This window comes from Streptomyces sp. LUP47B, from assembly GCF_001746295.1.
Lineage (GTDB): Bacteria > Actinomycetota > Actinomycetes > Streptomycetales > Streptomycetaceae > Streptomyces.
The window spans coordinates 1-56,679 of the sequence record NZ_MJAH01000016.1; the positions used below are offsets into that span (position 1 = coordinate 1).

A 56,679-nucleotide genomic window follows, 5' to 3' on the forward strand; every position below is an offset into this window, starting at 1 on the left:
CGAGAGCGTCAACGCCCGCATCCGCAGGTCCGTCCGCGCCCGCGGCCACTTCCCCAACGAGGCCGCCGCCCTCAAGTGCATCTACATGGCCTTGATGAGCCTGGACCCGACCGGGAAGGGCCGCAGGCGGTGGACCATGCGCTGGAAAGCACCTCTCAACGCGTTCCAGATCGCCTTCGAGGGTCGCCTGACCCCGAGCAACAGCTGACCACTCAACAACCAAGATCAGCCGTTAAATTGACACACCCTACCCACGCAAGACCAGGGATGGACTGCCGGGTTGCTCGGGTCTCCAAGAGCTGCCGATCCGCGGTTGAATGCCGGTGTGGCACGGAAAGTGGTGGGATTCGGCGAGGACGATCTGAGGGTGCTGGCCGGGGCTCGGTCCTTCGAGCGGGGGCTGGGGTATCTGGACGCGGTGAGTGGTCTGGATGTGGGGGAGGACTCGGTCACCGCCGTGGTGCACGGTACGGATGTCTACGAGGTAGAACTCGCCCTTGGTGGGGGTGACGGGATCTCGGGATGGTGCGATTGCCCGTATGGGCAGGAGGGCAACTTCTGCAAGCACTGTGTGGCGGTCGGGATGACCGTGTTGCGGCGGGCGAAGACGATACCGCAGCAGCGGGCCGCGGCGCGGGCCCGGTCTTCCGGCTTGGAAGCGTGGCTTTCAGGGCTGTCACGCGACCAACTCCTGGTGCTGGTGCGCGAGCAGGTCGCCGAGGACCGGGAGCTGCGCCGACGTTTGGAGCTGCGGGCGGCCGCTGCTCGTTCTGACCTTAGTACGATCCGGGATCGGATCATCGCGCTGATCGATCCGCGGCCGTTCGCCCGGTACGGGTACATCGAGTACGCGGATGCCTCCGGGTATGGACGACAGGTCGCCGAGGCGGCGAGTGCCCTGCGGGCCTTGACCGCCGACGGGGAGGCCGCGCAGGCGGTCGCTTTGGCCGAGGAGGCGCTCCGGGTGCTGGGAGGGACGTACGGGGAGATCGACGACTCGGACGGCGTGGTCGGGGAGGCCGCCGCCGCAGTGGCGGAGGCTCATCTGGAGGCCTGCGTGGTCGCACCCCCCGATCCGGAGCGGCTGGCGGAGTGGCTGGTAGGACGTCTGCTCGCCGACGACAGCGATGTGACGGACCTGGATCCGCTCGCCTATGCCGACGTGCTGGGACTGAGCGGACTGGCCCGCATTCGGCAGCTGGCGGCTGAGGCACTCAGGCGCAGGCCGTCCGGCTGGGCGGAGCGGTACCTGATGGAGCGCCTGGTCAAGGCGGAGGGCGACGTCGACGCACTGGTCGCCCTGTATGCGCAGGACCTCAATCCGTCCGGTGCCACCCATCTGCTTATCGCTGAGGAACTGGAAACGGCGGGCCGCACGGAAGAGGCACTCGCCTGGGCCGAGCGGGCACTGCGGGACTGTGCCGCCGAGACGCACATCGACAGTCGTCTGGTCGAGTATGTATGCGTCCGGTACGCGAAAACGGGGCGGGGGGCGGACGCGTTCGCGGTGCGCCGGGACCGGTTCCGTGTCGAGCGGTCCCTCGCCGCCTACCGGCAGCTGCGCTCCGCCGCCGCGGCAGACTGCTGGGAGGTCGAGCGCGCGGCGGCGCTGGCCATCTTGAGGGAGGACGCCCGTCGTGAGGGCGGCGGCCGGTACGGCGGGCCCGTGCTGCTCGACGTGCTGCTCGACGACGGCGACCTGGACGCCGCCTGGCGAGAGGCGGCCGACCGCGCGGACGACCGGCAGTGGGAGCGACTCGCCGACCTGTCGCGCGAGATACGTCCGGCCGAGGCGCTCGGCGTGTACCTGCGGCTGGTCGAGCGATCGAAGGAGCCGACCGGGGACCGAGCCTACGAGCACCTGGCCGGGTTGCTCGTGGCGGCCCGTGACTGCCATCGCGCGCTGGGGACCGAGGACGCGTTCACCGGGTATCTCGCCGGCCTGCGGGCGGAACTCAAACGCCGACGCAGGCTGATGAGCATCCTTGACCGGCACGGGCTGTGAAAGGGGCTCCGGCAGAGGTCTCAGCGAACCCGTGCCCCTCCGCGGTCTCGGTAAGCCGCTCGTCGGCCTCGGAGCCGTCGGTGAACCAGGTCTGGCGCGACGTCTCCGGCCGGTTCCAGGTGCCGGTCTGGTCGCGCATTTCCGCGACGCCGGGGAGCGGTCCCCACAGTTTGAACACCTGGGCGAGGTCGATTGGCACGATGACCTGGTAGGTGTGGGCGGGGCTGGACGTTGTACGGGCGAAGACGGTGATCGGGACACTCGTTTGGGTCATGCCACGAGCATCGCGGCCAGCGCCTGCCCGAGGCACACATCGGTGCTGCTCAACCGTGCTCAGCGTTGCCCGCAGGTCACTCCCTCGGCAACTGGGGTGGCGGGGTCGGTGTGGGTGAGGTGGCCGGTTGTCGCGGCAGTTGTTCGGTGAGGCGTTCCTTGGCCAGGGCGAGGTGGCGCCGGTAAGTGCCATAGGGCACCCCCAGTCGTCTGGCGGCGGCCTTGTGGGTGCGGGAGGCCGAGATGTAGGCGGCGGTGAGGGCCTCGTGGGCTTTGACGCCCGCCGGGTCGATCTGTATCGCGTCGAGTGCGGTGGTGATGGCGCCGCGCAGGTCAGCGGTCGGGTCGGGTGAGCCCGGTGCCACGAGAGGGGAGTGCAGCAGAACGCTGGTCGCGAATTCGCGCGGGGTGTGCCAGGTGCGCAGCGCCTCGAGTACGCCTTCCTCGAACGCGGCGCGCGGCAGCTGGTCGCCCGGGCCGCTCGCGGGGGCGGTTGCGGGCCATGTCGCCAGGGGCGTGACCGTGGTGCGCGCCCAGTGTTGCACCCACTGTTCCATCGCCTGCCGTCGCCAGTCCCGGCCGAAGACGTGCTGTCGCAGGCCGCCGACGTCCACGTCCGCGACTTCCGGTATTCCGGCCGCGGCGAGGTAGCGTCCCCACCGGTCGGCGTCTTCGAAGACGGTGAAGGTCACCGCGCGTCCGTGGCTCCGCATCTCCTCGGCGATGGTGCGCCGGCTGCTGAGTTCCATCAGAGGTGAGGGCCGCTGTCGCCCGCCGGGTTGCACCGCGAAGCGGCGGATGCCCAGGTGCTCGCCCGGCCTCAGGGGAGCGGCTGCCTCCACGAGGTCCCAGACCGCTGCGATCACCGGGTCTGCGGCGCGGTCCTCGGGCAGCGGTGCGTCCAGCCGCAGGATGGCCATGAAGGCAACGGGTGTGGTGGAGCCGGTGTAGCGGTGGACGCGGAAGGCCTCCGGCTGACGGCGCAGCCAGTGCGCGACCGCGGCTGCCGATGCCGGGCCCTCGGCCTCCTCGGCCATCCGCAGCACGGCGGGCACGTCGTCGGGCCGCAGCGGAGTGTCCTCGATGTGGGGGTGCTTCCGGTGGTCGTACAGGTTGTCCGGGCGGTCGTGGTCGCGGAAGAGGAACATCCATTCCGCGACTCGTAAGAGCGCGTCGTCGGCGGTGGCGGAGCGTACGGCTTCCAGGCCGGCGAGGGAGATGCGGGCGCGGATGTCGTCGTAGCGCTCGGGGTCTCGCCAGCGCAGGTCGGCCGCGAGGGTCGCCCGCACCGCGTCGTGCGGGTGGAGCCCTTGCGGTGTGACCTCGATGTAGGGCAGCTGGCGCAGCCAGGGGAACACCGTATTGGTGTCCTCGTCACCCAGTACAGCGCGCAGCAGGGCCTCGCGGGTGACGTAGGCCTGTGCGACGACTTCGAGGGCGCGCCGGTGGACGGCGCTGGGCAGGTCGCCGACCAGCCGCTCGACCAGGGTCGTCAGGGTGTCGCCGGCGGGGTACCACGGCGCGCCGGGTGCGGCCGGCGGCACGGAGGCGGCCAGTGAGAGGGCGAGCGGGCTGCCTCCCGCGAAGGAGACGAAGGCGCCGCGCTGCTCGGCGGGGATCTCCCGGGCGGCGAGCAGGGCGTCGGACTCGGCGGGGTCGAGCGGCCGTACGGGCAGTGCGGTGAACAGTTGCGCCCACCCGGGGTCCAGCGACCATTCGGCGTCGGGGGCGGTCCTGCCGGCCACCACCACGATCGCCTGGTCGGCGAGCCGCAGCAGGAAGGTCTCGCGCAGCCACGTCTCGAGGGGCTGGCACTGTTCGAAGGTGTCGATGAGCAGCACCGCACCGGGTTCGGTGCACGCCGGGGCCGCGGCCTCCTCCAGCCGGCGCGGATCGGCGTCGAGGAACCGTCCGTCCACGTGGACCACGCGGCGGCCGGCGCGCTCGGCCTGCCGGGCGGCGTAGCGCACGAGCGAGGACTTGCCTATGCCGCCGGGGCCGTGCAGGTACGCCACGAGCGGAGCGTCCGGCGTCCCCGACAGCATCCGGTCGAGCACCGCCCGCTCCGGCTCCCTGCCCACCAGCGCTCCGGCCCGTGCCTCCGCCAGCCGGTCCGCCAGGCCCCTCGCACCCAATCCGGGCTCCTTTCGTCAGGCCCATTTTGCCGTCGAAGATCGGTTCGATGAAGCGCTTTCTACGTGAGTGGTACCGAGCGCGGAGCGGCGTCCCGGGAGGGGGGTCGCCGCTCGGATGTGTGTGCAGCATCGATTCGGTGTCGTCCGGGTGCTGCGGTTCGGTCTCCTCGCCCGGAGCTTCGGCTCGTTCGTCCATGTCCATCTCTCCTTCGGTGTGTTCTTCTCCGGGCGTGAAGCCGCCGGTTCAGGCGGCGGGGTGCCTGCCGGCCGGTGACGTGACGATGAGTCCGGGGGCCGCTCCCGCGGGCCGGCGGCCACGGAGGCGACCGGCATGAACCGGTCGCCGCACGCGAGTTGCAGGGAGCTGAGGAGCATTTCGCGGTTTGCGCCCGCTGGGTCAGGTGAGGAGGTACGCCCTCAGGATTGTCGCCGTGTAGGTGTTGCCCTCGGTGTCGGTCAGGGTCGTCTTGAAGGAGACGGAGCGGGCCTTGGTCGGTTGGGTGATGGCAACGGTCTTCTTGCCGTGGTCGGTGGTTACGCGGGCGGCGGACCAGGTTGCTCCGGCGTCGTAGGAGACCTGCACTACCAGGGACTTCAGGTGCTTGGCGGCCGGGCCCTCGATGGTGAGCGGGACCGTGGTGCGGCGGCCGGAGGCGGCCGTGCCGGTGGGGGTGAGGGTGGGATGGAAGCGGACGGTGGAGAGAGGGAGGGGGGTGGAGGCGCTCGGTTGCTGTGACGTGTGTTTCGAGGTGAAGGTCCAGGCCGCGGTGAGGCGGCTGGTGGTTGCGGCCACCGTGGCCGGGCGGGTCAGGTCCGTGCGGATCGTGTACCGGGTCGAGCCGGCCGGGAGGTTGTCGACGCTCTGGCAGAGGTCGCCGTCGTTGTCGAGGAGGGTGCTGCCGCCCGCCGTGACCGTAGTGTGCCGTGCGGCCACGGAGAACGCCGGGTGGCCGGCACCGTCGGCCAGGTCGGGGACGCACAGGTCGAGCGTGTCGCCGCCGCGCCGCGCGCCGTACGCGCCGCCGACGAGGGGGCTGAAGACGCCCACGTTGTACGTCGACTCGTACGTCCGGCCCGCCCGGTAGGACACCGGGCTCTCCTCGCCGTAGAACACGTCGGTGTCGTCCCCGGAGGCGTTCTGCTGGCCGAGGCCGACCGTCCAGCGGAAGCCCTTGGGCGTGGTGACGTACGTCTTCGCCGTCGCCGGGAGTGGGAACGGAGCGCTCACCGTGCCCAGCGCCAGGGTGGGTCCGTGCCACATGGCGTTGACGATGCCCTTGCGGTGGGCGACGGAGGAGCCGAAGTGCCGCTTCGACAGGGCGAGTTCACTCATCCGCGCGGTGTGCCGATAGCCGGTGGGGAAGCGGTCGGGCAGGTTGTAGAGGAGGTTGTAGGTGGTGCTGCCCTTCTGCCACAGGCTGCTGATCTGCGTGCTGAGCTTCCCGGGCGCGGCGGCCGGCCCCAGCGTCGCGGTGCGCAGATCCGTGAACGGGCCCCAGAACAGAGTGGAGTTGTGCGCGTCGTTTCCGTCGCCCACACCGAAGTTGAGGAAGCCGTCCAGCATCTTCCCGCCGCCCCTCGGCGGAGTGATCTCGACCGGCTTGGCCTTGCGGGCGTCGAAGGTAACCGTCGTGTTCTTGGTGATCGAGAGCTTCGGCCGGACGAGCGCCGAAGTGCCCTCGGCTCCGGTTCCGCCTTCGGCTTCGGCTTCGGCTTCGGACATCACCGTGTCGACGACGTAGTCACCGCGTGGCACGCGCACCTTGTAGACGCCCTTGGCGATCTGCTGCGAGTCGTTCAGTTCCGTGGTCCAGTAGTCGCCCGAGTGGCTGTAGATCTCGGTCAGCGGCGAGCTGACGGGGTTTCCGCCGCGGTCCAGGAACTTCAGGGTCAGATCGTGTGCCTCGGCCTCGCGTACGACGCCGAAAGCCGTCCGTACGACCGTTTTGGTGCCCGGCTCGGTGGCGATGACCGCGCCCGAGTACGCGCCGTCCGCCGCCTCGGTGCGGGTGTCCGCGGTGAGGTCGACGCTCGCGGTGCCGCCCGCGGGGACGGTGAGGTGCGAGGCGCTGAGCCTGAACATGCCCGCAGGCGCGGTCTGTCCGGACGGGCCGGTCGCGGTGGCGGCGAGGTCCAGGGTGACCGGAGAGTCGCCGTCGTTGCGGTAGGTGACGGACCGGGTGGACGGCTGGTCGTCGGAGTGGGGCCACAGTTGCTCCCCGAAGGACACCGAGGTCTGCTCGCTCACCACGGTCTGGGTGAGCGCCCGCGCCAAGGCGACCCGGCCGGTCCCCTGCTGGTAGCCGGTCAGGCCGGCAGTCGGGGCGGCGGAGGCGGTCAGTACCTGCTTGATCCGCTCTCCCGTCCAGTCGGGGTGCCGCTGTGCCAGGATCGCGGCGGCCCCCGCGACGTGCGGCGTCGCCATCGACGTACCGGACATGGAGACGTAGCCGTCAGCCGCCGGGTCGCCCAGTTCGCCGTGGGCCGCCTTCGCCGAGACGATGTCCACCCCCGGCGCGGTGAGGTCGGGCTTCAGCGCGCTGTCGGCGGTCGGGCCGGTGCTGGAGAAGTCGGCGATACGGTCCTTGCCGTCGACCGCGCCCACCGCGAGCGCCGACTTGGCCGTGCCCGGGGAGCTGAGGGTGCCGGGCCCGGGGCCGTCGTTGCCTGCCGCGGCGACGGTGAGCATGCCGGTGCTCTTGGAGAGGGCGTTCACGGCCGTCTCGACCGGGTCGTTCCCCGGGATGTCGGTCTGGCCGAGGCTGAGGTTGGCCACCTTCGCGCCCTGCGCGGCGGCCCACTCCAGGCCGGCGATGATGTTGGAGTCGGCGCCCTCGCCGCTGTCGTCGAGCACCTTGGCGTTGAGGATCTCGGCGCCGGGCGCGACGCCCCGGTACAGGCCACCGGACCCGGCCCCCGAGCCGGCCACGATCGCCGCGACATGCGTGCCGTGGCCCTTACGGTCGTCCGTACTGCCGGTGCCGCTGAAGTCCTTCGACTCCGTGACCAGCGAGGCGAGGTCCGGGTGTGTGGTGTCGATGCCGGTGTCCAGGACGGCGACCTTGACGCCCTTGCCGTCGTACCCGGCGGCCCAGGCGTCCGGCGCGCCGATCTGTGTGACGTTGCCGCTGGCCTCCCCCCGCACCGCCCGCACGGCCCGCGCCGTGAACCGGCCGTCCAGCCAGACCCGGGCGACTCCCGAGGCGGTGGTAAGGGTCTTCCAGGCGTCGCCGGCCTCGGACTTGGGCACGGTGAGCGCGGCGCCGCCCACGCTGGGCAGGTTCCGGCGTACCGTGACGTGCGCGTTCGCCACCAGCGACTTCTGGGTGTTCGCGCGCCGGGCGCCCTTACCGTCGTACGTCACGATCAGCGGGAGCGTGCCGCGCCGGGCGTCGTCGTATCCGGCGCGTATCAGGGTGCTGACGTCGAACAGCCGCTTGTCCAGGGTGCCTTGGCCGATGCGGGCGGCGGCGTCGGCCGGCACGACGTACTGTTCGCCGTCGACGCGCCGGACGGACACCGGGACGTCCTCGCGTCCCGGCGCCTGCTGCACGCCGGTCACCCGGCCCCGGGCGTCCAGTCGGACCCGGTCCCCGGTGACCAGGGTGACGAACCGGGCCGGTGATCCGGCGCCCGCCGCTGCGGCGGTGGACGCCCCCGCGGTCCGCGCGCCGAACTCGGAGGCGGTGTTGGTGTCCGCGGTGCGCAACCCGAGCCCCGTGCCGGTGTCCGTCACCGAGACGCCCGTCATCACTCCCGCGACCAGCAAGGCGGCCAGCGCCGCCGATGAGGATCCGATACGCATCAGCCCACCTGCCCGGGAACCTGCTTGCTGGCGTCGACGATGGCGCGCTGCGTGATCGCGCTGGTGAACGTGACGGTGCCGACCTTGAACGGGCTGTCCGCCACCTTCTTGACCACAACGTTGCGCTCGCCGAGGAACTGCAAGGTCTTCTTGTCGAAGATCCATTCAGTGCGCTCACCGGCGGCGTCGTTCTGCCGGGCGATCGCCACCCCGTGACGGCCCACCGCATCGACCGCGTCGTCCACCGCCACGACCCCGGGGATCTTGGCCGCGGCCTTGTAGAGGGCGGCGGTGAGACCGGCGGGCGGATAGCTCTCGGTCAGCAGATCACCGATGGCGACGAAGGCCGCCTGATCGCGGGGCACTTCGTGGTCCCGGACGGCGTCCGAGTCCCGGTAGATCCGCTGCAACAGCGCATCGGGGTCGGTGGGCAGCTTGACCAAGGCATCGTAGGCCGAGTCGATCGGGATGTCGCTGGACAGGGTCATGCCCTTATCGCTCGTCTCGCCCGCTTCGATCAGCCAGCCGTCCTTGCCGTCGAGGGAGTTCCAGACCTGACGGGAGTGAAGCTTCTGGCTGACCACCGTGGTCTTGTTGTCGACGGTGTGGGGGTAGGTGCTGGCCACCTTCGAGGCGATGTAGACGAACTGGCCGGCGTGCGGCGTGGGTCCGGAGACATCGGCGGCGGCCAGAGAGATGCGGTCGAGCAGTTGGGGGGCGCCCTTGGCGTCGGCGACGCCGATCCGGGTGGTCAGCGCGGGGCCGGTGGCCAGAGCGGTCTTGCCACCGCCGTCGTTGCCGCCGGACAGAGTGACGCCGGCCACGACCGCGCCGGCCAGGGCGAAGGCCGCGGCGGGGAGAAGGATCGCGCGGCGCAGGAACGGATTGGGGCGCCGCGGGGCGACGGCCGGCCGGCCGTCGGTGCGGGTGGTGCGGAGGTCTTCGTGGATCTGGGCCATCATCTGCTCCTTGTGGAACTGGTGGCGGCCCGCCGGCAGATCCCGCTCGACGGAGGGCAGGAGGCCCTGGGTCTCCGTCCACTCAGCCGGGCGTGGCTGGGAGGGGCTGGCGTTCATCGGTTTCCTTCCTGTGCGGACCGGATCACGTATCCGCGATCACCTGTTATCTGCCGGTTGGTGGCGATGAGTTCCCGATTTTCTCCGAGCAGTTCCGCGCTTCTCCCATTCAGCAGTTCCGCGTCCGCGAGCTTGCGGAGCCTGCCGCGGGCGCGGGACAGCCGGGAACGGACGGTGCCGACGGGGATGTCGAGGGCGCGGGCGGCCTCGGCGTACTCCATGCCCTCCCACAGACACAGCGTCAGGACCTCGCGTTCGGGGCGTTTGAGCAGACTGAGCGCGGTGAGCGTGGCGGCGATCCGACGCCGGTCGTCAAGCCGTCCGACGGTCTCCTCGGCATGGTCCTCGACCAGCTCCTCAGCGGCGCCCGCGGCCGCCGCAGCCTCGGCCGCGTTCCGGTAACGCCGGTTGCTGCGGTACTGGGAGCGGGCGACGTTGGTCGCGATACCCAGCAACCACGGCCGCAGCGAACCCCCGTCGGCCTCGACCGACGCACGACGCCGCCACGCCTCCACGAACGTGGTCGACATGACGTCCTCGGCCGCGGACCAGTCGGCGGTCAGCCGGAAAGCATGGTTGTACACCGCACGGGCGTACGCGTCGAAAAGTTCCGCGAAGGCGTCCGGCTCTCCGGTTCGCACCCGGGCTCGCATATCTGTGGTCACGTCCTGAACTGCCCGATCGCGCGGGCGAGTTCCAGTGCTCTACGTCACACCGGTCCCGGGAGTCGCCCCCGCCACCGGGAAAGCGGCTGCCCGCACGCCACGTCGAGCCGGGACACCGCGGGGATCAAGACGACGAACAGCCAGCCGCTCCGGCGAGTACTCCACCACGAACTCGGACTTGAGTGCTGGGGTACGCGGTCGGTGACCTCTGGGGGGTGAGTCGGCTTGCGCCCGTCTCATCGGATCTGTCCTTCGTGGAAACCCCGGCCTTCAGGCCGGGGAGGAAACGAAGCTCCTGCGGAGCAGCCTCGACTCCGGCACGTGTGAGCGTTCCGAAGGACAGCGAGTAGTGCGCGCCGTGCGTCCGCACACTGCGCTCGCCACTCCACATGGCCCGGATGAGGGTGATCGCCTCTTCCAGTGCGTCGACCGCCTCTCTGGGCGTGCGACGGGAGCCGCCCATGGCCTCGACGGCTTCCCAGAAAGCGCCGGCACCCAGGCCGAGCTGGACCCGGGAGCCGGTCAGTCTGTCCAAGGTCGTCACAGCCTTCGCCAGCACCGCCGGCGGACGCAACGGCAGGGAACTGACCGTCGGGACGAGCGTGACATGTCGCGTCCGCGCGGCCAGGAAGGTGAGCAGTGTCCAGGTGTCGTCGAACGCCGCCTGATACGGATGGTCCTGAATGGTCAGAAGGTCAAGGCCGAGACCGTCGATGAGCAGTGCCTGCTCGCTGGAGCGGCCGACGCGGAGGGCAGTTGGGTCTACGTTGGCGCCGAAACAGGACAGGGAGAGGCATTGAAAGTCTCCTGAGCGACCGGCGCTTGCTCGACGGCGGCCGCAGTGGCCGGGAGCGGGAAAGGGAACTGGTCCGCCGCCTGGGAGGCAGCGCCTTCAAGACCGGGCGGCGGCCAGAGATGGCGGCGGTGCGCAGGGCAGTGAACTGGACCTCGATGGCGTTGAGCCAGGAACTGTTCGTCGGGGTGCAGGGCGATGGACCCGAACAATGTGGTCCTGGCTGTCGTCCAGCTCAGCGGGTAACTTCCCCCTGGCGACCGATGCCGGGCCTGTCGGCCCTTCGAGTCACAGGAACTCGCTTCGATAGGTCGAGGCCAGCTCGGCCGCGCGGCGGCGGCGCTCCGCGAGCTCGCTCTCCGACAGTTGTGGCGGCGGTGCGTCCTTGCCCGCGACGACATCGCCGATGCGCGTGAAGTACTCGTCCTGGCCGGCCGGGGTGCACATGCACAGCATGCGGGCCGGCGCACCCGAGGCGTTGCGGAAGTTGTGCGGGGCGTTGGCCGGGACGTTGACCGTGGACCCGGCCCGTACGGTGTGCTTCTCGCCGCGAAAGGTGAACTCGATCTCGCCCTCGAGGATGGTGAACATCTCCTCGAAGTCGTGCCGGTGCGGCGGCGGGCCGCCGCCGTCGGGGACGCACATGTCGATCAGGCAGTACCGGCCGTCGGTCTGCTCTCCGGTGACCAGTATGGCGTAGGTGTTGCCCACCAGAGAGATGTACGTCGTACCGGGATCGTCGGGGTCCGCCACGGTCAGCGAGCGGGACAGGTCGTCGTCGGGAAGCATCGGGATTGTCTCCTTCGAAAGTCAGTCAGGTGGGGATCAGGTGCCGGGCGGTCTCATAGAGTCCGGCAGTCTCCCGGACGTCGATGCGCATGCTGCGCGAAGTGGGAGCAGGGCCCGGCCGGGCGGCGCTTCAATGTGTTCTTGCCGGTGTCCGAGGGGCTCCCTCGCGGAGGGCGACGCGACGAGGGGCTCGGTGCCGGCTCAGATGGATTTGAGGACGCGGATGCGGTCGGCGATGGCGCGACGGGCGACGTCGGAGGTGAAGGCGATGGAGTCGAATTCGTGGGGGACGCCGGGGTGCAGGTGGAACTCGACCGGCACGCCGGCGCGGCTGAGTTTGGTGGCGTAGGCGGTGTCTTCGTCGCGGAAGACGTCGAGCTGTCCGACCTCGATGTAGGCCGGTGGCAGGCCGGTGGCGTCCTCGAGCCGGGCCGGGGCTGCCGTGGCCGGGACGTCGGGCCCGCCGGCGGCCTCGCCGAGCAGGGCCGGCCATGCGGTGAGGCTGTCGTCGTAGGACCACAGCAGGTAGGGCGCGATGTGGGGATCAGTGGTGGTGGTGCGGTCGTCGAGCATCGGCATGATGAGGATCTGGCGGGCGATCTTCGGGCCGCCGCGCTCGCGGGCGAGGATCGTCAGGGCTGCGGCCATGCCGCCTCCGGCGCTGTCGCCCATCACACCGATGCGGTTGGCGTCGACGTCGAGTTCGGGGGCGTGTTCGTGCAGCCAGCGCAGCGCCGTGTAGGCGTCTTCGAGCGGGGTCGGGAAGGGGTGCTCGGGGGCGCGGCGGTACTCGACTGACAGCATCGGCACGCCGCTGGCGGAGACGTAGCGGGAGACCGGGCCGTCGAACAGGTCGATGTGGCCGAAGATGTATCCGCCGCTGTGGAAGAACAGCACGGCCGCGCCCGGCGCCGCGCCGTCCTTGGTGTACCAGCGCATTTTGATCTGTGTGCCGTCGTCTGCGGTCGCGTAGTGCTCGTGGGTCGTCACATCGGCCGGGATCGGCTGCGCGGCTCCCGCGGCGCCGATGATCGGTTCCCACATGGCGCGGCGGCCCGCGATGTCGCCCACAGCCGGCGGCTTGGCCTCGGCCATCGCGCCGGCCATCGGGCCCAGTGCCTGGGCGATTTCGGGATCCAGACTGAGTGCCATGGTCTTTTCCTTTCGGTGGAGGTCGGTGTCAGTCGTCAGGCGGTGGGCGGGATGACGATGACCTTGCCGTGCACCGCGCCGTCGGCGGCCCGGGCGTGGAGCGCCGGGAGTTCGGCCAGCGGTACCCGTTCGGCGACGTCGACACGCAGCTCGCCGCGGTCGGTCGACGCCACGAGCTGGGCCAGCTGGTTGGCGTCGCTGCGGACGAAGAGGTCGATGCCGCGCACATCGCGTGCTTCGTCGCTGGGCGCGGGCATCCATACCGTGGTGTTCACGAGGACACCGCCGGGTCGGACCAGGGTGACGAGCGCGGCCAGTTCGTCCGGGGCCACCGGTGCGAGGTTGAGTGCGAGGTCGACCGGTTCGGTCACCGCGGCGGTCACGCTGGTGGTGGTGTGGTCGATGACTTCGTCGGCGCCGGCCGAGGTGACGGCCTGGCTGCTGCGCGGGCTGGCTGTGGCGATGACGTGGGCGCCGGCGTTCTTGGCCAGCTGCACGGCGTAGCCGCCGACGGCTCCGCCGGCGCCGTTGATCAGCACGCGTTGCCCGGCGGTCAGCTTGCCGTGGTCGAACAGTGCCTGGTATGCGGTCAGGCCCACCACCGGGAGCGCGGCGGCGTCGGCCAGGGGGACGCTCTTGGGTGCCGGGGTCAGGATGTCGGCCGGGGCGAGGACGTACTGCGCGGCGGCTCCGGTGCCGTCCATCGGCAGGAAGCCGATCACGTCGTTGCCGACCGCGAGGCCGTCGACGCCCTCGCCGACCGCGTCGACGGTGCCGGCGACGTCGATGCCAGGCGTGTGGGGCAGCTTCACCGGTATGGGGCCCTGCATGAAGCCGCCGCGGATGTTGCCGTCGACGGAGTTGAACGACGTCGCGGCGACGCGGATGCGGACCTGCCCGGCCCCGGGGAGGGGCTGCTCCACGTCTTCGTAGCGCAGGACGCTCGGGTTGCCGTACTCGTTGAAACGTACTGCCTTCATTTCGGTTCTCACCTTCACTGCGATCCATGTTGCTTCGAATTCGAAGCACCTGTTGAGGACCATACATCTGCTTCGAATTCGAAGCAAGTGTTGGCGGTCACTGCTGGTGCGAGCGCATCGCCGCGGCGAGTTCGAGGGCGGCTCGGTCGATGCAGGCGCGCAGCCGCGCCGCGTCGGTTTGAGCCGTGGCCAGCCCGTCGGCGGGGCCCGCGACGACGACCGTGGGCACGGGGGCGGCGTGCACGTCGGTCAGGTGCCTGCGCATCACCTGCGCAAGGTCGGGCGGCTGCTGGTGGGAGCCGCTGTGAAGCGCCAGCAGTGCCGGCATGCCGGAGAGGACTTTCTCCCCGAGAACGGCGAAGAACGAGTCGAACACCTCGCTCGGGCAGGCGGCGAGCACCGGGGTCGCCACCACCAACCCGTCGGCCGTCACGACCGCCGCGATCGCCTCCCGCAGGTCCAGGCTGGCGCGGCCCCGGGCGGAGTGCTGGGCGAGATCGGCCGCCAGCCGGTGCAGCTCCACCACCTCCACCTCGGCACGCGCACCACCAGCCGCCAGTGACCGGCACACAGCCTCAGCGACCCAGTCCGCGAGCAGACGGGTCGGGCGCCCGTAACCGACACCGGCGCACAGGACGGCCAGAGACACCGGGCTCCACGCGGCGGTGCTCATCCCGGCAACGTGTTCACGGTTTCTGCCCTGCGGCCGCGCTGTGGTGCCGTCACCGGGGAGGGCCGAGGACGACGTTGCGCAAGGTAAGGGATGTCCATGGCCGGTCCTCGGGATCTGTGGGCGGCGGCGCCGTCCTTCTGCTCGCAACCCTGCGCCGCACCACTGCCCGAACTCCATGCTCTTCGCTGCTCAGTCGGGCCCAACACTGCCCACACCGTGTGCGCACGAGGTCACCCATCGGACCGAGGAGACCCTCGCGTCCGCCCGATCCACCGCCCCGGGTCGGCGCCGGAACGCGCGGAGAAAGTCACTTCCAGATCCGCCTGCAGTGGTTGGAACTGCAGAACGCCACCACACCACACTCTTCGAATTCGAAGCAGTAGACTTCGGTCATGCCTGATTCACCGCCGTCGCTCGACCCCCTGCAGCTCGGTGCCTACTTCGACCTCATCGAGGTGACCAGCCTGCTCCGGCACGCAGTCGAACAGCAGCTGCGCGAAACCGGCGATCTCAGCTATGTGCAGTTCCAGCTGCTGGCCCGCCTCGGGGACTCGCCGACGGGCAGTCACCGCATGACCGATCTGGCCGACGGCCTCGTCTACAGCCGCAGCGGCCTGACCTACCAGGTGGATCTCCTCCAGAAGGAGGGCCTGGTCGTCCGCGCTCCCTCGCCGGACGACGAGCGGAGCATCACCGTCACCCTCACCGATGCCGGGCGTGAGCTGCTAGCGAAGGTGCTGCCGGGTCACATCGAGGTGGTCAGCGGCCTGCTGTTCGAGCCGCTTTCGCGCGACGACGTCAAAGCTCTCGCCGGCCTGCTGGCACCGGTGCGCGACCACATGCGCTCGACACCGCCCCGCTCAGCCGCGCCTCGCCGCCGCAAAGGCGGAGCATAAGGACTCGACCCAGACCACGCGGTAGGGACACGGCACGTCCCGCTCGACGCCGGGCCAAGGGAAGCGACGAGCCACGCCGAGGGCAGGGGCTGTGGCGTAACGCCCGGACGACGTCGAGTCGATGCTGCATACAGGCGAGCATCGCTCTCCGTCCCGTGAGCTGGCCCGCAGTCGGTGTTACAGGCGGTGCCAACCTGGAGAATTTCCGGCCCGCCCCGCGACGAACTTCGGCAGGTGGCCGGTATGGCCCCGCGAAGCTGGCCACCCGCGTGACAGCCCTGACAACCGAGGGGGCCGGCGAGGGATCTGCGGAGCGGAGCGGGAGGCAGGCCCAGGCGCGGCGGATGCCGATGTCGTTGATGAACGGCACCTGAGGCGGGGCATCCCAGCCCCTTCTCGCCGACCGCCTGGATCCCGCGGCAAGCCGGGGGTGTTCTGGTCGGCCATGGCGGCGTCGTTTCCTCCGACCGCCCCACCTTCAACACAGGGGCACCCTTCGCTTCGACTGAAGTGGCCCGATGAATTCTCAAGATACGTCCACGCGAGGCCCGAAATTCCACCGATCGCATTGACCTGAGGTTCAAGTGGTCCTACCTTTCCCTGGGTTGAGTTCCAGATCCCACGGGAGGGGTCCATGCCAACGCACCGCAGAGCCGCCCTCGTCGCCCTCGTATCCACCGTCCTGGCCCTCGGCCCACCGGGGCTCGCCGCTCACGCGCTCGGCGCGCCGGGCCCAGCCGCCTCCGCGGACGTCTATGTGGCCCCCGGAGGCGACGACCACGCCGACGGCAGCGCCCGGCACCCCGTCCGCACGCTGGACCGGGCCCGTGACCTGGTTCGGGCCCGGGTCGCCGGCCTGCGCGCCGACCTGACGGTCCATCTGGCACCGGGCACCTATCGTCGTACCGGCCCACTCGTGCTGGACGCCCGCGACTCGGGGGCCAACGGGCATCGAGTGATCTGGCAGGGCACCGGCGACACGGTCATCAACGGCGGGCTCCGGGTGGCCGGATGGCACCGGGCACCCGGGCACAAGGGCCTGTGGGCCGCTCCCGCTCCCCGAGGACTCACCGACACACGGCAGTTGTACGTCGACGGAGTGCGCGCCCAGCGGGCCCGCGGGGCCGTGCCGGTCACACTGACCCAGACCGCGACCGGCTACACCGCCTCCTCCGACGCCCTCGCCCACTGGAAGCACCCCGAGGACGCCGAGTTCGTCTACACCAGCGGCGAAGCCCTGTGGAACATCGAACGCAACGGGCTCGGCCAGTGGACCGAGCCACGCTGCCCGATCGCCTCCGCCGACGGCACCAGCATCACCATGGCGCAGCCCTGCTGGGACAACTCCAACAAGCGGGTCGAGTTCCCCGACATCCCCGGCCGCACGGTCAGCATGGTCGGCCCCGGCCGCCTCACCAACGGCGGCAAGCCGTCGTACGTCGAGAACGCCTACGAACTACTCGACCAGCCCGGCGAGTGGTACCTCGACAAGAGCGACCACACGGTCTACTACCTTCCCCGCAAGGGCGAGGACCTCGGCCGCGCCGACGTCGAGGCAGCCGCGGCCGAGAAACTGCTCGACGGACGCGGCACCGCGGACGCCCCCGTCCACGACCTCGCCTTCCGCGGCATCCGGTTCAGTTACGCGACCTGGCTGACTCCGTCCCGGCCGGAGGGCTTCTCCGAGATCCAGGCCGGCTACACGATCACCGGCGACCGCGGCTGGGCCACACAGGGCCTTTGCCAGTACGTCCCAGGCGGAACCTGCCCGTTCGCCTCCTGGACCAAGATGCCGGGCAACGTCTCCTTCGCCCACGACCAGCGCGTGGAGTTCACCGACGACGTCTTCGCCCATCTCGGCGCCTCCGGACTGGAACTGGGCGCGGGCAGCGCGGACTCCTCGGTCAGCGGGAGCGTCTTCACCGACGTGTCCGGCAACGGGCTGGAGATCGGCTCAGTGGACGGACAGACCCCGGCGTCGGGCGTGCGCGTGACGGACAACCACCTGTACGGGCTGCCCCGCGAGTACCACGGCGGCGTGGGCATCCTCAACGGCTACACCCAGCACACCACCATCGCCCACAACCAGATCGACCACGTCGCCTACTCGGCGATCTCGATGGGATGGGGCGGCTGGCCCGACAAGATCGGCGACCCCGCGACCCCGAATCCCAGCCACGACAACGCCGTACGCGACAACCTGGTCTTCGACTACATGCAACTGCTCGACGACGGCGGCGGCGTCTACACCCAGGGCCTGACCGGCACCTCCCTGACCGACGGTGAGAAGGTCACCGGCAACGTCATCCATGACCAGTGGGGCCTGGGCAAGAGCGTCTACACCGACAACGGCTGCACCTACGAGACCGTCGAGGGCAATGTCCTCTACCGCGCCTCCTACGCCAACGTCGCCTCCCGGCACACCGACTACCGCGACAGCCTCGGCAACAACGACCCCACCCTGATCAAGGACAACTGGTGGGAGGAAGGCACCGCCGACGGGGACAACAAGGGCCTGGTGACCAGCGGCAACAAGATCATGACCGGACTGTCCGACGTACCGCCGGACGTCCTCGCGAACGCCGGACTCGAACCCGCCTACCGGCACCTGCTGACCCTGCGCGTCGGCGGCGTCTCCGTGCCGGAGGCGCCGGCCCGGGTCGGCACCAGCACGGCGGGCGCCGACGCGCTGTACGTGACCTTCAACCCCACCTTCGCGGACGGCGGTTCACGGGTGACCCGTTACACGGCACGGGCGTACGACCCCACGGGCCGTCAGGTCGCCCAGCAGTCCGTCGGCGCCGACGAGTTCAAACGCACCGCCCTGCTGCGCATCGGCGGACTACAGGCGGGCGGCGGCCCCTTCACTGTGACCGTCACCGCGAGCAACGACCAGGGCACCAGCGCTCCCTCGCTCGCCTCGGCGCCGCTGAGCCCGACGGCCGCGAGCACGCTGCCCGCCGCGCCGACGAGCCCGAAGCTGCGCACCGCGGCCACGGCCGCCACCCTCGCCTGGACCCCGCCGACCGGTACGGGTGACGCGAAGATCGTCGGTTACCGGGTGACCGTCTCCGACGGACGCGACCCGATCACGGTGACCGGCCGGGACGTGCTGGTCACCCAGCCCTCCGCCAAGGGCATGTTCCGGGTGATCGGAGGACTGAAACCCGGAACGCCCTACAGCGTGACGGTCGCCGCGGTCACGGCGGCGGGCACCGGCCCCGCGGCCACGGTCAGCGGGACCACGACCGCCGGTTAGCCCACCGAAACAGTCCGGGACCTCGTAACCCGACGCCGGCCGCCACCGCCGACGGTCGAGACCACACCATCGAGTTGAGGCTGCTGCCCGAACTGACCGATCCCGCAGCCGAATACCAAGGCCCACCCCCAACGGTGGGCCTTGGTGTGTCTCGCGAGACACACGTCAGCTTGTTCTTATGCTCTGAGCCGGTTTCGTTCGACGATGCTCTCGGGCCGTTTCGCGGTTTTGCCCACGTCGTAGCAGGGGCGGGCCGCTGGTTCTTCGAGCCAAGGGGCGTTCCAGGTCCGGGTGTTGAGGGTTTCGGTGCGCGGGCCGGGCAGTGCAGGTGCGGGTGGAGGTTCCTGAACCCCCCGGCGGACTCGGGCCGGGGTGAGCCGGCCAAGCTCGGCGGGCTTCTCCCTTGGCCGCCGTAAGCCGGCGGCGGCCTCGCGCAGGAAGCGGATCTGGGTGTGGGCGGCGATGATCAGCCAGGTCCAGCGCTCGCCGGCCTCGGGGCTTCGCAGCTTGGGGCGGGTCCACCCGAGGGTCGGTTTCATCAGCCTGAAGAGGTGCTCGATGTGGGCCATGCGCGGGGCGTCGAAGCGCGAATGCCCAGGTGAGCAACCTAGTTCGAAGCGCATTTCGGGACCGTCCCCCACGCGACCGACCTGACGGTAGCCTGATCGACATGACGGCTGAGGGCGAGACGGCAGAGGGTGAAGCCCTGGTTGGCGGCATGGTGAACGCGGGCGCGGTCTTCCGCCACGGTGCCCTGGTGGAACGCCCGGCACCGCGCACCGCGCGCGCCCTCCATGCCCATCTCCTCGCACTCAAGGGGCAGGGGTCGGGAACTGCTGCCGGTTTGCCGAGCATGAGTGACTTCTGGTGAGCGTGAGTGAGCGCCTGTACTGGATACGGTGGTTCATCTGCCGCCAGGAGAGTCTGCCTGCGGTGGTGGGCTGCCTGCGCTTTCGGGAGGGAACGGGAGTTCGTGGGTCGAATGGGTGACCTTTGCGGATGCTGCTCGTTGACTGGCGTGGACGGGGTTCTTCGGCAGGGCGGGGGTGTATGAGTGGGCGGGTTGCGGAAGGTGGCGGCGTCGTTCGTGGTGCCCGGCCCGGCCGGAGTGGCAATCCGGGACCGGCTGCGGGTGTCGAATGCGGACGCGGCGGTCCTCACCGAGGTCGGCGTCCACTTGGGGTCGCTGGCGGCCGGGGATCTCGCGGAGCGGTCCCGGCAGGGGCTGGGGCATGATGCGGCCTCCTGGGCGGTGCGCAAGAGGTCGCTGACGGGGAGGTCGTCGGCGCGCTGGGCGGGCAGCATCACCAAGGCCACCCATGATCAGTGGGCGCTGGCCCGGCGCGGGCAGGCCGCCCAGACGGCCTGGCTGCGGAGGCAGATCGCCTCCATCGAGGCGCGGCTGGCCCGGCCGCTGGGCGCAAAGGCCGACAAGCGGGCAGGGCTGGTGCGCGGCTATGCCACGCGCGTCGAGTGGCACGCCAAGTCCCGCCGCCTCCAGACCCTCAAGGCCCGGCTCGCGGTGGTGGAGGCGGACCAGGCGGCGGGACGGGTGCACGTAGTGCGTGGTGGCAAACGCCTCGCGAACGGCCGCCACCACCTTCGAGCGGCCAGCCTGGACGAGCACGCCTGGCGGCAGCGCTGGCAGGCGGAGCGGATGTTCCTGACCGCCGACGGGGAGTCCGGCAAGCGCGTGGGCAACGAGACCATCCGCGTCACCGAAACCGGCCAGTTATCGCTCAAGGTCCCGGCTCCGCTGACCCACCTGGCCAACGCACCTCACGGCCGCTACGTCTTGGACGCGACCGTGCGGTTCCAGTATCGGGGGCAGGAGTGGCGTGACCGGATCACCGCGAACCGGGCGGTGGCCTACCGCATCCACCACGATGTGCTGCGCGGCCGCTGGTATGTGACCGCGTCCTGGCAGCGCGCCGCCGCCCCCGCCCTGCCGCTTCAGGCGGCCCTCGCGCGGGGCGTGGTGGGAGTGGACATGAACGACGACCACCTCGCCGCATGGCACCTCGATGTCCACGGCAACCCCATCGGCGAACCCCAGCGCTACTTCCACGACCTCACCGGCACCGCCCAGCACCGGGACGCGCAGATCCGGCACGCCCTGACCAGGCTGCTGCACCACACCCGCCGCTGCGGGGCCGCCGCGATCGCCATCGAGGACCTCGACTTCAGCGACGGCACCAGCCGCGAGAAGCACGGCCGCAACAAACGCTTCCGCCGCCTCATCTCCCGCTTCCCCACCGCAAAACTCAAAGCGCGCCTCGTCTCGATGGCAGCCGAACAGAACATCGCGATCGTGGCGGTCGACCCGGCCTACACCTCCCGCTGGGGTGCCCAGCACTGGCAGAAACCACTGAGCACTACGACTCGCAAGATTTCCCGGCACGATGCGGCGAGCATCGCGGTCGGGCGACGCGCCCTCGGACATCCGATCCGGCGACGGACGGCACCGCCCCCGCATCACCGGAGTGATGGTGCGGGGCATCGGACCGTCCAGGCCCGACCGGAGATTCGTCGGCGTGACGAACCCCGCCCCCACCTTCCCGGACCGCGCACCGGATGCGCGCCGCCCGGCATTGGAGCGAAAGCGGGCGACCAGGGTGCCCAACACCGTTCGGGACACCCGGCTGAGCAAGAGTCCTGGCAACAGGACTCACTCCCGCTCAGTCTTTAGGAACGGTTCGACGCGGCTCCGAGGCCGATCCGTCTTACCGCAGACGGACGCGAGCAGCTGACCTTCATCCCGGGCGACGTCGCTCTGCCGCCGTTTCCGCGCTGGGTGATGACCGAGACCGCGTTGAGGTCGGTGGGAAGCCTGTTGAGGCGCCTGCACGACGCCGGCGCGGCCATCGCGGTTGACGCATGTGCTGAGTGGCCCCGATCCCTGGCCGACCCGGCGGGGGGAACGATGCTGTGCCACAACGATGTGTGCCCGGAAAACGTCGTCTTTCGCGACGGCCGTGCCGCAGCACTGATCGATTTCGACCTGGCGGCCCCCGGCCGAGCAGTATGGGATGTTGCCATGACCGCCCGCTACTGGGTTCCCATGCTCGATCCCACATCCGCGGCAGTTTTCTATCCCGCGGGGCTGGACGCTCCGGCGCGACTGCGGATCCTCGCCGACGGCTACGGTCTTTCCCCTCAGGAGCGTGGTGCATTGCCTGGCGTCGTCGAACAGGCCACCGCATCCTGCCGGGCCTTCGTCGCCGAGCGCGTGGCCGACGGCGACCCCGCCTACACCCAGGCGCTGTCCGATCACGGTGGTTGGCAGCGTTGGGACCGCATCCAGGAGTGGCTGGTGGCTCACCACGAAATGTTCACGGCTGCCCTGCTGGGATGACTAACTAAGAGCCCGCGCAGATAGGCGGCGTGGAAAGCCTCGGCATCGATGTGGGTACAAGGCCCCAGTGAATTAGGAGTTGCGACGCCCTGTGACCGCCGGCGAGACCTGTGCGCATCCTTCGTCTCAGGCTGCTTGCCTGGCTAGCCTGCGCAGGGCCCGCACGGCAGGTGATCCGGGGTCGGCCGTCATCAGGACGACCTCCTGGTCGTCCTCGGGCACGAGCAGGACGTCGCAGTTCAACCGCAGCGCGCCGGCCTCCGGGTGGTCCAGGGTCTTGGTGCGGTGCCCGGGAGCGTGGACCGGATGTGCCTGCCAGATCTGCCGGAACTCCTCACTGCCGTCGTGTAGTTCGGCCAGCAGGGCGGCCAGCTGCGGGTCATGCGGGTAGCGGTCGGCGGCCCGGCGCAACCGCGCCACCGCGATGTGCCCGGATTCCTCGGCGCTGGAGCTCTCGTACGTCCGCCCCTGGCCCAGGAAGCGGCGGCGGGCCAGGTTCGTCGTCCCGTCTCCGAGGTCGGCGCCGAGCAGTGCCTGGGCCAGGGGGTTCCAGGCGACGACGTGGTACGCCGCGTCAGTGACGATTGCACCGGTCTCCGGCAGCCGGTCCAGCATCCGGGCCACGTGCGGGCGCACCCGCCGCACGGCGCTGATGCCGGGCGGCGCGCTCGAACCCGCCAGGCGGAACAGGTGGCTGCGCTCGGCCGGCGTGAGCCGCAGCGCGCGGGCCAATGCGTCCAGGATGCGGGCCGACGGCCGCGGTCCCCGGGCCTGCTCCAGCCGCGTGTAGTAGTCGACCGACATGTGGGCGAGCTCCGCCACCTCTTCGCGGCGCAGGCCCGGTGTGCGGCGGGCGGTGCCCGTCTCCGTCAGGCCGATCTCGTGCGGACGCAGGGCCGCCCGGCGGTCCCGCAGGTAGTGGGCCAGCTCCTGCCGTGCCATACCGCCTCCTCCCACTGCCTGGTACAGACTGTCCCTGGCAGGGCGCCTGCGACCAGGGAAGCGTGGTTGCCATGAACGAACGCACAGCTCTGGTCACCGGTGCCAACAAGGGCATCGGCAAGCATATTGCCCGGCTGCTCGCCGCCGAGGGCCTCACCGTGTACGTGGGCTCCCGCGACCCCGGGCGCGGGCAGCGGGCCGTCGAGGAGATCGGCGCCGGGGCCCGCCTGCTGGTCCTCGACGTGAGTGATCCCGACGGCATCGCACAGGCCGCGGCTCAGGTGGACCGCTTGGACGTGCTGGTCAACAATGCCGGCATCTCGCTGTCGCTCGCCCCGCCGGCCGGCACCGGCGTCGAGGAGTTCCGGCGCACGTACGAGACCAATGTGTTCGGGGTAGTGGCGGTGACCAATGCCTTCCTGCCCGCCCTGCGCCGGTCGCCGCGCCCGCGCATCGTCAACATCTCCAGTGGCACCGCGTCGCTGACCTGGAGCACGAATCCCAACCCCCAGTTCATCCCGGGAAGCGGCGGCGCCGCCGCCTACCGGTCGTCCAAGGCCGCCCTCAACGCCCTCACCGTCCTGTACGCCCAGACGCTGGCCCAGGACGGCTTCAAGGTCAACGCGCTCGCTCCCGGCCTGCGGGCCACTGATCTGACTCCCAGGGCCGCCGCTGCCGGCGGCGACCCGGCCGAGGCCGCCCAAGGTGCTCTCCGCCTGGCCCTGCTGCCGGACGACGGCCCCACCGGTGGCTTCTTCTCCTGGGACGGAACCCCCGTGCCCTGGTGACCAGTCATGGGAGGCGTCGGGGGCGGGTGCCCCAGCGGTGGGTGACCCATGCCCGGCGGATCAGGCTGCGGACGGTGATGATCGTGTCGGCAAGGTCGAAGAAGGCGTTGATCACGGTGGCGCGGCATCGTAGCAGCGGGCGAGCCGGTGGAAGGCGTTCTGCCAGGCGTGGGTGCGCTCGACATGCCAGCGCCGGCTCGCCTGGATTCGGCGCCTTCTCACCCTTGTGCGCGATGCGGCCGTGCAGGCTGCGCGCGCCGAGTTCGGTGCGGGTCCTGTCCGAGTCGTAGCCGGCATCCAGGTGCACGGCGACGTCGTCGGGCAGCGGTCTCAGGTCGTCCAGCAGGTCCAGGGTCGGAGCGAGCAGCGGGGAGTCGTGGCGGTTCGCTCCGGCCAGGACCCGACCGAGCGGGATTCCGTAACCATCCGTCATGCCCGAGCGTTTCAAGCCCTGTTTACCGCGGTCGACAGGTGAGCGGCCGGCGACCTCGCCGCCGCCGGGGGCCTTGGTGAGGGACCCGTCGACGGCGATCTGGTCGAGCACGAGCCCGACGATCCGGTCGTAGGACTCCAGCGCGATCTGCTTGAGCCGCGCGAAGGCGCCGAGCCGGATCCACTCATCGCGGCGGTTGCGGATCGTGGTCGCCGAGCAGGTCGTGTCGGCGATCGCCTGGTAGGAGCAGCCGAACCGCAGCAGTTGCAGCAACTTGTCGAACACGATCCGGTCGCTGATACGGCGGCGGTGGCAGCCCAACGGGTGGGCCGGATCGACCGTAGGACGCTCGGGCAGCAGCGCAGCGAACTGGTCCCAGAGCGGGTCGGTCAGCCATGACGGCAGGACGGGCACAGCCTCCCCCAGTGATCACAGAGCGTCGCAAACTCCATGATCACCGGAACCTGCGCCCGCCTTGCTGCCAGGGCTCCCCACGCCGCCTATCTGCGCGAGTTCTAAGTCGTCGGTCCTTGAGGTGGGCTGCGGTACCGGTCAGGCGACGCGCTCCCTGGCAGCGCTTGGATGCTCAGTGACCGCCATCGAGCCGGGCCTGGAAATGGCTGCACTCGCTCGCCATCGGATCAGTGCCTGTGTCGGGTCCTTGCATGACAAGTCGAGTGGTCCGTTGATGCAGTTCAGGGGCTCGTCGCTTCGGGTGGATCCACCCGAAGCGACGGCTGGGCCGCGCGTACCGCCCGCCGTACGGTGGTCGTATGGGCAGGGACGGGGTGCCCTGGTTGCGTCTGGTCGTCGTCGCGGTGGATGGGGGCGGGCCGAGGTCGGCAGAGGCAATGCATGGCTGGACTACGTTGCTGCCTTGTCAGGCGCTGACATCCGGCGCCTCGCCGTCGAGTTGGACAGCGAGAGCAGCCAGCACCGTGACATCGCTGAGGGAAGACGGAGCTGACGACGCCGGCGTTGGAGAATCGGCTGGATGCGTATGTCACCGCCCTGATGGCCACGCTGGGCTGAGCCAGAGCAACCCGCGGCGCGTGCCCGGCGGCCGAATCCAGCAGTCGAGCCGACCGCACACCCGCACCGGGGTACCCCGAGTACCGGCAGGCTCCCGGCCGACAGCCCTGCGACGTCTCCGAATCGAACGGCAACATCACTCGCCGTGACGACTCCCCGTGATCGCTGACAGATCCGCGAAGTGGGCATCGTAGGGCGATGTGAGCTGGGACCACTTGGACGGTGGAGGTGGGGACGTGGTGACGGCTGCGAGGGCGTCCTCAGGTGACCTCGCCGAGATCTTCATTGAGCCGTGCCGCGGCTTCGGCGCTCGACGGCCGGCTCGCGACAAGCCGGGCCAGGTGTGCTTCAAGAGCCTCAAGTTGCTCGGGCCCCATATGCGCCGCCCAGCGTTCGCGCACCTCGTCGAAGAGCGAGGCGCCGAGCGTCATCATGTCGTGGCCGCGGTCGGTGACCTGGAGCCGTTTGAGGCGGCCGTCGCTCGGGTCGGGCTCCCGTTCGACGTATCCGAGCCTCTCCAGTGCGGCGATCGTCCTGGCGGCGCCCTGTTTGGAGACCGAGAGCCGACGGCCGAGCGCCGAGGCCGTGTCCGCTCCCTCGTCGATGGCGCGCAGGGCGAACTCATGCGATGCGCGCACGCCCGGGTGCCCGCGGTGCGCCAGTTCACCGTGCACGTCGTCCACCATCGACTGGAAGCCGCCGAGAAGCAGCAGCGCGAGTTCAGCGCCCGGTGAACGTGCCATGCGACGAAGCATACGAGAAAGGAAGGTCGACAATCACGTTGTCGACCCGTAGATTGACAACTATGTTGTCGATCGAATCCAGGAGAACGACGGACCCCATGACCGGCGGCGCCACCATCCCGGGCGTCGAACACCACCAGGTCAGCGTGAACGGGACCGAACTGCACTACATATCGGCCGGGACCGTCGGCTCTCCCATCATGCTGGTCCACGGCTTCCCCGAGACCTGGTGGGTCTTCCGCAAGCTGATTCCCCTGCTCAGCGAGCACCACCGCGTATTCGCCCCCGACCTTCGCGGCTTCGGCGACTCCGCCACCGCGACCACAGCGCACGACAGTGTGACCGCGGCCCAGGAACTGAGCGAACTGATCGCGCGGCTCAACGCGGGCCCCGTCCACCTCACGGGCCAGGACATCAGCGGTCCCACCACGTTCCGCGTCACCGCCACACGCCCCGACCTCGTGCGAAGCTATGCAGCGATCGAGACCGGGCTGCCCGGGTTCGGTGTCGAAAGACTTGCGGACGTCGCACACGGCGGTGCCTGGCACATCGGCGTGCTCGCCGCCCCTGGCATCCCCGAAATGCTGCTCGCCGGCCGAGAACGGGCATTCCTCGCGCAGTACGCGATCCCGTCGCTCTGCGTGGCCCCTGACGCGTTCACCGACGACGACATCGACGAACTCGTCCGCTCCTACGCACGCCCCGCCGCGTTCAACGGTGCGGCCGGACTGTATCGATCGATGCTCCGCGAAGGCGACGAAATCCGCCAACTGGCATCCCGGAAACTCACCACCCCCGTGCTCGCCGTCGGCGGCAGATCGGGAGAGTTCACCCCGGCGACCCTGCGCCAGGTCGCCGAGGACGTCAGCGCCCTCTCCCTCGACGGGATCGGCCACTACGCGGCGATGGAAGCCCCCAACAGGCTCGCAGACGGCCTCCTGTCCTTCTACGAGAAACTCGACAACCTGGAGTAACGCGGGCCGGCCCACGATCACATCCACCCTGGCACCGCAAGACCCGAGGTGGGGCCGCTGAACGCCGCCCTAGCCACTCTTCCCCTTCCCCCTGCTTCACGATCAGGTGAATGGTGGTGTCGTGGCCAAGTTGATCCGACGCGACGGCAGTGAAGTCGTCCCGGCGAACCCCTGAAGGTGGACAACAACTACGGGGTGACCTTCATCGAAATGACGGAACCGCCCTGGGGAGACGACGGCACTGGGTACTACTCGCCGGGCAAGGTCCGGATTCGGCGGGCATGGGGCGAGACCGAGGACGTCTCCGTCGACCGAGTCCGGTGCGGTGTGCACCCAGAACCGTTTGACGAGGACGAATGGTGAGGACCACGTCCGTTCGGTTCAGCGTCAGTGGACGCTGAGCCGAACGGAAAGCCAGTTTCCCACCCATCCAATTACACCGTGACCTGCAGAAAGAGGATGTGACACAGCTTCTGAGAGCCGGTGGCGCAGCGGCCGGGACGGGGGAGTGGTACTGCCGTTCCTACCCGTGCGGCTGGCGGCCGGTGTACTGCCGAGGGGATGATCGGATCAGCGGGGGACGCGGCGGGATCGTCGACCGTGGGCATCTGACGTTCAGCGCTTGACGTGCGGCGATGGCTCCCGCGCTTTCGCCGCGCATCTCGTGTTCGCCTCGAAAGCCGGCTCCGATCGCGCAGAACGGACACCGTCATGACCATGGCCTACCTCGCACAACCCGAGGAGCAGCAGAAGCTCGAATGGCTGGACGGCGGGCAGTTCGCCGTCCTTTTGGACAGTGCGGCCACCGCCGGCCAGTTGACCGTCGGACGGTTCTCCGTCAGCAAGGGGGAGGCACCGCCGTACCACACGCACACCCGTGAGGACGAGGTCTTCATGCTGATCAAGGGCAGTGCGCTCCTGTGGTGCGACGACCAGGAGATGGAACTCTCGGAGGGAGGCATCGTGTTCCTTCCCCGCAACGTCCCCCACGGCTACCGGATCACCTCCGACACCGCCGACCTGCTGATGATCGCCACCCCCGCCGGCATCGAAGGCATGTTCCGCCACGCCGGACGGGACCTGTCGACCCCGCGTCCCGAAGGCTTCGAGATCTCACGGGACCTCATGGCCGAAGCGGCCGACATGTACGGCCAGATCATCGTCGGGCCGCCGCGCTGACCGTCGGCGGGTCCACAGCGGTCCCCCTACCTTCCCATCGGAACGACGAAAGGGCACCACCATGTCCCGGCAACAGCGCCAGGCCCTCGACGAACTCCTGCGGCACGGACCGCTCGACCTCGGAGGCGATGTCGCCGAAGCGCGTGCCGTCTTCCACGGCATGATGACGTCCATACCGCTGCCCCCCGACGTCTCCACCAAGGAAGGCGAGTTGGGCGGTGTACCCGTCGTCACCGTGGCGACTCCGGACAACGACCCGGCGACCGTCGTGCTGTACCTGCACGGCGGCGCCTACGCCATTGGTTCTGCGGCCGACGCAGCGGGGCTGGCCGGCGATGTCGCCCGCCGCACCGCCTCACGCGCCGTCTGTGTCGACTACCGGCTGGCTCCCGAACACCCCTTCCCCGCCGCCGTCGACGACGCCCTGGACGTCTACCGCGCCCTGCTGGACGATGGCATCCCCAGCTCCACGATCGCTTTCGTCGGTGAATCGGCGGGCGGCGGTCTCGCCGTCGCGACCCTGCTCGCCGCCAAGGACGCGGGATTGCCCCAGCCCTCGTCGGCCGCGGTCTTCTCCCCGTGGGCCGACCTGAGCGTGTCCGGCGACAGCGCGGTCGGCAAAGCGGCCGTCGATCCCGCGCTGACCCCGGAAGGCCTGCGCACACGCGCCCGCGACTACCTGCGCGACACCGATCCCACTGCGCCCCGGGCCAGCCCCGTCTTCGCCGACCTGACCGGCCTGGCGCCCCTGCTCATCCAGGTCGGCTCGCACGAGATCCTGCTGGACGACGCCGTACGGCTGACAGCCCGCGCCGCCGAGCACGACGTCCACGTGGAACTGCAGGTCTGGCCCCAAGTGCCGCACGTCTTCCAGGCGTTCGCCCCGATGCTCGACGAAGCCGATGCCGCACTCGACGCCGCCGCCGCGTTCACCCGCGCGCACTGGTCCACCGGCGCCACCACCGACACGTCCGGTGAGGCCCTGCGGGCCGGGGCGAGGTCGTGACCCACCACGGGCGGGCACGAGGAACGGTCGAGTAAAGACTCCGTTGTACGGCAGCGGAAGCACCCTGCGGTCCAGGACATCTGGACGACGATGAGCTGCATGGCAACGACGAACTACTTCGGCGTCGCGCTGCGGGGCTGGCGTGAGCGTGTGTCACCGCGGGACACCGGGCTGGAGGCGGACGGGGACCGGCGTATCCCCGGACTGCGCCGGGAGGAACTCGCCCGGCTGGCGGGCTTGTCGGTCGACTACGTGGTCCGGCTGGAACAGGGCCGCGCTCGGCACCCCTCGGCCCAGGTGGTCACCGCGCTGGCCAGAGCGCTGCTCCTCGACACGTCCGAGCGTGACCACCTGTTTCGCTGCGCCAACCTCGCGCCGCCCTCCGCCGGGAACGTCTCCCGTCACGTGCCCGTGCGGGTGCAGCGGCTGGTGAGCCGGTTGGGAGAAAACCCCACCGCGGTCTTCGCGGCCGACTGGACGCTCATCGGCTGGAACGCGATGTGGTCCGCCACGGTCGGCGATCCCCGCACGTACGGTTGGGAGGCGCGCAATCTCGTCGACGGGATGTTCCGGTCGAGGGTCGGACGAGGGCGGGAACCGATCGCGGGCTGGCCCGTTCGGTCATGGGAGGGCGACGAGGTCGAGGAGGAGGACCTCGTCGCCGACCTGCGCGTGACAGCGGCCGCCCATCCCGAGGACGCGCGACTGGCGGCCTTCGTCGACCGCCTGCTGCGCAGCAACCCGCGCTTCGCCCGCCTGTGGTTCAACGGCAGCGCCCGCACCCACGTCGGCGACCGCAAGACCGTCGAGCATCCCCAAATGGGAGACATCGCGCTCGACCTCGATGTCCTGCTGGCCGCCGGCACCGACCTCAGGATCGTCACGTACACGGCGGCGGCCGAGACGACCGACGCGGAGAAACTGGACGCGCTGCGCGCTGCCTGTCCCTTACCGAATGGGAGCCCGGTGGGGATCGTTGCGTGAGCGGCTTGATGCTGCGACGGAGTGCGCCGCAGAGCTGGCGCGGACGGCCCGCCTGGCAGCTGATCGACGAGAGCTGTCGCTTGAGGCGTGAACGTGCCCGAGTGATAGAGGGTCGTCGGGATCTGCCGCGCTGGTCAGACGGCTTGTGGCAGCACGTAGCCGTGGGCAATGTCGCGGCGTTCGGCCGGGCGGGCCTTCTGGCGGGTCAAGCGGCGGCTCATGAGCGTGATGCAGACCCAGGTGATGAGTGCTTCGCTCATCTCGGGGAGGCGTTCGTGGTCGCGGCAGTGGCGGCGGGCCCTCATTTGATCCACGACCAGGATCGTTCAACTGCCCAGCGGCGCGGCAGAACGATGAAGCCCTTGGTGTCCGGCGGGCGGCGGACTGTCTTGACGGTGATGTCGAGGTACTTCTTCGCCCAGGGGATGAGTCCGTTCTTGGCGTAGGCGGAGTCGGCCCAGACGATGGCGATCTCCGATCTCCGGGTGCATCAGCGCGAGGCGGAACAGTAACTCCCGTGCGACCAGGGAGTCTTGGGCGTCATACCAGAAGCTCGACCGCGACGTCCGTGAGCCCCTGCTCGACCCAATCGCCGAGCGCATCCGCACGCGGATGGGCGACCGGGCATCACGCCGTTACCTGAGCGTCCTCCGTGTCGGCCAGCGCGCCGAGTGAGCCCAGGGTGAAGGACCTGCCGAATCAGCGGCACGGACCCACCGCACTTTCATGCCTGCCTGCCGAAAACGCCGTGGGTTCCCGGTGAAAGCACCTCAGTCACGCTGAACCCACGGCCGACGTGCCGGTAAGAACCGTGTCATCAGCCGCAAAAGAAGCAGCCAACACTGACCTGGGCGACATGCGGGGTGCTGGCCTGGGGGTTCGCCGGGGGCGGTCGCAGAAGCGGGTAGAACGCCACACGGAACCCAAACAGGACCGCGAGCGGGACGACCTGGTACAGCCGGTACGGTGCGCGATGCGGCGAGGGTGGTGTGGGACGGTCAGGTGAGGATGTTCTCGCGTACGTCCCCGGTGCCGGCACGGATGATCCAGGATCCGTCTTCCTGACGATCGGAACGCCGCTTGAGACGGTTGATGTCGGTGGAAGCGGGCCATGTGGTGCCGTCCGACCACCTGACTCCGGTCGGCTTGATGTCGTCCTCGCGCACATCCGCGTCGCTAAGGTCGTCCGCGGTGAAGTCGTCCATGAGACTCGCCAGGGATTCCTCGCCAACTGCCACTGGCGCGCCGACAGCCTGCGTGTACTCGTTATTGATGATCTGCAGGCACCGACATTGGACGTAGTTGAGGACGAGGTCGCGGTCGCGGTCGAGGTCGCGGGCGAGTTCGAAGGCGAGGTCGCGGGCGACGGCGAGGTCACGGGCGAGGTCACGGGCGCGGGTGACCGCGCCCGCGAAGGCGCGGGCGAGGGCGCGGTCGAGGTCGCGGGCGACGGCGAGGTTGCGGTCGAGGTCGCGGGCGACGGCGAGGTCGCGGGCTAGGTCGAGGTCGAGGTCGCGGGCGACGGCGAGGTTGCGGGCGAAGTCGCGGATGTGGTCGAGGTCGTGGGCGAGTTCGAGGGCGAGGTCGCGGGCGCGGATGGAGATGTCGTTCCAGTTCCGTACGACATGCAGCACGCGGCTCGCAGCCGCCACGCGTGGGTTGCTGCGCAGCTTCAGCCGCTGGGCCGGACTGGCCTGCCACCTGCTAGCGGGCGTCCGCAACATCCGAACCGTCCTGAGTTTAGGCTTCGTTCGGTGGAGACGTTCTGGATCACCGCCCTGTCCGTCCTATGGGGTTCCAGCACCGGCCCGCTCATACCGCGAGCCGCGTACCGGCTCTCTGTGCCGCCGGAGGAACCGTGGCGGACGGCCTGCCCGGCAGGGCACCGGCTCGACGGGATGGGGAACGGGTGGCTGGGGCGGGCCCGCTGCACCAGCGGGGATACGTTCGGGCCGAGCACGCCCGCCATTACCTTGGTGATGACCGTGGTCTGCGCCGTACTGGCGGCCGCCGTTGGGACCCGTCCCGAGTTGCTGGTGTGGCTGCTGCTCGCCCCGATCGCCCTGCTCCTCGCCGCGGTCGACTTCGCGGTGCACCGTCTTCCCGACGTGGCGGTCCTGCCGCTCACGGCGTCCGCGCTCGCCGGACTCGGAGGGGCAGCGCTGTTGCCCGGTGCCGGCGGCAGCTGGAGGACCGCGCTCCTCGGCTCTCTCACGCTCGGCGCCTGCTACTTCGTGCTGTTCCTGATCAACCCCAGAGCCTTCGGGTTCGGCGATGTGAAACTCGCCCCGGCGCTCGGGGCCGTCCTGGGCTGGTACGGCTGGGGCATCCTTATGATCGGCACCTTCGCCGGGTTCCTGTTCGGCGCGCTGTACGGCGTCGGCCTCATCCTCGCGCGCCGCGCGGGACGCAAGACGACGATCGCGTTCGCCCCGTTCCTCCTGGCCGGCGCGTTCCTCGGCATCCTCTTGGGCTCCCGCACCCAGTGACTACGGCACGACGCGTGCGTCAGTCGCACTCGGTCGGGGGTGGGGCAGTGGAGAAGGGAACATCTCCAGCGTCCACGCGACGTCGGCGGGGCCCTGGGCGGGCCGGCCCCACCCGCCTCCAACAAGCGATCCAGAAGTCCAGTTCGCCGACCGGCAAGCTCTCCGCCCACGCGATGTACGCCACCGTCTCGTGGTCCGCGCCGCCAGTGTGCCGCAGCGTCGTGCTCGTCAGTGCCTCGATCGATGCAACGTGCATCTCCCGCGTTGAACTTCCTATGCGCTCAGCTGTAGGAAGTCCCGAACAGCCCGGACTTGCTGGTGGGTAACCAACTCGCCCCGCAGGTCATCGAGGGCTTCCGACGGACGTGAGGAGTTGAGAGTGACGTTCTGGGTGAAGGCGTCCGTCGCAACGGCGCAAGCAGCGTCCAGGTCACCCAGCCGGAGATGGGCGCGAGCGGTGCGGGTGAGATAGAGGACGTAGTCGCGTGCGTATCCGTCTGCCGAGTATTGGACATGGCGCGCCTGCTCGAAGTGGGTCAGGGCGCGGCGAGGGTCGTCGAGATCGAGTGCGGAGGATCCGGCAAGCATCTCGATTTCGCCCGGATTGAGCCAGTACGACCACGACGGGTCGTCGTCGTGGGGGCCGCGGGCGTATTCGGTCCGTGCTGCGTCCAGCTCCCGCCAGCACCCGGTGCGATCGCCAGTCTTGGACAGAGCCCGGGCGGCACGGGCGTGGAGCATCGACTTCACGCGCGGGGTGGAGCGCCGCACGGTGGCGTCCTGGGCGGTGCGGACCAGGGCGACGGCGTCTTGGGGGTTGCCCTCGGAATAGACCTGGATCGCCATGAAGGCGAGGGTGTTGGCGCCGACCTGGTGGTCGCCGGCACTCGCGGAGGCACGTAGCGAGGTGATGTAGAAGCGCTGGGCGCGGGCGTGGCGTCCGGAGTCGAACTGGAGCCAGCCGCACATACGGGCGGACTCGGCGAGCAGGGACAGCAGACGGTGTTCGAGCGGTCCGTGCTGCCCGGTCTGCTTGGCGAGCCCCTCAAGGAGGTCGTACTCGGCTACGGCTGTCTGGCGAAGCCGGGCGCCACCGAGGACGTCGTCGAGGCGGCGCAGGTCGTCCAGGCGCTGCTCCAGAGTGTCCAGCAGGGCCCGGGTGAGGCGGGGGTTCGTGGCAGAGGCGCCGGCCGGGACATCGGGTACGGCTTCGGCCGGTTCGTTGAGTGCGAGGCTCCAGCTCGTCGCCAAGCCGGTCAGTGCGGCTCCGCTGGAAATGAGAAATCCCCGTCGATCCTGCATGGAGCCTCCCCGAGTGGCAGCGGCTACTGCTGTCACGGTACCCGCCAGGGTCCAGGGGCTGTCGAGAACGGGACGGTCATCGGGAAAGGCCAGCAGCAGGAAATCCGGCCAGCCGAGCTCAGTGACGGCCTCCCGGGGGATGCCGTGGAGACGGGCCATGGCGTAGCGGGCAGGCAGCTCGGGGGAGTTGACGCCATTCTCCCAGCGGGAGACCTTCTGTCGGCTCTTGGCCATCCGGCCATAGCCGAGGGCCCAGTGCACGTCGTCGAGTCGGTCGAGGTACCCCTCGCCGGTCAGCCCGAGCTCGGCGCGCAGAGCGGCCAGCGGGTGAGGTAACAACTGGTCGGACATCGTGGCTCCCCCTCGACACGCACTCCCTGATGCTCCGTCACGGTAGCCAGTCGTCCACGCGCTGTGCAGAACTTCGGCACACGGTCCGCAACACCTCCGCAACAGCCCTTTTCTTCCCGGCTGTGGGGTGCGAGCGGTGACATGAACGCCAACCCCCTGATCCCCAGGCGAGGAGGGAGTGCCCATGCCCGATCCGAAACCGCCGCTGGTCTCCGTGGTCGTCAGCGCCCGCGGAAACACCCGAAGTGTACGGAGCCTGCTTGATGCCCTGGCCCAACAGACGCTGGCAAAAGCGCAGTTGGAAGTCGTCGTCGTGGACAACGACCTGCCCGGGCCCGTCAGGCCGATCGCGGACGCGGTCCGTGACGGCGACTGGCCATTCACCGTACGGGTGCTGTACGAGCCCACCCCCGGGTTGAGCGCGGGCCGCAACCGCGGGATCTGCGCTGCCCGCGGCACGTACGTCGCCATCACCGACCCCGACATCACCCCCGAACCCGGCTGGCTTGAGGCCCTCGTCGCCGCGATCGAGGAGGAGAAGGTGTTCGCCGTTGGCGGCCGTACTCACGTCACCTACCCGGGCGGTCAGGTCACGGCGCTGACGAAGGCGCTGCGCGAGTGCCACGGCGCGGTGGACTGGCCCGAACGGCGCGTGGTGGCCGTGTGGCCGTACTGGGTCACCGGCTGCAACCTGCTCTTCGAGAGGCAGACCGCGCTCGATATCGGCCTCTTCCGCACGGACCTCGGGCGCCGGGGCCGGTGGATGGGGGACTGCGAGGACCTGGAGTTCATCGACAGGGCCCGACAGGCGGGCCACCAGACCCTCATCGAGCCGGCCGCTATCGCCTCGCACCCGGTCTACCGCCCGGAAACGACGCTGCGCTACTTCGTCCGCCAGGGCGCCGGGCACGGCGTGTGCGTCGCCCGGATGCACCTGAGCGTGACAGTGGAGCCCGCCGCGATCCAGGCCGGCCGCGAAGCCGTGCACGCCGCCGTCATCAACCTCGCCGCGGGTTGGACTTTCCTGGACCGCTCCCGCGCGGTCGAAGCCGCCCGTGACCTGGTCCGGATCGGCGCCTATCACCTCGAACGCGGCCGGCTTCGGCTGCTCGGACGACGCCCTGTCGCCCTTGCCCAGCACGCCCCCATGAAGGAGACCCACGCATGGACGTGATCACCACCACCGGACTGTCCGCCGCCTCTGCCCTCCTGGGCGCCGAGGTCGTCGAGCGCAAGGGCGCCGGCCACCCCGACACCCTCGCCGACGGTGTGGCCGAGGCGATCTCCCGCGCCTACAGCCGTTACTGCCTGGCGGAGTTCGGGGCGATTCTGCACCACAACACCGACAAGACGTCCCTGCTCGGCGGGGCCGCCGACGTGCGCTTCGGACACGGCGAGCTCACCGCGCCCGTCCAGGTCCTGGTCAACGGACGCATCACCGCCGCGCTCGGCGACCACGCCATCCCGGCCACCGACATCGTCACCACCGCTGCCCGCGGCTACCTCGCGAGCGCGCTGCCGCTGCTCGACGCCGAACGGTGGGTTCAGGTACGGACGCGACTGACGCAGGCCTCAAGCCCTGGAGCCGTCAGCGACCCGGCCACCGCCCAGCGGGAAGCCTCCCGGCAGCGGTGGTTCGCCCCGCGCACCCTGGACGACCTCGCCGAACGCCACCGACTGTTCAGCAACGACACCTCGGCCGGGGTCGCCTCCTGGCCGCTGGGGATCGCCGAGCAGCTTGCCCTCGGCATCGAGGAGCACCTGACGAGCGAGGCGTTCCGCGCCCAACACCCCTACTACGGCAGCGACATCAAACTCATGGTCGTCCGGCACGGCCCGCGCGTGCAGCTGACCGCCTGCATGCCGCAGATTGCCCGCGAGACCCCGGACCTGGGCACCTACATCGCCCGCCGGACCCTGGCCCGCGACCTGATCACCGAGCTCGCCGGGCGGATCGCGCCCGAGCATCAGGCCACCGTCTGGATCAACACCCGCGACGACGACAGCCGTCCCGAGCTGTACCTGACGGCAACCGGCTCGTCGATCGAGTCCGGTGACGAAGGCGTCGTCGGCCGCGGCAACCGCTCCAACGGACTGATCAGCATGCTGAGGCCGTGGTCCGCCGAGGGCGTCTCCGGCAAGAACCCCGTCTACCACGTCGGCAAGCTCTACAACCTGGCGGCCGCCGAGGCCGCACGCCGGCTGCATGAGGAGACCGGGCTGGAGTGCGCCGTCGCACTGGTCTCCCAGTCCGGCCGGGACCTGACCGACCCCTGGCAGGCGATCGTGCAGAGCTCCGGGACCAACCCCATCGATGCTGGATGCGTCCGGCGAGTGATCGCCGACGTGATGGAGGACCTGGGCATGCTGCGTGAGCAGCTGCTGGACGGAAAGCTGGCCACGGCATGACCGCCGCCCTCACCGATGCCGCCGCACGCGTCGTGCCCTGCCTCAATCCGGCGACCCTCTCCGGCCTCCCGCTGCCGCAGTTCCTCGCCCTGGCCGCGGGCGCCGGATTCCCCACGGTCGAGGTCTCCATCCAGCAGGCCCAGGCCTGCGGCCCCGGACCGTTACGCGAGCTGCTCGCCGAGTTGGGCGTGAGCGTGGCGGCCGCGAGCGGCATCCTGCCCGCCGGGCCTGTCCTGCCCGCCCCGCTGCTGGTCGACCCGGACGCCTACGACGCGTGCCTGATCGGTCTGGACGAACGGCTGAAGGTCATGGCCGCGCTGGGCTGCACCGTCGCCACGACCGTCCTCAACCCGCGCTCCCGGCTCGAGACTGCCAAGGCGCGGGGCCTGGCACGGCAGCGGATCACCTACCTCGCCACCGCGGCCGCCGCATACGGCGTGCGGCTCGCCGTCGAGGCGGTCAGCATCCACACCGGGCTGCCACCCGAGCTGGACGGCACGCATCCGGTCGCAGGCACGCTGCCCCAGCTCGCCGAACTCCTCGACGACACCGGCACGGACAGTGCTGGGCTGCTGGTGGATTCATTCCACTGGGCAGCCGCCGGCGCCGACCCGGTCCACCTCACCGCGCTCGGTTGTCGCATCACGCATGTGCAGATCGCCGACATCCCCAACGGCCGCACCGCAGACGAACTCACCGACGACCACCGTCTGTTCCCCGGCGACGGCGCGCTGGCCTGGCCATCCTTCGCCGACGCCTTGACCGGGGCCGGATACGCCGGCCCGGTGAGCGTAGAGCTGTTCAACCCCGACCTGCGGGCCCTGCCCGCAGGCGAGATCGCCCGCCGGTCCCACCACGCAGCCACCCACTGCTTCACCCTCGCGGAGGCAGCCCGATGACCCCCACCACCGGGCGGCCGTGGCGGCTCGCCGTCGCCGGATGCGGCGCCGCCGCCTTCGGCCTCCACCTCCCCCTGCTCACAGCGTCTGGCGCGTTCGACGTGATTGCCGTCGCCGACCGCGACCCCGCCCGGGCCCGCACCGCGCAGACGCAGTTCGCCGTGCCCCGCACCGCGACCCGCATCGGTGACCTCCTGGCCGACGCCGACGCGCTGGTGATCCTCACCGGCGTGCACGACTCCCTGATCGAGGAGGCCCTGGACGCCGGCGTCCACGTCATCACCGAGAAACCGGTCTGCCTGGACGCCGTCCGCACCCGCAAGCTCGCCGCCCGGGCCAAGGACGCAGGTCTGCTGCTGGAGGTCGGTGCCATGCGCGCCCACGACCCGGCCGTGCACGCGGCTCTCGCCCACGTGCCCGAGCCCACCGGTGGCTGGCTGGTCAAAGCCGACGGCGTCGACGAAGCCACCCGCCGCCGCCTGCTCCCGCCCGGCTTCGCGCCCTACACCTTCGCTCAGGACCCGCCCCAGCCCGTTCCCGAGCACCTGGAGGCACACCAGGTGACGGCGCTGCAGATCCTGCTGTGGCAGGGCTACCACCTGCTGACCGCACTCGTGCTGGCCGTCCCCGGTATCACCGCCGGCGCGTGCCGCCTCGATCCCGCCGGGCAGTCCCTCCACGCGCTCACGGAAGGACCCGCGGGGGAGCCGTTCACCCTGGTCATCCGTGCGAGTCCAGCCGGGGTCTTCCGCGAACAGATCCACCTCGCCGACACCGCCGCGGCCGCCACCATCGACTTCGCCCGCCCCTACGAGCCGACCACCAGCACCCGGCTCACCACCGCCGACGGCACCACCAGCGGCTTCGGCGACCCGTTCACCGCCATGTGGAATGCCGTCGACGCCCGCCTGTCCGGGCAGCACCCCGCCGACCTGCCGACCAGCGCCGACCTCGCGCTGCGCGTCGAGGACCTCGCCCTCGCCCTGGCCGGCCTCGCCCGACCCGGCATCCGCACACGGAAGGAGATCTGATCGTGGCCCACGACGCCCCCGTACTGGTCCTGGACGGCCCGCCCGGAGCGGGCAAGACCTCCCTGCTCGCCCGCATGGTGTGCGCCCTGGGCGACGACACCGTCTGGTTCAGCGAGCCGAACGCCCGTCTGTCCTGCGGCCTGTCCGCGCCCGTGCACCCCAGCCCGGCCGGACACTCCCTGTGGTTCCTGCGGCACGAGCTCGCCAAGGCCCGCGCCATGCGCCGCCTGGCCACCGACGAGGCAACCCGTCTGATCATCTCCGACCGCAATCACCTCGGCGCACTGGCCTACTGCTACGCGACCCGGACCGAAGACTCCCTGCCGTACCGCACCGCCCGCGACTTCTACGCCCGCCGCATCGCCCCCGAACTCCCGCAGACCGTCCGCACCGCGATCCTTTTGGTCAGCCCCGAGCAGAGCCTTACCCGCCGGGGCAAGGTCGCCGAACTCCCCAGGTGGAAGCAGTGGTTCGACGAAGGACTCCTGGAGCGGCTGCACACCTTCTACACGGACATCGCGCCCACGCTGTGCCCCATCCCACCGGCGATCATCGACACCGACGGAGCCAGCCGAGAAGCGGTCCTCGCACAGGTCGCCGGTGTGCTCACGGACGCGGGCCTCGACCAGATGGCGCGGCGCCTCACCTCAGCACCCACGCCCACCGCGCGGCCGGCGCTGGACGAGCAGTTCGCCGACACCTACACGCAACTCGGAGGGCTGGAAGCCTTCGGGCACCCCTTCACCTCGGCGTTCGAGCACCGCGGCGGCACCGTCCAGCTCTGCCAGCTCGGCGCCCTGCACCGCGATGAGGACGGACACACCCGGCTGTGGAACCCGCTCGCCACCTCCGACAGGAGGGCCGCCTGATGAGCCGCACCACCCCCTGCGTCGTCGGCATCAACCTCGGTCACGACGGCGGCGCCGCCCTGATCACCGACACCGTGATGGTCGCGATCAGCGAGGAGCGCCTCAACCGCACCCGCTACAGCCCCGGCTTCGAGGCCTCCCTGCTGTACTGCCTGCGCGCCGCCGGCCTTACCCTCACCGACGTCGACCTGATCGCCGTCAGCGGCATCGGCCGCACCCCACCCACCCGGACCGAGACCGGCCTCGCGCACCTCGGCATCGACCGCGAACAGATTCTCCCGGTCGACCACCACCTCAGCCACGCCTACACCGCCTACTGCCTCAGCCCGTACGAGGAAGCGACCGTGCTGGTCGTCGACGGCGGCGGCAACAACAACGACACCGAGACCTACTACGCCGCCACCCCCGACGGCCTCGAACGCCTGGGCGGCAACCCGCCAAGGCGGCCTCGCGCTGGCGGGATCGGCGCGACCTACGAAGCGTTCACCAACTGGCTGGGCTGGCACGAGCAGGAGGCCGGCAAGACCATGGCGCTCGCCTCGTACGGCGACCCGTCCCTGTACCTCGCACCGCTCTTCGACGTCGCCGACACCCAGGTCCACGGACGCCTCACTCGTACCCACGCTTCCGGCATCGCCGACCTCGCCGCACGGACCGGCTTCGACTTCGGCCCATACGACAGCCGCGGTGCGCACGAACTCGCCACGAACGCGGCCGCATACGTCCAGGCCGAGACCGAGCGCGTCCTGTGCGCGCTCGCCGAGCAGACCATCGCCGCAACCGGGCTGGGCAACCTGTGCTTCGCCGGCGGCGTGGCCCTCAACTGCGTCGCCGCCGACAAACTCCACCGCCTGGACCCGGTCACCGGCTACTTCGCCCCACCCGCCGCCAGCGACCGCGGTCAGGCCCTCGGCTGCGCCCTGTACGCCTGGCACCGGCTCACCGCAGACCTGCCCCGGCGACCCCTGTCCAGCGACTACTTCGGCCGCGACTACACAAGCGAGGAGATCGAGCAGGCTTTGCGCCGGGATCCCCGCTCCGGGCTGGTCGAGCGCCGCCGGACGCCGTTCACGTGGCGTCGCGAGAGCGACATCGCCCACGCAGCCGCCCAGATGATCGCCGAAGGGAAGATCATCGGCTGGTTCCAGGGCGGCAGCGAACTCGGACCCCGCGCACTGGGTGCCCGCAGCATCCTCGCCGACCCCCGCACCACAGCCAGCTCACACGCCCTGAACGAAAGGATCAAGCACCGCGAGGCGTTCCGGCCATTCGCACCGAGCGTCCTCGCCGACCACGCCGGCGCCTGGTTCGATCTCGACCGGCTCAGCCCGTTCATGCTGCTCGCCCCGCCCGTACGGCCCGACCACGCTGACAAGATCGCCGGAGTCGTGCATGTCGACGGCACCGCCCGTGTCCAGACCGTCGACCCGGCCGCCGCGCCCGCCTACGGCGCGCTGATCGAGCACTTCCACCAGCTCACAGGCGTGCCCGTCGTCCTGAACACGTCTTTCAACGACCGCGAGCCCATCGTCGAGACTCCCGCCCACGCGCTCGCCACTTTCCAGGCGGGCGATCTGGACGCCGTGTGTATTGGCGAATACCTGGTCGAGCGGTCCTGACCGTGCTCTGGTGGCTGCCACACTGGAGGGCATGACGACCTCCACTCCGCCGCTGAGGGAAGCCGCCCGCGCCATCCTCCTCGACGCCGACGATCGCGTCCTGCTCCTCGGCTACGACGACAACGGCGGCTTCTGGGCTACGCCCGGCGGCTCGCTGGAGGACGGGGAGGACCACACCGAGGCGATGCTCCGCGAAGTAGGCGAAGAGCTCGGCGTCGACGAGGAGGCAGTCGAACTCGGACCCCAGCTCGCGGAGCGGAGCAAGAACCACTTGGTCGGCGGCCACGAAGTCCGCCAGGTCGAGAAGTACTTCCTCATCCGGGTCTCCGCGGGCGACGTTGATCCAACCCGCGCCACGCAGCCCGACAACATCCGGGAGCACCGCTGGTGGAGCATCGCCGACTTGCGGGCCACCGCTGAGACGGTCTACCCCCTAGGCCTCGCTGATCTGATTGCGGCCGTCACTGAAGGGCGTGTCCCAAAGCGGCCCATCGTCCTGTCCTGAGAACTCACCCGTCCCGATGGGCGTACGCCGTGAGGATCATGCCGACATGGCGGGCACGGTGGGGGTGGCGGCGTTGGTGCCCAGCGCCAGCGGCACCTTGAAGGCCTCCCTGTGCTGATCGCAAAACCGTCCACCCGCTCGGACTGTCTCCTCGCAGGTGCCTGCGCCAGCGTGCTCCTGGGCTCCATCGTCTGACCGAGACACCGTCCCCGTGTGGTCAGGCACCATTGCGTACGAGCTTGACCAGCAGTTCGGTATCCCGCAGATCAGGCAGGACCACCTCTGCGCCCGCACTGCGGAGGGCGGCCTGGTCGCTTCGGCCGGTGGCGACGGCGATCGCGCGCACTCCATTGGCCTGGGCTCCCTCGATGTCCGCCGGAGTGTCCCCGATCAGCACGGCGGCGCCCGCGGTCGTGTGGGCGCGCTCCAGGGACAGGCCGACGAGGTCGGCGCGCACGTCGCGGTCTTCCCCGTAGGCGCCCAACTCCCACAGGACCGGGGCGTCCAGGCCGAACACCTGCAGCTTGAGCTCGGCAACGGCACGGATGTTCCCCGAGACCACGGTCTGCCGTACGCCCGCGTCGGCGAGCGCGTTGAGGGCCGCGGCCGCGCCCGGCAGCGCATGGCCGCGCTCCCGGAGCTCGGCGGCACGTTCCAGATGTGCCGCCGCCAGGGCCTGGGCGAACCGCTCGAAGTCCGCGCGGTCTGTGGTCAGTCCGTGGAGCTTCGCTGTCTCACGGAAGATCACCGGCTCGGTGATGCCGTCGATGCGCGCCTGCTGGCGCATCGGCTGCCCGGTTGTCTTCAGGAACGCGGAGGCAGACAGTTCGCGGCCCAGACCGCGTGTGTCGATGAGGGTGTGGTCGACGTCCCACAGGACCAGTCCGGTCATTCGGCGCCCTCCCCAACTGCCCAGCCTGACTGGGTTACAGCGTGTCACCGGAATATGAGCGGACCGTAGGTGCCGACCCTGTCCCAGCCTCTACGCTGACGCCACACGAACGGACCGGGAAAGGGGGCGCCGGAGTGACATCACCGTCGCCGAACCTGTCCGTGGGCCGCACCATCCGCCGCTACCGGCAGCAGAAGGGCGACCGGCCGGTCGCTTCAGTCGCTGGGCTGTGTGGGATCACTCCGCGCTATCTGCACATGATCGAGGAGGGGAAGAAGGTCCCGTCGCTCGACGTGCTCGACCGGATCGCCGCAGTGTTGGGCGTTCCCCTGGCCGCGCTGCTGGCCGGGGAACCGATCGACCACCCCTCGACCCCGGTCAGTGCGGCGCCGGCAGTTGCCCGGGCATTGCTGGGATCCACCCGTGAGCCTGGGCCTGGTGTGATGGATGCAGTGCGGTTGCGGGAGCGTGTCGAGCGGGCCTGGCACTCCTGGCAGACCTCGAAGGATCGCTTCACCCAGGCGGCCGACCACTTACCGGGGCTGATCACGGACGTGGACGACGCCGTACGACGCCACCGGCACGGCAACGATCCCCGGGCACGGCGTGAGGTATTGCGCGTGGCCGCCGATCTGTACGGGCTGCTGCGTTCGTACTGCCGCAGGGTCGGCCGGCTCGACCTCGCCCTTGTGGTCGCCGACCGGGCCATGCAGGCCGCCGAAGAGGCCGACGATCCCGTGCGCCGGGCCGCAGCGTCGTGGAACCTGGGCCACGTCCTGCTCGCCCACAACGAACCCGACGCGGTGGAGGAAGCCAAGGAGATCGCGCTCCAGGCCGTCGCACACCTGCACACCCTCCCGGCAAGCACCGCATCCCAGGCCGTCGAAGGAGCTCTCGAACTGGTCGCAGTCGTCTCCGACGCCCGGCGCTGCAACTGGCCGCAAGCTCGCCGGCGCCTGGAACAGCGGGCCCTCCCGCTCGCCCGGACCGCAGGGGAAGGCAACATCCAGTGGACGGTGTTCGGCCCCACCAACGTGACGCTGCACGCGATGAGCATCGAGATGCTCGCCGGGCCCAGCCGGGAGCGGCAGTTCACCTTCGGACTCGAGGTCGCCCGCTGCTACCACCTACGCCGCGACGACGCGGCCGTCCTCGTGCACCTGCTCAGCCTGGAAGACCTCGCCCCCGAGGACCTCTCCCGCAGCCCCGCGGCCCGGACCATGGTCCAGGACCTGCAACTGCGCGTACGCCCCGCATTCCGCCGCAAGGTCGACGACCTCGCCACCCGCCTCCAGCTCGCCTGAGGACGGCGCAATGCGGAAGACGCGGCGGGACACCATCCTCGCCCTGGACTCTGAGCTGACCAGCGAACCCGGATCTGGCTATGCCGGTACCGAGGCGGTCCACTGCGGCCAGAACGCGACTCCTGGTTCCTTGACCCTGGTGTGCCGGATGCCGCGTCGGCACCCTCCGGATTCTCGATGCGGGTAACGCGTTCGCAGTGACACTGCGCCCAGTAGGCGGACCGTTGCTAATCGGCTCACCGGCCGCAACGATGGACGCAATCCAAACCGTGTGAGTCACCTAGTTTGGAACCGGGGCTGTGGACAGCGCCTCATGCTCCGTGTCGCCTGGACATGCAATCGCAAGGGATCGACCAACCATCACCGATGCCCTTACTGGGGAGAGGGGGCCCACGTTTTGCGAACTGTCAGTTCGCCCACGGCGCCCTGCCCGGCTCTACCTTCACGTGAGCCACGGGTGGAGGAGGCAACCGTATGGGCTGCGACGGGACGGCTCGGGCGAGCGCGTGTGACACGGCTGCGGCCGACGGAGTCGACGTCATCACGGTCTGCCGGTTTCTCGCGCTGCAGGCGATGGAGCGGCTGACTGCGCCGGGCGCGGTCAGCGTGAATCCATTGCCTGGCGCTCCCACCTTGTCTTTTCTCGTCTCCGCGGATGCCGTCAGTTGGTGGCCGTCCCACTCCGGCGTTCGCGGATCCTGTACGGAGGTGGTGTTGCCACCGGACGGCAAGGAGGCGCCGCCCGGGCCGTATTGGCTGATTGGGCGATCGCAGGGACTGACGTCCGTGGCCGCGCTGCGGGCGGCGCTGGAGGCCGTGGCGCGACGATGGCCGGAGCGGGAGGCGGGGCCTGCCGCTCTGGTGCGCGAGCTGTGGGTTCCGCATGGCGCGCGCTCTGCGGCGTCCGGACAGAACCGGATTCCCCGTGGCAGGGGCTGGTGAGATCGTGGCGCCCGGTACGGCGCTACCGGGCGTCCACTCCGAATTCGTACGCCACTTCCCAGCGGGCGTCGGGGACGGTGATGTCGGCGGTTTCCACTGCCCGGCCGTCGCCGTCKTAGTAGGTCCGCTCGATGACGAGGACCAGGTCCCCGCGGCCGATGCCGAGAAGGTTGGCCTGCTCCTGGGTGGCCCGGCCGGGGCGGGGGACTTCGAGTGCGGTGGCGATGTCGACGCCGATGGAGCGCATCCGCTCGACGACGCCCTTGCCGGCGAGGGGGCCCATCTCGGGCAGCAGGATGGGGGTGTCGCCCGTGATCGACATCGGTTCCCAGGACACGGAGAGCTGAGCGGGCTGCGTGTCGGCGAGGAACTCGTAGCTGGTGCGGACGCACGGGTCGCCGGGCTCGATACCCAGCCGTTGGGCGATGTCGTGCGGGGCGGGTGTGCGGGCTTCGGAGTGGGCCTCCCAGGTTCCCGCGCGGCCGAGTTCGGCCATGTCCGCGCGGAAGGGGCTGCCGCGGCGGCGTTCGCGGTGCCGGGAGCGGATCATGCGGCGGCGCTCGCGTGGTTCGGCGACGAAGGTGCCGGATCCGGCGCGGCCCTGCAGACGGCCCTCGGCGATGAGGCGTTCCACGGCCTTCTGCATGACGTTGGGGCCGACCTCGTAGTACTCGGCGAGCCGTGCGCGGGAGGGGAGTCTTTCTCCAACTCCCCATTCGCCGCTGTCGAGTCGGCGGCGCAGGGCGTTGGCGACGGCCTCGTGCTGCGGCGGCTCCTCGTTGCCCATGCAAGGACTCCGTACTGGTCAGCGGCTCCCAGATGCCCGGGTTCGGGCGACTCGATTGACAAGTTAATGCATCAGGTCCAAGCTAATGCATTAAATCTACGCTACGTAGTCAATCGTACGCGGGGGAACTCCGTGAAGTCGCCGAACGCCCAGGCCACCGCCATCCTTTCGATGCTCAGGGCGCTCGGCACAAGTCCGGTGGAGAACCGGACGGACGGCTGCGTCCGGATCGAGGCCCAGGTGCCAGCCACCATCAGCGAAGACCTCCTGGCGGACCTCTTCCGCCTTCTCCAGCACGCATCGGACCGCTACGGACACGACCTACGTAAAAATGGCACATCAGTCATATGGGCTGAGATCGACGCTGAGGAGCAGGTCGAGCAGATCGCCCTCCCGCCCACCTGCAGCATCGTCGGCGGCCCCACCCGCGAGGCACACGTCGCGCTCTACACCTGCGCCGGCGACACAGAGTCCGCCACCCGAACGCTGGCCACCCTGCACACCTTCGCCGCCGCCCAGGGCTGGACGGCCGTCCACGAGGCGCACGACCTGGCCCCGCTCACGACCCAACGCCGCGGCCGGACCGGCTGGCGCACCATCGAACGCGCTCTGACCGACGGCAGCGCCACAGGGCTCGTCGCCCAGACCGAGCAGGAAATCGCCAGCCGCCCCGCAGACCGCGCCTCACTGCGCACCTGGATCACCGACCTCGAGGCGTTCGCCGTGTACACCGGTGCGCCCTCACTCGTCGGGTCCGCCGCCGTGTGGTCCGGCACCTACGACCTTGTTCCGGACAGCGTGCGCCAGTTGAAAGTGACGGCCCGCGTGCGTCTGACCCTGCGGCGGTGGCCTGGCGACGTCGACTCCGCCGTCGAGGTCCTCGCCCGCCTCGCCTTCAACGCTGTTGCACACGCCCAGCCCGGCAGCCGGGCCCCAGCCCAGATGCACGTCCACCTCTCCGTCACCGATGAGGGAGACCTGCTCATCGACGTCGAGGACCCCAACCCGTCCTTCCCTGACGCGCAGGCGGCCCTGAACGGAGAGCGAGGCCGTGGTCTGCGCGACGCCCTGGCCTTCGGTGCAGAACTGAGGTACTTCCTCGCCTCCGACGGCCTCAGCAAGACGGTTCGCGCCGTCCTCTCGCCGGGGGAGGGCCTCGCATGACCGGCCGCGCGCGCAACTGGCACGAGCGGGCATCCCCGTCTCCCGAAGACAGTGCCGGTCGCGCCTTTCTTCATCCCCGCCCACCCGAGACCCGCAGATCGCCCCGCACATGCTGCCCATCCTCCCGATAAGCCCACCCGGGAAACCTGTCAGGAATCCATCACATGAGCGTGCACCACACGCCAGGCACCTGGACCGTGCGGGAGCTGCTGCCCGTGCACTGGACCACGTTGCGGCGCGTTCCGCCCCACCGGCAGCCATCGAAGCCCTCGCTGCTGCCCGCACCGGACAGGCCGAAGACACGGCCGTACTTCAGCGTGGTCTGGCAGCTGCCGGGACGAACGGACGCCACCCCCGCCAGGGCCCGACGCCTGCTGACAGAAACCTGCCGTGTGTGGCACATCCCGCGCCTGGTCACGGAAGACCTGAAGCTGATCGTCTCGGAGCTCACGACCAACGCGGTCGTGCACGCGCCCGGCGAACGCGTAACCGTGGGTCTGACCCTTACCGCCGACAGCACATGGGTCTTCTGCGCCGATCAGGGTCCGCGCAGGCCCATGCATCCCGGCCACACGGATACGGACCATGAACACGGGCGCGGGCTGATCCTCGTCGACGCGCTGGCCAGCCGCTACACGGTCACCTCCTGCGGCCCAGGCACGGCCGTAGCGGCATGCATCCCGCTGCCCGCATGCACAGCCGACCACGTCCACACCCCCGAAGGCACTGTCGCCGCTGCCCCTACCGAGGAATCGCCTGATGCCCCACATAGCCATTGAGCACGCAGGGGCGGCCCCCTGGACGCACGCGACCGGCCCGGCCGGACAACCGCGCGGTGCCCACGGGCAGCCCTCCACTCTGGCCGACATGCTGCCGGCCGCCCATATGGCCTCACGCCCCGTGGACGTGGAGGTCGGAGCGGATTTCGACATCGTTGTACTGCCCGAGGAGCAGGCCCGGCGGACCGTCGACCTGCTCGCGCACCGTCGCCCTCACCCCGTCGGCGCAGCCGTATCACGGCCGGGGGAGTGGGTGCTGTTCCTTCCGCCCCGCTCCGGTCTCGGCACGCACTGGCGCAGGCCCGCCACTCACTACGACAGCGGCACGCTCCAGGTCCCGCCCGTCCTCACGGCCTGCGACCACCTGCGGTGGGCCCGCCTGGGCAATGCCGGCCGAGGCGGCCGCTTCTACACCGCTCCCCTGATGGTGCATCCCCTCCTGCCGCTCCTCAGGTGACGTCCCCCTTCCCCCATCCATCTGCCGTCCTTCCGTCACGAGGATCTGATGACCCTGATACCTGACGCGCTGCTGTGGGCGCCGTCTGCTGGCTTCGCCGCTGCAAGTGGGGCCGCACTCTTCTTCCGGGCCCGGTGGCGGGCCGCCGACACCCAAATCGCCCAAGCCGCACAGCAGGCCGCCGACGCCGCCCAGCAGGTCGCCGCACGGGACGAGGAGGCCCGCCACCTCGCCACATCCCAGCTGCCCGCCCTGGTCTACGCGCTGCAGAACGGCACCCCGCCCTCGCACGGCACGCTGCTGCACCAGGACCTGGCCCACACCGAGACCGCGGCCGCGCACGAATCGGTCCTCAACCAGGTCGCTCAGCTCCTGGTCGACACCTCCAGCAAGGCCGAGTCAGCCACCCGGGCCGCGGTCCTCGCCTGCGTCCGCTCCGTGCAGGCCCTGGTGTACGAGCAGCAAGGCGGCATCACCCGCCTCCTCGACGAGGAAGACGACCCGAAAGTCCTGGCCCTGGTCCAGCCCATCGACCACGCCGGCAGCCAGCTGGAGCGCCGCCTGCAGATCCTCGGCGTGATCGCAGGCATGTGGCCCGGACGGCAGCGAGAAGACGTCCCGCTGCTGGACGCCGTCCGCGGTGCCATGTCCCGCATCCGCGACTACACCCGCGTCAAAGCACCCAGGAGCTCCAACCACTACGTGGCCAGCCGGTTCGTCGAGCCCGTCGTCCTGGCCGTGGCCGAGCTCCTCGACAACGCGGCCCGCCACAGCCCCCCGTCCACGCCGGTAGAGGTCAAGTTCGTCGAGGTGCACCAGGGCGTCAGCATCGAGATCCACGACGCCGGGGCCGGCATGTCCCTCGAAGCCAGGCAGGAGGCCGCGCGGCGCCTGTCCGGACAGCACCCGGTCCGGCTGACCGAGCTGCGCACTCCACCCAGCTTCGGGCTCCTCGGCGTCGGCGAGCTCGTCAAGGAGTACGGCTTCCGCGTCTGGCTCGACGAAGACCACTCCGTCCACGGCGGCGTGCGCGCGGTGGTCTTCCTGCCGCACTCGGTGCTGGCCACCCCCCCGGCCCACACCGAACCGGCCTCGCCGCCACCGCAGACGGCAAACACGGCCCCGCACGTGGACACCCGCCCGATCACCGCCGCGGGCGAGTACGAGATCGCCGACGACGGGCTCGCCAAACGCAACAGCCGCCAGCCCACCGGAAATCAGGGCTCACACCCAGCCCGCCGGAGACTGCCCCGCGCCGAGCCGCCGCCCTCGAACTTCGGGAACGGCCTTGCCGCGTTCGTCCAGGCCACCCGCACCGTCCACACGGACGCCGACACCCAGCAGATGTCCACCCTTTCCCCCACGAGTGAGGAGTCCCCCCGATGACTGCATCCCGCCCCAACGTGGCCTGGATCCTCGACGAGCTGACCACCGTCGACCACGCCCGGCACGCACTGCTGCTGTCTGCCGACGGCCTGGCGGTCGCCTACTCCAAAGACTGCGACAAGGACCTCGGCGACCAGATCGCAGCGGCCGTATCCGGCCTCCAGTCCCTCAGCCGCGCCGGCGGCGCCTTCGTCAGCGACGAAGGCAACACCCCCTGGCAGCAGACCATGGTGCAGTACCGGGACGGCTTCCTGTTCCTCATCGCCGGAGGACATGGCGCCCACCTGGTGGCGTCGGCCGGTATCGACGTGAAGATCGAAGCGCTCTCGTACAAGATGGCCGACGTCGTCAAGCGGCTCCCCGAGGCCCTGGCCGTTGCACAACGCGAGCACTCCCAGCAGGGATGAAGGCCCCCCGACGGGGCAGTGACCGGCTGGTTCGGACCTTCGTGGTCACCGGCGGCCGGCGACTGCCCAGCCGCAACACGTTCGATCACATTCTGCTGATCAGCCTCTCGCCCTCGGCTGTCCACCTCAGCCGGGGCGACCTCAACCACGAGCACAACGCGATCCTCGACATCCTCGCGCACAGCGCGCAGTCCGTCGCCGAACTCAGCGCGCTGCTGCGGCTGCCGCTGAGCGTGATCCGCATCCTGCTCGCCGACCTCATGGACTCCGGCCACATCAGCACCGGGCGCAGCATCCTCGACGCCCCGGAAAACGTGCCCGACCGAGAAACGATGGAGGCAGTCCTTGCCGGACTACGTCGGCTCTGACCCTGACCCCGGATCGGGGCTGCGCGGGGACGAGACCACTCGAAAGATCCTGATCGTCGGACACATGGGCGCCGGTAAAACGACCATGATCGACTCAATCTCCGAGATCGAGCCGGTGCGGACCGAGGAGACGATGACGGACGCGGGCGCCCACGTCGACCGCGCCGACCTCCCCGACAAGAAGACCACGACCGTGGCCATGGACTTCGGCCGCATCCGCCTCAGCAACCACCTCGTCCTCTACCTGTTCGGCGCCCCCGGCCAGGAACGCTTCTTCAACATCCTCGAAGACCTGGCCCACGGCGCGCTGGGCGCACTCGTGCTGTGCGACCCGCGCCACCTGGCGGACACCTACCCGATCCTCGAACTCGTCGAGGAACTCGGCCTGACCTACACGATCGCCATCAACCAGTTCGACGGCGCACCCCGCTACACCGAAAAGCGGCTGCGCGAGGTGATGGACCTCGCTCCCGACACCCCGCTCGTGTTCTGCGACGCCCGCTCACGCGTCAGCACCCGCGATGCGCTGATCGTCCTCGTCCAGGACCTCCTCACCAGACTCCCGGAGCCCGCGCGATGACCCACCACGCCCAGCAAAGCGCCGGGCAGTGCCCGGCCCCCCAGCCGCCCGTCGACCCCAGCCGTCCGCTGCCCATCTTCGGGCCGGCGTTCAGCGCCAACCCCCACGCGACCTACGAGCAACTGCGGGCCCAAGCCCCGGTAGCCCCCGTCGAGTTCGACCGCAACCAGTGGGGATACCTCGCCGTCACCTACCGCGCCGCCCTGCACCTCCTGCGCAACAACCCGGGCCGCTTCCACAAAGACCCCCACCACTGGGAGGCGCTGCGCCGCGGGCAGGTCCCGCCCGACAGCCCAGCCCTGATGATGATGGCGCCGCGCGACAACGCCCTGTGGAAAGACGGACCCGAGTACCTGCGACTGCGCGGGGCCATCACGGCAGCGCTCAGACAGGTCGACACCCACCAACTCGCCCACACCGTCAGGGAGATCGCCGACCAGCTGATCGACGCGTTCGCGTCCGTCGGCACAGCCGATCTGGTGAGGCAGTACTGCGACCCCCTGCCCACGCTCACGGTCAACTCGCTCTACGGCTCCCCACCCGCACTCAGCGAGGAGATCGTCCACACGGTCACCCGCCTGTTCCTCGCCGGACCCGATGCCGCCGAGGCCAACGCCGCGCTGGAGCGGGCGTGCCTGGCCCTGACCCGCCACAAGCGGGCCTACCCGGGCCGGGACGTCGTCAGTTCGCTGATCGCCGCAGGGCTGACCGACGACGAGATGGTGCCCACCCTCATCCTGCTGTTCGGCGCGGCCGGACCGCCGCCCGCCAAACTCATCGCGTCCGGGCTGCGCCGCATCCTCACCGACGATTCGTTCGCGGGCGACGTCCACACCGGTGTGCGGCCAGTGACCGCTGCCCTCGACGACGTGCTGTGGAACGAGCCACCCGTCCCGAACTACTGCCCCCTGTATGCCAACGGCGTCCAGGAGGTCGAAGGGGTGCGGCTTCAGCCCGGCTTCCCGATCCTGATCAGCTTCGCCGCAGCCAACGCGGACCCCTCCCTCACCCTCGGCCTGCCGCCCGAGGCCCGCACCGGTAACCGCGGACACCTCAGCTTCTCTGCCGGGGCGCACGCCTGCGCCGCCCCCGACCTGGCCCGGATCATCTGCGAGACCGGGGTGGAGCGGGCCCTTGACCGCCTGCCCGGCCTCGCTCTGGCCGTCCCCGCCGACCAACTTCCCTCGCTGCCCGGCCCGTTCATCGCCGGCCCCGCCACGCTGCCCGTCCATTTCCAGCGCGGCACCCCCCACCCCAACCGAACCGGAAGGACCGCAGCAGCATGACCACCCCCACTACCCCCACCACCTCCGCGCCCTCCACCTCCTCCGATCGCTGGCACTACCTCCTCGACCCGACCGGAAGCGACATCCACGGCGAGACCGCCGCCCTGCGCGAGGCCGGACCCGCCGTCCGCGTCATCCTTCCCGGCGGCATCCCCGCCTGGACGGTCACCGACCCCGACCTCATCCGGCGTCTCCTCTCCCACCCCAAAATCAGCAAGGACGCCTACCAGCACTGGCCGGCCTACATCCGCCACGAGATCCCCGCCGACTGGCCGCTGCGGATCTGGGTCGACGTCCGCAACGCCCTGACCGCGTACGGCGAGGAACACAAGCGGCTGCGCCGCCCCCTGGCGTCCGCGTTCAGCACGCGCCGAGTCCGCGCCCTGGCCTCTCAGATCGCCGACATCACCCGCACTCTTCTCGACGAGCTCACTGTCGCGGGCCCCGACGACGTGGTGGACCTGCGGGCCCGGTTCGCGTGGCGGCTGCCCCTCCAGTCGGTCAACCTGATACTCGGCGTCCCTGACGAATTCCACGACGACTTCCGGGACTCGGTCGGCGCACTGTTCATCACCACGACCAGTCCCGAAGAGGGCCAGGCCGCGATGGTCCGCATCTACGAGCTCATCGACAAGCTGATCGGCTACAAGCGGCGAAACCCGGCCGACGACATCACCTCCCAGCTCATCGCCGCTCATGACGCGGGCGAGATCAGCGACACTGAGCTCTCCGACAGCTTCATCCTGCTGATCGGGGCCGGCCACGAGACGACCGTCAACGCGATCGACCACGCGGTGGTCAACCTGGTCACCCACCCCGACCAGCTGGCACTGGCCACGAGCGGAACCACACCGTGGAACCAGGTCGTCGACGAGTGCCTGCGCCATCAGGCGCCCGTCGCCACGATCATCCTCAGGTTCGCGGCCGAGGACGTGACCGACGAGGCCGCCGGCATCACCTTCGCCCGCGGTGACGCCATTGCCATCAACTACGCGGCGGTCGGCCGCGACCGGAACGTGCACGGCGACAGCGCCGACGAATTCGACGTCACCCGGCCCACCACCCGCGAGCATCTCGCGTTCGGCCACGGGGCCCACCTGTGCGTGGGAATGGAACTCGCCCGCATCGAGATCCGCACCGCGCTCCAGGAACTCTTCGCACGGTTCCCGCACCTGAGCCTGGCCGTCGACCCCGACCAGCTGGAACCCCTGCCCAGCATCATCACCAACGGGCACACCCGCCTGCCCGTTCGCCTCGGCCCACCCGCAGCCTGACGGAGGACACCTATGCAGACCGAACGCGACCACTTCACCAACCCGCCCCCGCGCCGCCTGGGAGCGCTGGGCATAATCCGCAACCCCGCCGGCGCCGTACTGATGACCGAGAAGACACGGGACGCCCTCAGGGGCGAGGAGCGCCGGCCCTGGTTCCACCCGGGCGGCTGCGTCGAGGAGAACGAACCCCTCCTCGACGGCCTGGTCCGCAGCGTCACCGCGAAACTCGGCATCACAGTGCAGCCGGGCCGCCTGCTGGCCGTTCACCACATGTACCACCAGCAGCATCCAACGCACCTGTCGGTCGAAGGAGTCAACTTCCTCTTCGACTGCGGTGTCATCGACGAAGGCACGCCCTTCAGGTTCAGCGGCTCCATCAATGGAGCGCGGTGGATGCTCCCGGACGAGCTGGACGAGCAACTGACCCCGTTCACAGCAGCGCGTACCCACGCGGCACTGCGGGCGCTGCACGGCGGTGACGTCGAGGTACTTGCTGGGCATCCCGCGTAGCGCCAGCCAGCTGTCGACTCCGGCAAGCCGCAAGAGCATCCGTGCGCGGCTCCTCCCGTGCATCAGCCGCGCACGGACCCGCCCTGCTGCCGGGCCGGTTGGCTTCGGCCCGGCAGCAGGGCTCCGCCCATCCATTCACGGAGACGCATGAGTACCGTCTGGATCGCCCCCGTGGCCACGATCCTCGTTCCCACCCTCGTGGGCTGCTTCACGGCGTTGCAGATTTCCCGCACCCTCACCCGGACCTGGTCCGTGACCTTCACCAACATGGCCCGCGACCTCGACGAGGCAGCGCAGACGCAGTCCCCCGAGTCCAGGCCCCCAGCGCCCACGCCCCGGGCCCGCGGACGTCACGGCACCCGGCCGTCCAGGAGGCCGCGGTGACCAGCACGCGCGACCAGCGCGACCTCAAGATCGCCACCCTGCTGCGTGCCGGAGCGACCTACGCCCAGGTCAAGGAAAGCCTGAAGACCAGCGACAGGGCCATCAGCCGCGTCCGACGCGCTCACCGCATCCCCCTGCCGCCCGGCCGGGCCAGACGCACGCCCGCCCAGCGCAAAAAGCTCGAAGCGCAAGCCGTGGCCATGCTGCGGGCCGGGGCCTCCCAGCGCGCGATCTACGCGAAACTCAAGGTGGCCCCCAACACCCTCACCCGGCTACGCAAGGAGCACCGCATTCCCGTCCATCGAGAGCGCCACAAGGCCCCGGCAACAGGAAGAGCTGACGCCGCGCAGTGACCGGCAGACCTCCTCCGTCACGCGGACGCTGCTCCGGATGCGTCCACGGGGAGCGGCAGAGTGCGCAGGCGTTCGCGCAGATCTGCCACATGCTCGGCGGGACGGGCGGCGAGCAGCCCCTCCAGGCGCTCCAGCCGGGTGCGGGCGGTGGCACGCAAGCGGCTCGGCGGCACCCGCTCAAGAACGTCCAGGGCGCGCTGGGCGGCATCGGAAGGTTGGTCGGACGCCTCGGCCTGAGCGAGGACCAGGGTGGCGGCGGCCCATCCAGGGGTGCCGGTCGTACAACCGGCCGCGGAAGCCTCAGCGCGAGAGCGGGCCTGTTCGGTGCGGCCCAGCGTGAGGTGCGCCTCAGCTTGGTGCAGGGCAAGTTCAGGCTCGTCGAAGCCGAAACGCCCCGGGGCCTGTCCGGCCGGGTCGGCCTCGAGTTCGCTCAGCGCCACGTCGAGTGCGGCGCTCGCCTCCTGGTCGCGGCCCTGCTGGGCGAGGGTGGGCAGCAGCGCCCAGGCGTGCAGCTGGGCACGGACCAGGCCGGCGGGGGCCGTGGCCGCGCCGCGCTCGGCGTACGCGAGCGCGGCGGTCAGGTTGCCGGTGTGGCGGGCCACCATGCTCTGTGCCCCGTACGCCCACGCCGCCAGCGCCGTGTCACCGCACCGGTTGGCGTACGACACGGCGGTGCCCAGGTGGGTGCGTGCGCCAGCCGGATCGTCGAGGTGGAAGGCCAGGTTGCCCAGCAGTCCCGACAGGCGGCCGACCTGGCGGTGCAGCTCGGTGCCGTCCGTGCCGGCAGCGAGCAGCCCGGCCAGCAGGGTGCGGGCCGCGCGGACCTCCCGGAACAGCACCGGGACGGGGTGCTTGCTGTAGTTGAGGTGGTAGTGGTCGGCGGCGGCTTCGGCGAGTTCGTCCACGAGCGGGCTGCCTTCGGGTTCCGCCAGGAGCGCGAGCTGGAGGGATTCTCTGACCGAGGGGAGCCCAGCATCGGTGGTCATCAGATCCGCCCCCTTCCTGTCGGCCGGATGCGGCTACGTCGGCGTCGTTGCGACCGTATCCGATCAACTCCGCGGTCCACGCCGACAACTGCCGTACACGCGCAACCTTGTGCAGTCCCAGCTGCTCGGGGGTGGACCTGCAGGCGCGGCACAGCATCACTGCGTAGTCCTGCCCGGGCCAGTCCTTGGGGTCGTGTTCCCAGTGGCACAGCGAAGCTTGCGTCGCGTCCGGGACAGACTGGCTGAGCTCGCACGTTGGAAACACCGGCTGCGCAGGGCAGCATCGCCTCATGGTCGACTACGTGCCCTCCCCGGATGAAGTGGCCGCCGCACAGACTCCCAACGGCGGCTGGAGCCGTAAGCAGCTCGCAGCATGGGGGATTCCCTGGCCCCCATCGAGTGGCTGGCGAAGGTACCTGGAGGCGAAGTGGAGGGGCGACGACGTCGGGCCGTTGCCCCGCGAGGAGCCGGACCAAGACACCTTGTTCTGAAAGCTGAGATATGGACGACCCCAACCCCGCGCCGAGGAAAGCCACCGCGCCCGTCTGCTCCCCCAGACGGTCGCCGCCTCGTTGCGTCTCTCGGGCACGACAGAGGTGGACTGGACCATGCCGTTTGGCGGTACACGTCGGCGGCCGCGTAGTCACCGCTTCTGCAGCCCGCTCACGAAGCGGGGACCTGCCGGGCCGCTGGCAAGGCACGGCTTTCGAGCGGAGCCGATAAGGTGCTGTCACCGAACCCCAACATAGGTTATTTAACGGTCGGTTGAGCGGGTATCTACCACCGCACAGGCCGTTCAATCGTGTTGATGATCATGCTGTGGTGAGCAGGCTCTCGGGCTACGTTGCCCCCTGTGACCCCCTCCCCTCTGTCTGAAGCCCCCGACTCCCTGGCCTCACTCAGACTCGCCCTTTTCGGCTCCCGCGCGGAGCAGAACCACGGGCCCTGGAAAGATCTGTTCAGCTCCACCCTCTTCTCCTTCCAAGAGGGGCTGACGCACCAGGAACGCACCGAACTGTCCTATCAGAGGCTCCGCATCGTGAACGAGGCGATCGCCGATCCACGTGCTCTGGTCACCGACGCGACCGCGCTGACGGCCCTGCACGAGTGGGTGGGCGCCGCCGACGCCGGCACGGGCACCATCGCCAGCATCCACTTCAACCTCTTCCTCGGAAGCCTGCTGGACCACGACCACACAGACCGCGACCTCGGCCCGTACTTCCGGATGGAGCGGATCGGCACCTTCCTGTGCACGGAGCATGCGCACGGCAACGACGCCCCCCAGTTGGAGACGACCGCGACCTTCGACCGGGCCACGGGCGGATTCGTGCTGACCACCCCGACGCGGGGGGCACGCAAGTGGATGCCCAACACGTCCTCGGCCGGCGGTCCGAAGGACGCTCTGGTGG

General features: G+C 70.1%; 51 protein-coding genes and 5 pseudogenes (1 of these 56 only partly in view). 36 read left to right on the forward strand and 20 right to left on the reverse strand.

From position 1 onward, the window contains the following. Positions 1 to 208: transposase (locus tag BFN33_RS37775; RefSeq protein ID WP_176742557.1), on the forward strand; the 208-nt coding region annotated here is incomplete at its 5' end. 117 nt (positions 209 to 325) lie between these two features. Further along, positions 326 to 2,005 carry an SWIM zinc finger domain-containing protein gene (locus tag BFN33_RS37780; protein ID WP_069764728.1) on the forward strand — a complete coding sequence of 560 codons (1,680 nt, stop codon included), beginning with the start codon at positions 326 to 328 and terminating at the stop codon, positions 2,003 to 2,005. 350 nt (positions 2,006 to 2,355) lie between these two features. Here BFN33_RS37780 and BFN33_RS37785 read toward each other — a convergent pair whose 3' ends face one another. The 9 genes from BFN33_RS37785 to BFN33_RS37825 form a co-directional block, all read right to left on the reverse strand. Next, positions 2,356 to 4,413, reverse strand: a complete 2,058-nt coding sequence (locus BFN33_RS37785; RefSeq protein WP_218109055.1) for an ATP-binding protein — start codon at positions 4,411 to 4,413, stop codon at positions 2,356 to 2,358. A gap of 397 nt (positions 4,414 to 4,810) precedes the next feature. Next, positions 4,811 to 8,218: a S8 family peptidase gene (locus BFN33_RS37790; RefSeq protein ID WP_069764729.1), complete on the reverse strand. Its 3,408-nt coding sequence runs from the start codon at positions 8,216 to 8,218 to the stop codon at positions 4,811 to 4,813. Beyond that, positions 8,218 to 9,294, reverse strand: coding sequence for a CU044_5270 family protein (locus BFN33_RS37795; protein ID WP_069764730.1), 1,077 nt, complete (start codon positions 9,292 to 9,294; stop codon positions 8,218 to 8,220). The genes BFN33_RS37790 and BFN33_RS37795 overlap by 1 nt, the downstream gene beginning before the upstream one ends. Continuing rightward, positions 9,291 to 9,959, reverse strand: coding sequence for an RNA polymerase sigma factor (locus BFN33_RS37800; RefSeq protein WP_069764731.1), 669 nt, complete (start codon positions 9,957 to 9,959; stop codon positions 9,291 to 9,293). The genes BFN33_RS37795 and BFN33_RS37800 overlap by 4 nt, the downstream gene beginning before the upstream one ends. Before the next feature lie 124 nt (positions 9,960 to 10,083). Then, positions 10,084 to 10,746, reverse strand: a complete 663-nt coding sequence (locus tag BFN33_RS50540) for an LLM class flavin-dependent oxidoreductase (RefSeq protein WP_079141213.1) — start codon at positions 10,744 to 10,746, stop codon at positions 10,084 to 10,086. Between the two features lie 294 nt (positions 10,747 to 11,040). After that, positions 11,041 to 11,541: a cupin domain-containing protein gene (locus BFN33_RS37810; RefSeq protein WP_069764733.1), complete on the reverse strand. Its 501-nt coding sequence runs from the start codon at positions 11,539 to 11,541 to the stop codon at positions 11,041 to 11,043. Between the two features lie 201 nt (positions 11,542 to 11,742). Next, complete coding sequence (locus tag BFN33_RS37815) at positions 11,743 to 12,693, reverse strand: alpha/beta hydrolase (protein WP_069764734.1); 951 nt, start codon at positions 12,691 to 12,693, stop codon at positions 11,743 to 11,745. Positions 12,694 to 12,728: 35 nt separating this feature from the next. Beyond that, on the reverse strand, positions 12,729 to 13,673 hold the full coding sequence (locus BFN33_RS37820; protein WP_069764735.1) for an NADP-dependent oxidoreductase: 945 nt from the start codon (positions 13,671 to 13,673) through the stop codon (positions 12,729 to 12,731). A 97-nt stretch (positions 13,674 to 13,770) separates the two neighbouring features. After that, positions 13,771 to 14,346, reverse strand: a complete 576-nt coding sequence (locus tag BFN33_RS37825; RefSeq protein WP_069764736.1) for an NAD(P)H-dependent oxidoreductase — start codon at positions 14,344 to 14,346, stop codon at positions 13,771 to 13,773. Positions 14,347 to 14,738: 392 nt separating this feature from the next. On the opposite strand from BFN33_RS37825, the gene BFN33_RS37830 reads away from it, so the two are divergent. Next, complete coding sequence (locus tag BFN33_RS37830) at positions 14,739 to 15,242, forward strand: MarR family winged helix-turn-helix transcriptional regulator (RefSeq protein ID WP_069764737.1); 504 nt, start codon at positions 14,739 to 14,741, stop codon at positions 15,240 to 15,242. Positions 15,243 to 15,876: 634 nt separating this feature from the next. Beyond that, positions 15,877 to 18,501 carry a fibronectin type III domain-containing protein gene (locus tag BFN33_RS37835; protein ID WP_069764738.1) on the forward strand — a complete coding sequence of 875 codons (2,625 nt, stop codon included), beginning with the start codon at positions 15,877 to 15,879 and terminating at the stop codon, positions 18,499 to 18,501. Between the two features lie 176 nt (positions 18,502 to 18,677). Here BFN33_RS37835 and BFN33_RS37840 read toward each other — a convergent pair. Then, positions 18,678 to 19,073, reverse strand: a pseudogene (locus tag BFN33_RS37840) (transposase); the annotation flags it as partial. A 98-nt stretch (positions 19,074 to 19,171) separates the two neighbouring features. On the opposite strand from BFN33_RS37840, the pseudogene BFN33_RS50545 reads away from it, so the two are divergent. The 3 genes and pseudogenes from BFN33_RS50545 to BFN33_RS37855 all read left to right on the forward strand — a co-directional run. After that, positions 19,172 to 19,339 (forward strand): annotated as a pseudogene (locus BFN33_RS50545) (aminoglycoside phosphotransferase family protein); the annotation flags it as partial. A 216-nt stretch (positions 19,340 to 19,555) separates the two neighbouring features. Beyond that, positions 19,556 to 21,190, forward strand: a complete 1,635-nt coding sequence (locus tag BFN33_RS37850) for an IS200/IS605 family element transposase accessory protein TnpB (RefSeq protein WP_069764740.1) — start codon at positions 19,556 to 19,558, stop codon at positions 21,188 to 21,190. 6 nt (positions 21,191 to 21,196) lie between these two features. Then, positions 21,197 to 21,856: pseudogene (locus BFN33_RS37855) on the forward strand (phosphotransferase); the annotation flags it as partial. A gap of 126 nt (positions 21,857 to 21,982) precedes the next feature. Here the strand turns inward: BFN33_RS37855 and BFN33_RS37860 are convergent. Continuing rightward, complete coding sequence (locus BFN33_RS37860) at positions 21,983 to 22,798, reverse strand: helix-turn-helix transcriptional regulator (RefSeq protein WP_069764741.1); 816 nt, start codon at positions 22,796 to 22,798, stop codon at positions 21,983 to 21,985. A 71-nt stretch (positions 22,799 to 22,869) separates the two neighbouring features. Here BFN33_RS37860 and BFN33_RS37865 point away from each other — a divergent pair, with 71 nt between their 5' ends. Next, a complete protein-coding gene (locus BFN33_RS37865; RefSeq protein ID WP_069764742.1) occupies positions 22,870 to 23,586 on the forward strand; it encodes an SDR family oxidoreductase in 717 nt (238 codons plus the stop codon). 4 nt (positions 23,587 to 23,590) lie between these two features. Here BFN33_RS37865 and BFN33_RS37870 read toward each other — a convergent pair. After that, positions 23,591 to 24,433 (reverse strand): annotated as a pseudogene (locus tag BFN33_RS37870) (IS5 family transposase). Between the two features lie 106 nt (positions 24,434 to 24,539). On the opposite strand from BFN33_RS37870, the pseudogene BFN33_RS50550 reads away from it, so the two are divergent. Then, positions 24,540 to 24,665, forward strand: a pseudogene (locus tag BFN33_RS50550) (class I SAM-dependent methyltransferase); the annotation flags it as partial. Positions 24,666 to 25,311: 646 nt separating this feature from the next. On the opposite strand, the gene BFN33_RS37875 reads toward BFN33_RS50550, so the two are convergent. Continuing rightward, positions 25,312 to 25,794 (reverse strand): MarR family winged helix-turn-helix transcriptional regulator, encoded by a 483-nt coding sequence (locus BFN33_RS37875; protein WP_256122975.1) that lies wholly within the window; start codon positions 25,792 to 25,794, stop codon positions 25,312 to 25,314. A gap of 98 nt (positions 25,795 to 25,892) precedes the next feature. Here BFN33_RS37875 and BFN33_RS37880 point away from each other — a divergent pair, with 98 nt between their 5' ends. The 4 genes from BFN33_RS37880 (at position 25,893) to BFN33_RS37900 (ending at position 29,937) form a co-directional block, all read left to right on the forward strand. Next, positions 25,893 to 26,768: an alpha/beta fold hydrolase gene (locus BFN33_RS37880; protein ID WP_069764744.1), complete on the forward strand. Its 876-nt coding sequence runs from the start codon at positions 25,893 to 25,895 to the stop codon at positions 26,766 to 26,768. Between the two features lie 717 nt (positions 26,769 to 27,485). Beyond that, entirely contained in the window at positions 27,486 to 27,947 is a 462-nt protein-coding gene (locus tag BFN33_RS37890; protein WP_256122976.1) for a cupin domain-containing protein, read from the forward strand. 61 nt (positions 27,948 to 28,008) lie between these two features. Continuing rightward, positions 28,009 to 28,953, forward strand: a complete 945-nt coding sequence (locus BFN33_RS37895; protein ID WP_069764747.1) for an alpha/beta hydrolase — start codon at positions 28,009 to 28,011, stop codon at positions 28,951 to 28,953. 99 nt (positions 28,954 to 29,052) lie between these two features. Continuing rightward, complete coding sequence (locus BFN33_RS37900) at positions 29,053 to 29,937, forward strand: helix-turn-helix transcriptional regulator (RefSeq protein WP_069764748.1); 885 nt, start codon at positions 29,053 to 29,055, stop codon at positions 29,935 to 29,937. A 134-nt stretch (positions 29,938 to 30,071) separates the two neighbouring features. On the opposite strand, the gene BFN33_RS51495 is transcribed toward BFN33_RS37900, so the two are convergent. From BFN33_RS51495 to BFN33_RS53405, 3 genes are all read right to left on the reverse strand, one after another. Next, positions 30,072 to 30,251 carry a hypothetical protein gene (locus BFN33_RS51495; RefSeq protein ID WP_088245471.1) on the reverse strand — a complete coding sequence of 60 codons (180 nt, stop codon included), beginning with the start codon at positions 30,249 to 30,251 and terminating at the stop codon, positions 30,072 to 30,074. After that, positions 30,239 to 30,409, reverse strand: a complete 171-nt coding sequence (locus BFN33_RS55640; RefSeq protein WP_088245475.1) for a transposase — start codon at positions 30,407 to 30,409, stop codon at positions 30,239 to 30,241. Before BFN33_RS55640 ends, BFN33_RS51495 begins: the two co-directional genes overlap by 13 nt. 526 nt (positions 30,410 to 30,935) lie before the next feature. Continuing rightward, on the reverse strand, positions 30,936 to 31,589 hold the full coding sequence (locus BFN33_RS53405) for a hypothetical protein (protein ID WP_176742558.1): 654 nt from the start codon (positions 31,587 to 31,589) through the stop codon (positions 30,936 to 30,938). Between the two features lie 102 nt (positions 31,590 to 31,691). Between BFN33_RS53405 and BFN33_RS37915 the strand changes: the two genes are divergently transcribed. Continuing rightward, entirely contained in the window at positions 31,692 to 32,426 is a 735-nt protein-coding gene (locus BFN33_RS37915) for an A24 family peptidase (protein ID WP_069764750.1), read from the forward strand. Between the two features lie 273 nt (positions 32,427 to 32,699). On the opposite strand, the gene BFN33_RS37920 is transcribed toward BFN33_RS37915, so the two are convergent. Next, positions 32,700 to 34,079 (reverse strand): hypothetical protein, encoded by a 1,380-nt coding sequence (locus tag BFN33_RS37920; RefSeq protein WP_069764751.1) that lies wholly within the window; start codon positions 34,077 to 34,079, stop codon positions 32,700 to 32,702. Between the two features lie 184 nt (positions 34,080 to 34,263). Between BFN33_RS37920 and BFN33_RS37925 the strand changes: the two genes are divergently transcribed. The 7 genes from BFN33_RS37925 to BFN33_RS37955 are packed head-to-tail and all read left to right on the forward strand — an operon-like array spanning position 34,264 to position 41,411. Then, positions 34,264 to 35,253 carry a glycosyltransferase family 2 protein gene (locus BFN33_RS37925; protein WP_069764752.1) on the forward strand — a complete coding sequence of 330 codons (990 nt, stop codon included), beginning with the start codon at positions 34,264 to 34,266 and terminating at the stop codon, positions 35,251 to 35,253. Beyond that, the gene (locus BFN33_RS37930) at positions 35,244 to 36,488 is read left to right on the forward strand and encodes a methionine adenosyltransferase (RefSeq protein ID WP_069764753.1); all 1,245 of its coding nucleotides are present in this window, start codon (positions 35,244 to 35,246) and stop codon (positions 36,486 to 36,488) included. The genes BFN33_RS37925 and BFN33_RS37930 overlap by 10 nt, the downstream gene beginning before the upstream one ends. Next, positions 36,485 to 37,387 (forward strand): sugar phosphate isomerase/epimerase, encoded by a 903-nt coding sequence (locus tag BFN33_RS37935; RefSeq protein WP_069764754.1) that lies wholly within the window; start codon positions 36,485 to 36,487, stop codon positions 37,385 to 37,387. Before BFN33_RS37930 ends, BFN33_RS37935 begins: the two co-directional genes overlap by 4 nt. After that, positions 37,384 to 38,418, forward strand: coding sequence for a Gfo/Idh/MocA family protein (locus BFN33_RS37940; protein WP_069764755.1), 1,035 nt, complete (start codon positions 37,384 to 37,386; stop codon positions 38,416 to 38,418). The genes BFN33_RS37935 and BFN33_RS37940 overlap by 4 nt, the downstream gene beginning before the upstream one ends. Positions 38,419 to 38,420: 2 nt before the next feature. Further along, complete coding sequence (locus BFN33_RS37945) at positions 38,421 to 39,287, forward strand: AAA family ATPase (protein WP_069764756.1); 867 nt, start codon at positions 38,421 to 38,423, stop codon at positions 39,285 to 39,287. Next, complete coding sequence (locus tag BFN33_RS37950) at positions 39,287 to 40,906, forward strand: carbamoyltransferase C-terminal domain-containing protein (RefSeq protein ID WP_069764757.1); 1,620 nt, start codon at positions 39,287 to 39,289, stop codon at positions 40,904 to 40,906. The genes BFN33_RS37945 and BFN33_RS37950 overlap by 1 nt, the downstream gene beginning before the upstream one ends. 31 nt (positions 40,907 to 40,937) lie before the next feature. Next, complete coding sequence (locus BFN33_RS37955; RefSeq protein ID WP_069764758.1) at positions 40,938 to 41,411, forward strand: NUDIX hydrolase; 474 nt, start codon at positions 40,938 to 40,940, stop codon at positions 41,409 to 41,411. 217 nt (positions 41,412 to 41,628) lie between these two features. Here the strand turns inward: BFN33_RS37955 and BFN33_RS37960 are convergent, their stop codons facing one another. Next, complete coding sequence (locus BFN33_RS37960; RefSeq protein WP_069764759.1) at positions 41,629 to 42,303, reverse strand: HAD family hydrolase; 675 nt, start codon at positions 42,301 to 42,303, stop codon at positions 41,629 to 41,631. Positions 42,304 to 42,437: 134 nt separating this feature from the next. Between BFN33_RS37960 and BFN33_RS37965 the strand changes: the two genes are divergently transcribed. Both BFN33_RS37965 and BFN33_RS37970 read left to right on the forward strand, forming a co-directional pair. Next, entirely contained in the window at positions 42,438 to 43,607 is a 1,170-nt protein-coding gene (locus tag BFN33_RS37965) for a helix-turn-helix domain-containing protein (protein ID WP_069764760.1), read from the forward strand. A 474-nt stretch (positions 43,608 to 44,081) separates the two neighbouring features. Next, positions 44,082 to 44,549, forward strand: coding sequence for a hypothetical protein (locus BFN33_RS37970; RefSeq protein WP_069764761.1), 468 nt, complete (start codon positions 44,082 to 44,084; stop codon positions 44,547 to 44,549). A 22-nt stretch (positions 44,550 to 44,571) separates the two neighbouring features. Here BFN33_RS37970 and BFN33_RS37975 read toward each other — a convergent pair whose 3' ends face one another. Continuing rightward, positions 44,572 to 45,336 carry a GntR family transcriptional regulator gene (locus tag BFN33_RS37975; protein WP_069764762.1) on the reverse strand — a complete coding sequence of 255 codons (765 nt, stop codon included), beginning with the start codon at positions 45,334 to 45,336 and terminating at the stop codon, positions 44,572 to 44,574. Between the two features lie 132 nt (positions 45,337 to 45,468). Between BFN33_RS37975 and BFN33_RS50555 the strand changes: the two genes are divergently transcribed. From BFN33_RS50555 to BFN33_RS38035, 12 genes are all read left to right on the forward strand, one after another. Beyond that, the gene (locus BFN33_RS50555) at positions 45,469 to 46,500 is read left to right on the forward strand and encodes a hypothetical protein (RefSeq protein ID WP_079141216.1); all 1,032 of its coding nucleotides are present in this window, start codon (positions 45,469 to 45,471) and stop codon (positions 46,498 to 46,500) included. Positions 46,501 to 46,664: 164 nt separating this feature from the next. After that, a complete protein-coding gene (locus BFN33_RS37985) occupies positions 46,665 to 47,279 on the forward strand; it encodes an ATP-binding protein (RefSeq protein WP_069764763.1) in 615 nt (204 codons plus the stop codon). Further along, entirely contained in the window at positions 47,260 to 47,736 is a 477-nt protein-coding gene (locus BFN33_RS37990) for a hypothetical protein (protein WP_141758027.1), read from the forward strand. Before BFN33_RS37985 ends, BFN33_RS37990 begins: the two co-directional genes overlap by 20 nt. A 48-nt stretch (positions 47,737 to 47,784) precedes the next feature. Then, entirely contained in the window at positions 47,785 to 49,122 is a 1,338-nt protein-coding gene (locus BFN33_RS37995; RefSeq protein WP_069764765.1) for an ATP-binding protein, read from the forward strand. After that, positions 49,119 to 49,529, forward strand: coding sequence for a roadblock/LC7 domain-containing protein (locus tag BFN33_RS38000; protein WP_069764766.1), 411 nt, complete (start codon positions 49,119 to 49,121; stop codon positions 49,527 to 49,529). The genes BFN33_RS37995 and BFN33_RS38000 overlap by 4 nt, the downstream gene beginning before the upstream one ends. Then, positions 49,526 to 49,897: a DUF742 domain-containing protein gene (locus BFN33_RS38005; RefSeq protein ID WP_069764767.1), complete on the forward strand. Its 372-nt coding sequence runs from the start codon at positions 49,526 to 49,528 to the stop codon at positions 49,895 to 49,897. Before BFN33_RS38000 ends, BFN33_RS38005 begins: the two co-directional genes overlap by 4 nt. Further along, positions 49,875 to 50,477 (forward strand): ATP/GTP-binding protein, encoded by a 603-nt coding sequence (locus BFN33_RS38010; protein WP_370743349.1) that lies wholly within the window; start codon positions 49,875 to 49,877, stop codon positions 50,475 to 50,477. Before BFN33_RS38005 ends, BFN33_RS38010 begins: the two co-directional genes overlap by 23 nt. Continuing rightward, the gene (locus tag BFN33_RS38015; protein ID WP_069764768.1) at positions 50,474 to 51,763 is read left to right on the forward strand and encodes a cytochrome P450; all 1,290 of its coding nucleotides are present in this window, start codon (positions 50,474 to 50,476) and stop codon (positions 51,761 to 51,763) included. Before BFN33_RS38010 ends, BFN33_RS38015 begins: the two co-directional genes overlap by 4 nt. Then, complete coding sequence (locus BFN33_RS38020) at positions 51,760 to 53,037, forward strand: cytochrome P450 (RefSeq protein ID WP_069764769.1); 1,278 nt, start codon at positions 51,760 to 51,762, stop codon at positions 53,035 to 53,037. The genes BFN33_RS38015 and BFN33_RS38020 overlap by 4 nt, the downstream gene beginning before the upstream one ends. Before the next feature lie 12 nt (positions 53,038 to 53,049). Beyond that, a complete protein-coding gene (locus tag BFN33_RS38025; RefSeq protein ID WP_069764770.1) occupies positions 53,050 to 53,547 on the forward strand; it encodes an NUDIX domain-containing protein in 498 nt (165 codons plus the stop codon). Positions 53,548 to 53,694: 147 nt separating this feature from the next. Next, positions 53,695 to 53,931 carry a hypothetical protein gene (locus BFN33_RS38030; protein WP_069764771.1) on the forward strand — a complete coding sequence of 79 codons (237 nt, stop codon included), beginning with the start codon at positions 53,695 to 53,697 and terminating at the stop codon, positions 53,929 to 53,931. Further along, positions 53,928 to 54,284: a hypothetical protein gene (locus BFN33_RS38035; protein WP_069764772.1), complete on the forward strand. Its 357-nt coding sequence runs from the start codon at positions 53,928 to 53,930 to the stop codon at positions 54,282 to 54,284. Before BFN33_RS38030 ends, BFN33_RS38035 begins: the two co-directional genes overlap by 4 nt. 17 nt (positions 54,285 to 54,301) lie before the next feature. On the opposite strand, the gene BFN33_RS38040 is transcribed toward BFN33_RS38035, so the two are convergent. Further along, complete coding sequence (locus tag BFN33_RS38040; RefSeq protein WP_069764773.1) at positions 54,302 to 55,270, reverse strand: hypothetical protein; 969 nt, start codon at positions 55,268 to 55,270, stop codon at positions 54,302 to 54,304. 853 nt (positions 55,271 to 56,123) lie between these two features. Here BFN33_RS38040 and BFN33_RS38045 point away from each other — a divergent pair. Then, positions 56,124 to 56,679, forward strand: partial view of an acyl-CoA dehydrogenase gene (locus tag BFN33_RS38045; RefSeq protein ID WP_069764774.1) — the start only. Its footprint extends 1,250 nt past the window's final position; the window shows 556 of its 1,806 coding nt (coding positions 1-556); the start codon lies at positions 56,124 to 56,126; its stop codon lies off the right edge, out of view.

Excerpts from the sequence above, each read along its gene's own strand:
- BFN33_RS37790 (WP_069764729.1), bottom strand. The coding sequence starts at position 8,218 with ATGCGTATCGGATCCTCATCGGCGGCGCTGGCCGCCTTGCTGGTCGCG.
- BFN33_RS37795 (WP_069764730.1), bottom strand. The coding sequence starts at position 9,294 with ATGAACGCCAGCCCCTCCCAGCCACGCCCGGCTGAGTGGACGGAGACC.
- BFN33_RS37810 (WP_069764733.1), bottom strand. The coding sequence starts at position 11,541 with ATGCTTCCCGACGACGACCTGTCCCGCTCGCTGACCGTGGCGGACCCC.
- BFN33_RS37815 (WP_069764734.1), bottom strand. The coding sequence starts at position 12,693 with ATGGCACTCAGTCTGGATCCCGAAATCGCCCAGGCACTGGGCCCGATG.
- BFN33_RS37820 (WP_069764735.1), bottom strand. The coding sequence starts at position 13,673 with ATGAAGGCAGTACGTTTCAACGAGTACGGCAACCCGAGCGTCCTGCGC.
- BFN33_RS37825 (WP_069764736.1), bottom strand. The coding sequence starts at position 14,346 with ATGAGCACCGCCGCGTGGAGCCCGGTGTCTCTGGCCGTCCTGTGCGCC.
- BFN33_RS37830 (WP_069764737.1), top strand. The coding sequence starts at position 14,739 with ATGCCTGATTCACCGCCGTCGCTCGACCCCCTGCAGCTCGGTGCCTAC.
- BFN33_RS37835 (WP_069764738.1), top strand. The coding sequence starts at position 15,877 with ATGCCAACGCACCGCAGAGCCGCCCTCGTCGCCCTCGTATCCACCGTC.
- BFN33_RS37860 (WP_069764741.1), bottom strand. The coding sequence starts at position 22,798 with ATGGCACGGCAGGAGCTGGCCCACTACCTGCGGGACCGCCGGGCGGCC.
- BFN33_RS37865 (WP_069764742.1), top strand. The coding sequence starts at position 22,870 with ATGAACGAACGCACAGCTCTGGTCACCGGTGCCAACAAGGGCATCGGC.
- BFN33_RS37875 (WP_256122975.1), bottom strand. The coding sequence starts at position 25,794 with ATGGCACGTTCACCGGGCGCTGAACTCGCGCTGCTGCTTCTCGGCGGC.
- BFN33_RS37880 (WP_069764744.1), top strand. The coding sequence starts at position 25,893 with ATGACCGGCGGCGCCACCATCCCGGGCGTCGAACACCACCAGGTCAGC.
- BFN33_RS37890 (WP_256122976.1), top strand. The coding sequence starts at position 27,486 with ATGGCCTACCTCGCACAACCCGAGGAGCAGCAGAAGCTCGAATGGCTG.
- BFN33_RS37895 (WP_069764747.1), top strand. The coding sequence starts at position 28,009 with ATGTCCCGGCAACAGCGCCAGGCCCTCGACGAACTCCTGCGGCACGGA.
- BFN33_RS37900 (WP_069764748.1), top strand. The coding sequence starts at position 29,053 with ATGGCAACGACGAACTACTTCGGCGTCGCGCTGCGGGGCTGGCGTGAG.
- BFN33_RS37920 (WP_069764751.1), bottom strand. The coding sequence starts at position 34,079 with ATGTCCGACCAGTTGTTACCTCACCCGCTGGCCGCTCTGCGCGCCGAG.
- BFN33_RS37925 (WP_069764752.1), top strand. The coding sequence starts at position 34,264 with ATGCCCGATCCGAAACCGCCGCTGGTCTCCGTGGTCGTCAGCGCCCGC.
- BFN33_RS37930 (WP_069764753.1), top strand. The coding sequence starts at position 35,244 with ATGGACGTGATCACCACCACCGGACTGTCCGCCGCCTCTGCCCTCCTG.
- BFN33_RS37935 (WP_069764754.1), top strand. The coding sequence starts at position 36,485 with ATGACCGCCGCCCTCACCGATGCCGCCGCACGCGTCGTGCCCTGCCTC.
- BFN33_RS37940 (WP_069764755.1), top strand. The coding sequence starts at position 37,384 with ATGACCCCCACCACCGGGCGGCCGTGGCGGCTCGCCGTCGCCGGATGC.
- BFN33_RS37950 (WP_069764757.1), top strand. The coding sequence starts at position 39,287 with ATGAGCCGCACCACCCCCTGCGTCGTCGGCATCAACCTCGGTCACGAC.
- BFN33_RS37955 (WP_069764758.1), top strand. The coding sequence starts at position 40,938 with ATGACGACCTCCACTCCGCCGCTGAGGGAAGCCGCCCGCGCCATCCTC.
- BFN33_RS37960 (WP_069764759.1), bottom strand. The coding sequence starts at position 42,303 with ATGACCGGACTGGTCCTGTGGGACGTCGACCACACCCTCATCGACACA.
- BFN33_RS37970 (WP_069764761.1), top strand. The coding sequence starts at position 44,082 with ATGGGCTGCGACGGGACGGCTCGGGCGAGCGCGTGTGACACGGCTGCG.
- BFN33_RS37985 (WP_069764763.1), top strand. The coding sequence starts at position 46,665 with ATGAGCGTGCACCACACGCCAGGCACCTGGACCGTGCGGGAGCTGCTG.
- BFN33_RS37990 (WP_141758027.1), top strand. The coding sequence starts at position 47,260 with ATGCCCCACATAGCCATTGAGCACGCAGGGGCGGCCCCCTGGACGCAC.
- BFN33_RS37995 (WP_069764765.1), top strand. The coding sequence starts at position 47,785 with ATGACCCTGATACCTGACGCGCTGCTGTGGGCGCCGTCTGCTGGCTTC.
- BFN33_RS38000 (WP_069764766.1), top strand. The coding sequence starts at position 49,119 with ATGACTGCATCCCGCCCCAACGTGGCCTGGATCCTCGACGAGCTGACC.
- BFN33_RS38005 (WP_069764767.1), top strand. The coding sequence starts at position 49,526 with ATGAAGGCCCCCCGACGGGGCAGTGACCGGCTGGTTCGGACCTTCGTG.
- BFN33_RS38015 (WP_069764768.1), top strand. The coding sequence starts at position 50,474 with ATGACCCACCACGCCCAGCAAAGCGCCGGGCAGTGCCCGGCCCCCCAG.
- BFN33_RS38020 (WP_069764769.1), top strand. The coding sequence starts at position 51,760 with ATGACCACCCCCACTACCCCCACCACCTCCGCGCCCTCCACCTCCTCC.
- BFN33_RS38025 (WP_069764770.1), top strand. The coding sequence starts at position 53,050 with ATGCAGACCGAACGCGACCACTTCACCAACCCGCCCCCGCGCCGCCTG.
- BFN33_RS38030 (WP_069764771.1), top strand. The coding sequence starts at position 53,695 with ATGAGTACCGTCTGGATCGCCCCCGTGGCCACGATCCTCGTTCCCACC.
- BFN33_RS38040 (WP_069764773.1), bottom strand. The coding sequence starts at position 55,270 with ATGACCACCGATGCTGGGCTCCCCTCGGTCAGAGAATCCCTCCAGCTC.